The 56406-nt window shown below is 35.6% G+C and carries 51 protein-coding genes, 2 pseudogenes, 1 riboswitch and 1 other annotated feature (1 of these 55 running past the window's edge); of the genes and pseudogenes, 38 read left to right on the top strand and 15 right to left on the bottom strand.

Features of this window, described 5'->3' with window-relative positions:
• Nucleotides 1-220 precede the first annotated feature (220 nt).
• Nucleotides 221-940, top strand: a pseudogene (locus M3627_RS05185) (transposase); the annotation flags it as partial.
• 216 nt (nucleotides 941-1156) lie between these two features.
• Here M3627_RS05185 and M3627_RS05180 read toward each other — a convergent pair.
• A complete protein-coding gene (locus M3627_RS05180) occupies nucleotides 1157-3010 on the bottom strand; it encodes a methyl-accepting chemotaxis protein (protein ID WP_285841638.1) in 1854 nt (617 codons plus the stop codon).
• 110 nt (nucleotides 3011-3120) lie between these two features.
• On the opposite strand from M3627_RS05180, the gene M3627_RS05175 reads away from it, so the two are divergent.
• The 6 genes from M3627_RS05175 to M3627_RS05150 all read left to right on the top strand — a co-directional run bounded on the left by M3627_RS05175 (nucleotide 3121) and on the right by M3627_RS05150 (nucleotide 8088).
• Entirely contained in the window at nucleotides 3121-3342 is a 222-nt protein-coding gene (locus M3627_RS05175) for a YozE family protein (protein ID WP_169360113.1), read from the top strand.
• 72 nt (nucleotides 3343-3414) lie between these two features.
• On the top strand, nucleotides 3415-4116 hold the full coding sequence (gene deoD / locus M3627_RS05170; protein ID WP_169360112.1) for a purine-nucleoside phosphorylase: 702 nt from the start codon (nucleotides 3415-3417) through the stop codon (nucleotides 4114-4116).
• 81 nt (nucleotides 4117-4197) lie between these two features.
• Nucleotides 4198-5715: a S41 family peptidase gene (locus tag M3627_RS05165; RefSeq protein ID WP_169360111.1), complete on the top strand. Its 1518-nt coding sequence runs from the start codon at nucleotides 4198-4200 to the stop codon at nucleotides 5713-5715.
• Nucleotides 5716-5845: 130 nt separating this feature from the next.
• Nucleotides 5846-6751: a CobW family GTP-binding protein gene (locus M3627_RS05160; RefSeq protein ID WP_251553212.1), complete on the top strand. Its 906-nt coding sequence runs from the start codon at nucleotides 5846-5848 to the stop codon at nucleotides 6749-6751.
• Entirely contained in the window at nucleotides 6744-6998 is a 255-nt protein-coding gene (locus tag M3627_RS05155) for a hypothetical protein (protein WP_169360110.1), read from the top strand. The genes M3627_RS05160 and M3627_RS05155 overlap by 8 nt, the downstream gene beginning before the upstream one ends.
• Nucleotides 6999-7158: 160 nt before the next feature.
• On the top strand, nucleotides 7159-8088 hold the full coding sequence (locus M3627_RS05150) for a CAP domain-containing protein (RefSeq protein WP_251553194.1): 930 nt from the start codon (nucleotides 7159-7161) through the stop codon (nucleotides 8086-8088).
• Nucleotides 8089-8376: 288 nt separating this feature from the next.
• Here the strand turns inward: M3627_RS05150 and M3627_RS05145 are convergent, their stop codons facing one another.
• Nucleotides 8377-9729, bottom strand: a complete 1353-nt coding sequence (locus M3627_RS05145) for an MATE family efflux transporter (RefSeq protein ID WP_169360109.1) — start codon at nucleotides 9727-9729, stop codon at nucleotides 8377-8379.
• Nucleotides 9730-9769: 40 nt separating this feature from the next.
• Between M3627_RS05145 and M3627_RS05140 the strand changes: the two genes are divergently transcribed.
• Nucleotides 9770-10846 carry an undecaprenyldiphospho-muramoylpentapeptide beta-N-acetylglucosaminyltransferase gene (locus tag M3627_RS05140; RefSeq protein ID WP_251553193.1) on the top strand — a complete coding sequence of 359 codons (1077 nt, stop codon included), beginning with the start codon at nucleotides 9770-9772 and terminating at the stop codon, nucleotides 10844-10846.
• Nucleotides 10847-10884: 38 nt separating this feature from the next.
• Here M3627_RS05140 and M3627_RS05135 read toward each other — a convergent pair whose 3' ends face one another.
• On the bottom strand, nucleotides 10885-11430 hold the full coding sequence (locus M3627_RS05135) for a GNAT family N-acetyltransferase (protein WP_251553192.1): 546 nt from the start codon (nucleotides 11428-11430) through the stop codon (nucleotides 10885-10887).
• A 1074-nt stretch (nucleotides 11431-12504) separates the two neighbouring features.
• Here M3627_RS05135 and M3627_RS05130 point away from each other — a divergent pair.
• The 7 genes from M3627_RS05130 to M3627_RS05100 all read left to right on the top strand — a co-directional run bounded on the left by M3627_RS05130 (nucleotide 12505) and on the right by M3627_RS05100 (nucleotide 22397).
• The gene (locus M3627_RS05130; RefSeq protein ID WP_169360106.1) at nucleotides 12505-13182 is read left to right on the top strand and encodes a winged helix-turn-helix domain-containing protein; all 678 of its coding nucleotides are present in this window, start codon (nucleotides 12505-12507) and stop codon (nucleotides 13180-13182) included.
• Complete coding sequence (locus tag M3627_RS05125; protein ID WP_251553191.1) at nucleotides 13179-14549, top strand: HAMP domain-containing sensor histidine kinase; 1371 nt, start codon at nucleotides 13179-13181, stop codon at nucleotides 14547-14549. The genes M3627_RS05130 and M3627_RS05125 overlap by 4 nt, the downstream gene beginning before the upstream one ends.
• A gap of 276 nt (nucleotides 14550-14825) precedes the next feature.
• On the top strand, nucleotides 14826-17627 hold the full coding sequence (locus tag M3627_RS05120) for a 2-oxoglutarate dehydrogenase E1 component (protein ID WP_169360104.1): 2802 nt from the start codon (nucleotides 14826-14828) through the stop codon (nucleotides 17625-17627).
• Nucleotides 17628-17653: 26 nt separating this feature from the next.
• Nucleotides 17654-18895, top strand: a complete 1242-nt coding sequence (odhB, locus tag M3627_RS05115; protein ID WP_169360103.1) for a 2-oxoglutarate dehydrogenase complex dihydrolipoyllysine-residue succinyltransferase — start codon at nucleotides 17654-17656, stop codon at nucleotides 18893-18895.
• Between the two features lie 502 nt (nucleotides 18896-19397).
• Nucleotides 19398-19595 (top strand): DUF6501 family protein, encoded by a 198-nt coding sequence (locus M3627_RS05110; RefSeq protein WP_169360102.1) that lies wholly within the window; start codon nucleotides 19398-19400, stop codon nucleotides 19593-19595.
• Nucleotides 19596-19646: 51 nt separating this feature from the next.
• On the top strand, nucleotides 19647-20507 hold the full coding sequence (locus M3627_RS05105; RefSeq protein WP_483315277.1) for an AAA family ATPase: 861 nt from the start codon (nucleotides 19647-19649) through the stop codon (nucleotides 20505-20507).
• 9 nt (nucleotides 20508-20516) lie between these two features.
• Entirely contained in the window at nucleotides 20517-22397 is a 1881-nt protein-coding gene (locus tag M3627_RS05100; RefSeq protein WP_251553190.1) for a vWA domain-containing protein, read from the top strand.
• Nucleotides 22398-22446: 49 nt separating this feature from the next.
• Here M3627_RS05100 and M3627_RS05095 read toward each other — a convergent pair.
• Both M3627_RS05095 and M3627_RS05090 read right to left on the bottom strand, forming a co-directional pair.
• Nucleotides 22447-23033 (bottom strand): annotated as a pseudogene (locus M3627_RS05095) (AraC family transcriptional regulator).
• Nucleotides 23034-23473: 440 nt separating this feature from the next.
• Entirely contained in the window at nucleotides 23474-23911 is a 438-nt protein-coding gene (locus M3627_RS05090) for a DUF3139 domain-containing protein (protein ID WP_251553189.1), read from the bottom strand.
• A 448-nt stretch (nucleotides 23912-24359) separates the two neighbouring features.
• Between M3627_RS05090 and M3627_RS05085 the strand changes: the two genes are divergently transcribed.
• Nucleotides 24360-25112 (top strand): hypothetical protein, encoded by a 753-nt coding sequence (locus M3627_RS05085; protein ID WP_251553188.1) that lies wholly within the window; start codon nucleotides 24360-24362, stop codon nucleotides 25110-25112.
• A 421-nt stretch (nucleotides 25113-25533) separates the two neighbouring features.
• Here the strand turns inward: M3627_RS05085 and M3627_RS05080 are convergent, their stop codons facing one another.
• Nucleotides 25534-26730, bottom strand: a complete 1197-nt coding sequence (locus M3627_RS05080) for a toxic anion resistance protein (RefSeq protein ID WP_251553187.1) — start codon at nucleotides 26728-26730, stop codon at nucleotides 25534-25536.
• Complete coding sequence (locus tag M3627_RS05075; RefSeq protein ID WP_251553186.1) at nucleotides 26708-27379, bottom strand: 5-bromo-4-chloroindolyl phosphate hydrolysis family protein; 672 nt, start codon at nucleotides 27377-27379, stop codon at nucleotides 26708-26710. The genes M3627_RS05080 and M3627_RS05075 overlap by 23 nt, the downstream gene beginning before the upstream one ends.
• 263 nt (nucleotides 27380-27642) lie before the next feature.
• Here M3627_RS05075 and M3627_RS05070 point away from each other — a divergent pair, with 263 nt between their 5' ends.
• From M3627_RS05070 to M3627_RS05055, 4 genes are all read left to right on the top strand, one after another.
• Nucleotides 27643-27900, top strand: coding sequence for a DUF1033 family protein (locus M3627_RS05070; protein WP_251553185.1), 258 nt, complete (start codon nucleotides 27643-27645; stop codon nucleotides 27898-27900).
• 193 nt (nucleotides 27901-28093) lie between these two features.
• The gene (locus M3627_RS05065; protein ID WP_169360097.1) at nucleotides 28094-28294 is read left to right on the top strand and encodes a cold-shock protein; all 201 of its coding nucleotides are present in this window, start codon (nucleotides 28094-28096) and stop codon (nucleotides 28292-28294) included.
• A gap of 151 nt (nucleotides 28295-28445) precedes the next feature.
• Nucleotides 28446-29285, top strand: a complete 840-nt coding sequence (locus M3627_RS05060; RefSeq protein WP_285841636.1) for an STAS domain-containing protein — start codon at nucleotides 28446-28448, stop codon at nucleotides 29283-29285.
• 182 nt (nucleotides 29286-29467) lie between these two features.
• A complete protein-coding gene (locus tag M3627_RS05055) occupies nucleotides 29468-29956 on the top strand; it encodes a YkvA family protein (RefSeq protein ID WP_169361409.1) in 489 nt (162 codons plus the stop codon).
• A 94-nt stretch (nucleotides 29957-30050) separates the two neighbouring features.
• Here the strand turns inward: M3627_RS05055 and M3627_RS05050 are convergent, their stop codons facing one another.
• Nucleotides 30051-31652 (bottom strand): ABC-F family ATP-binding cassette domain-containing protein, encoded by a 1602-nt coding sequence (locus tag M3627_RS05050; RefSeq protein ID WP_169361410.1) that lies wholly within the window; start codon nucleotides 31650-31652, stop codon nucleotides 30051-30053.
• A gap of 660 nt (nucleotides 31653-32312) precedes the next feature.
• Nucleotides 32313-32834, bottom strand: coding sequence for a peptide-methionine (S)-S-oxide reductase MsrA (gene msrA / locus M3627_RS05045; protein ID WP_251553184.1), 522 nt, complete (start codon nucleotides 32832-32834; stop codon nucleotides 32313-32315).
• Nucleotides 32835-33009: 175 nt separating this feature from the next.
• Here msrA and M3627_RS05040 point away from each other — a divergent pair, with 175 nt between their 5' ends.
• From M3627_RS05040 to M3627_RS04995, 11 genes are all read left to right on the top strand, one after another.
• Complete coding sequence (locus M3627_RS05040; RefSeq protein WP_251553183.1) at nucleotides 33010-33960, top strand: LCP family protein; 951 nt, start codon at nucleotides 33010-33012, stop codon at nucleotides 33958-33960.
• Nucleotides 33961-34027: 67 nt separating this feature from the next.
• Entirely contained in the window at nucleotides 34028-35224 is a 1197-nt protein-coding gene (locus M3627_RS05035) for an AI-2E family transporter (RefSeq protein ID WP_169361413.1), read from the top strand.
• 5 nt (nucleotides 35225-35229) lie between these two features.
• Entirely contained in the window at nucleotides 35230-35625 is a 396-nt protein-coding gene (locus M3627_RS05030) for a sporulation protein (RefSeq protein ID WP_251553182.1), read from the top strand.
• A 125-nt stretch (nucleotides 35626-35750) separates the two neighbouring features.
• The gene (locus M3627_RS05025) at nucleotides 35751-35978 is read left to right on the top strand and encodes a hypothetical protein (protein ID WP_169361415.1); all 228 of its coding nucleotides are present in this window, start codon (nucleotides 35751-35753) and stop codon (nucleotides 35976-35978) included.
• 54 nt (nucleotides 35979-36032) lie between these two features.
• Nucleotides 36033-36185, top strand: a complete 153-nt coding sequence (locus M3627_RS20765) for an RAxF-45 family protein (RefSeq protein WP_353056453.1) — start codon at nucleotides 36033-36035, stop codon at nucleotides 36183-36185.
• 108 nt (nucleotides 36186-36293) lie between these two features.
• On the top strand, nucleotides 36294-38162 hold the full coding sequence (gene abc-f / locus M3627_RS05020; RefSeq protein WP_285841634.1) for a ribosomal protection-like ABC-F family protein: 1869 nt from the start codon (nucleotides 36294-36296) through the stop codon (nucleotides 38160-38162).
• A gap of 84 nt (nucleotides 38163-38246) precedes the next feature.
• Nucleotides 38247-38350, top strand: a riboswitch (SAM riboswitch).
• Between the two features lie 145 nt (nucleotides 38351-38495).
• Nucleotides 38496-39404 carry a homoserine O-acetyltransferase MetA gene (metA, locus tag M3627_RS05015; RefSeq protein ID WP_169361417.1) on the top strand — a complete coding sequence of 303 codons (909 nt, stop codon included), beginning with the start codon at nucleotides 38496-38498 and terminating at the stop codon, nucleotides 39402-39404.
• Nucleotides 39405-39856: 452 nt separating this feature from the next.
• The gene (gene speD, locus M3627_RS05010; RefSeq protein ID WP_169361418.1) at nucleotides 39857-40672 is read left to right on the top strand and encodes an adenosylmethionine decarboxylase; all 816 of its coding nucleotides are present in this window, start codon (nucleotides 39857-39859) and stop codon (nucleotides 40670-40672) included.
• Nucleotides 40673-40915: 243 nt separating this feature from the next.
• Nucleotides 40916-41632, top strand: a complete 717-nt coding sequence (locus tag M3627_RS05005) for a DUF5694 domain-containing protein (RefSeq protein WP_251553181.1) — start codon at nucleotides 40916-40918, stop codon at nucleotides 41630-41632.
• Nucleotides 41633-41789: 157 nt separating this feature from the next.
• Nucleotides 41790-41987 carry a hypothetical protein gene (locus M3627_RS05000; protein ID WP_251553179.1) on the top strand — a complete coding sequence of 66 codons (198 nt, stop codon included), beginning with the start codon at nucleotides 41790-41792 and terminating at the stop codon, nucleotides 41985-41987.
• A 111-nt stretch (nucleotides 41988-42098) separates the two neighbouring features.
• Entirely contained in the window at nucleotides 42099-42326 is a 228-nt protein-coding gene (locus M3627_RS04995) for a hypothetical protein (RefSeq protein WP_251553178.1), read from the top strand.
• Here the strand turns inward: M3627_RS04995 and M3627_RS04990 are convergent.
• Nucleotides 42323-43480 (bottom strand): acyl-CoA dehydrogenase family protein, encoded by a 1158-nt coding sequence (locus tag M3627_RS04990; RefSeq protein ID WP_251553177.1) that lies wholly within the window; start codon nucleotides 43478-43480, stop codon nucleotides 42323-42325. The genes M3627_RS04995 and M3627_RS04990 overlap by 4 nt on opposite strands.
• 64 nt (nucleotides 43481-43544) lie before the next feature.
• Nucleotides 43545-44477 (bottom strand): aldo/keto reductase, encoded by a 933-nt coding sequence (locus M3627_RS04985; RefSeq protein ID WP_251553176.1) that lies wholly within the window; start codon nucleotides 44475-44477, stop codon nucleotides 43545-43547.
• A gap of 703 nt (nucleotides 44478-45180) precedes the next feature.
• Here M3627_RS04985 and M3627_RS04980 point away from each other — a divergent pair.
• Together M3627_RS04980 and fosB are read left to right on the top strand one after the other, a co-directional pair.
• Nucleotides 45181-45753: a histidine phosphatase family protein gene (locus tag M3627_RS04980; protein ID WP_251553175.1), complete on the top strand. Its 573-nt coding sequence runs from the start codon at nucleotides 45181-45183 to the stop codon at nucleotides 45751-45753.
• On the top strand, nucleotides 45743-46171 hold the full coding sequence (gene fosB / locus M3627_RS04975) for a metallothiol transferase FosB (protein WP_169361333.1): 429 nt from the start codon (nucleotides 45743-45745) through the stop codon (nucleotides 46169-46171). Before M3627_RS04980 ends, fosB begins: the two co-directional genes overlap by 11 nt.
• A 79-nt stretch (nucleotides 46172-46250) precedes the next feature.
• On the opposite strand, the gene M3627_RS04970 is transcribed toward fosB, so the two are convergent.
• The 3 genes from M3627_RS04970 to M3627_RS04960 are packed head-to-tail and all read right to left on the bottom strand — an operon-like array spanning nucleotide 46251 to nucleotide 47119.
• Nucleotides 46251-46436, bottom strand: a complete 186-nt coding sequence (locus M3627_RS04970; RefSeq protein ID WP_169361334.1) for a hypothetical protein — start codon at nucleotides 46434-46436, stop codon at nucleotides 46251-46253.
• Nucleotide 46437: 1 nt separating this feature from the next.
• Nucleotides 46438-46611 carry a YvrJ family protein gene (locus M3627_RS04965; protein ID WP_169361335.1) on the bottom strand — a complete coding sequence of 58 codons (174 nt, stop codon included), beginning with the start codon at nucleotides 46609-46611 and terminating at the stop codon, nucleotides 46438-46440.
• The gene (locus M3627_RS04960) at nucleotides 46604-47119 is read right to left on the bottom strand and encodes a sigma factor-like helix-turn-helix DNA-binding protein (protein ID WP_169361336.1); all 516 of its coding nucleotides are present in this window, start codon (nucleotides 47117-47119) and stop codon (nucleotides 46604-46606) included. The genes M3627_RS04965 and M3627_RS04960 overlap by 8 nt, the downstream gene beginning before the upstream one ends.
• A gap of 424 nt (nucleotides 47120-47543) precedes the next feature.
• Here M3627_RS04960 and M3627_RS04955 point away from each other — a divergent pair, with 424 nt between their 5' ends.
• The 5 genes from M3627_RS04955 to ileS all read left to right on the top strand — a co-directional run bounded on the left by M3627_RS04955 (nucleotide 47544) and on the right by ileS (nucleotide 55931).
• Nucleotides 47544-48854, top strand: a complete 1311-nt coding sequence (locus M3627_RS04955) for a helix-turn-helix domain-containing protein (RefSeq protein WP_169361337.1) — start codon at nucleotides 47544-47546, stop codon at nucleotides 48852-48854.
• Nucleotides 48855-49250: 396 nt separating this feature from the next.
• The gene (locus M3627_RS04950; RefSeq protein WP_251553174.1) at nucleotides 49251-50567 is read left to right on the top strand and encodes a hemolysin family protein; all 1317 of its coding nucleotides are present in this window, start codon (nucleotides 49251-49253) and stop codon (nucleotides 50565-50567) included.
• Between the two features lie 49 nt (nucleotides 50568-50616).
• Complete coding sequence (locus M3627_RS04945; RefSeq protein WP_251553173.1) at nucleotides 50617-51681, top strand: hemolysin family protein; 1065 nt, start codon at nucleotides 50617-50619, stop codon at nucleotides 51679-51681.
• Between the two features lie 203 nt (nucleotides 51682-51884).
• A complete protein-coding gene (locus M3627_RS04940) occupies nucleotides 51885-52439 on the top strand; it encodes a GNAT family N-acetyltransferase (protein ID WP_251553208.1) in 555 nt (184 codons plus the stop codon).
• A gap of 130 nt (nucleotides 52440-52569) precedes the next feature.
• Nucleotides 52570-52810, top strand: a binding site (T-box leader).
• Nucleotides 52811-52862: 52 nt separating this feature from the next.
• Nucleotides 52863-55931 (top strand): isoleucine--tRNA ligase, encoded by a 3069-nt coding sequence (gene ileS, locus M3627_RS04935; RefSeq protein ID WP_251553172.1) that lies wholly within the window; start codon nucleotides 52863-52865, stop codon nucleotides 55929-55931.
• 51 nt (nucleotides 55932-55982) lie between these two features.
• Here ileS and M3627_RS04930 read toward each other — a convergent pair whose 3' ends face one another.
• Nucleotides 55983-56406: the 3' portion of a hypothetical protein gene (locus tag M3627_RS04930; RefSeq protein ID WP_251553170.1), read on the bottom strand. 41 nt of this gene lie beyond the right edge of the window; 424 of the gene's 465 nt are visible here — the last part of the coding sequence; its start codon lies off the right edge, out of view; it ends in the stop codon at nucleotides 55983-55985.

Here is a 56406-nt window from a genome sequence, read left to right as displayed (position 1 = left end):
CCAATATTTTTAATAAGTGGTTTAATAAGGGTGCAAAAGATCAGTAAGACGAGTTAAAAAAATTTTTTTCACTTTAAAATACGTAATGAAACCATTGGTACGACTACATTTTAAGAGGGAGTCGCCGTTCTTCGCTCCAATCAACGGGGCCTTCTAAAAAATGAATGAGGTGATGGATATGATGACGAAAAATTAAACCAATGAACGCGAACAATTAGAAATCTTGACTATTGAACAGTTGGTACCACAAGACCACCTTGTTCGTAAGTTAGATGAGGCAATTGATTTTTCCTTTATCTATCCATTGGTTGAAAACCTTTATTCGACAATAGGGAGACCTAGTATCGACCCAGTGGTACTTATCAAGATTACTTTTATCCAATATACCTTTGGTATACGGTCCATGCGCCAAACCATTAAAGAGATTGAAACCAACATGGCATACCGATGGTTTCTAGGCTTTGGTTTCCATACCGAGGTTCCCCATTTTTCAACTTTCGGGAAAAACTATGTCCGTTGTTTTGCAGACACAGATCTATTCGAGCAGATTTTCTACAGAGTATTAAAGGAGGTCGCAGATCGTGGGCTCCTGAGCCCGGATCATGTCTTTATTGATTCGACCCATGTGAAAGCTAGTGCGAATAAGAGAAAGTTTGAGAAGAAGGTTGTTCGTAAAGAGACACGGGCTTATGAAAAGAGGCTCCAGGAGGAGCTCAACCTCGACCGGGAAAAGCATGGGAAGAAACCATTCCCACCTGAAAAGTTTGAAAAGGAAGAGTACAAGGAGATTAAGGAATCGACAACAGATCCTGAAAGTGGTTACTACGTAAAAGATGAACGGACAAAGCAGTTCGCCTATTCTTTTCATGCTGCAACAGACGAGAAGGGTTTTGTGCTTGCAAACATTGTCACACCTGGAAATGTTCACGACAGCCATATCCATGCTTTTTATGTAATTGTAAAGGGTAGAGAGTGTAATAAGAAAGGGGGGGGATTGCGGAGATACGCATAATTATTGGGCTAATGGACCCATACCTTGTAGGGGGGGGTCCTTAAACAAAGTGTAGAGCCTCACAAAGTGATTTATAGTTTTTTACATAAAAAAAGCTAGCACTGTATTTTTCAGTGCTAGCAAAATGATTATATTACTTACAAATTATAACTTGAATTCGTTTACTACTTTTCTAAGCTCGTCCGCTTGGTGTGATAATTCAACAGCGGAAGCATTGATTTCTTGCATGGCAGCACTACCTTGTTCAGCGGCGGCAGCAGAGTTTTCAGTGTTTGACGCAGTGTTCTCTGCTATATGAGTCACTTCTATAAAGGAAGCAGCTACTTCCTGGCTAAATTCCAGTGTTTTTTCTATCTGATTTACCATTTTATTAATAATACTAATCGTTTCGTCTGTTTGTTTCATAATTTGTTCAAGGGAAGTGCTTGTTTCATTGGCTACTTCAACGCCTTTTATAACATTTTCGACCCCTTCGTGATTTTGTTTAACAATAGAGGTTACCTCCGTTTGAATGGAGGTTACAATTCCTGTTACCTCTTTTGCTGCTTTTTGAGATTGCTCTGCAAGCTTCCTTACTTCATCTGCTACTACTGCAAAACCTCTTCCATGTTCTCCGGCACGTGCAGCCTCAATTGCCGCATTTAGAGCCAGTAGGTTAGTTTGCTCTGCAATTGCAGTGATGGTTTTAATAATAGAAGTTATCTCATACGATTTAGTTCCTAAAGATTGAACAGTCTGAGAGGTATTAGCCATCGTTTCTTCAATATTTAACATAACATTTGAAGAATGTTGAACAGACAATGCTCCTTGTTTGGCAGCAGCAGTCATGTGATCAGTCGCTACTTTTACAGCTTGTGCATCCTCATTCAAATATCTCGTTGCTTCTTCTAATGAATTCATTTTTTGAATAGCTAAGGTCATGCTTTTCATAGTCTGCTCACTACCAGATGCTATTTCGTTAGTAGAATCCGCTATTGACTGAATTGTAATAGCAGTGTCGTCAGAAGAAGCCATCAATTCCTGACCGCTAGCTGATACATTTTCGGTTAAATGGCTTACACGTCTAACTAAATCAGCAATAGAAGCGATTAAAACATTTGTATTGGAAGCAATTTCAGCAAATTCGTCTTTACTTCTCACCTTTACTCTTCTTGTTAAATCACCGCCAGCTTGAGCGATTTCTAAAATCGAACGGTTAATAGAGTAAGTGCTTCTTTTAATAGAATTAAATAGTACAATTCCAAATACTAATGTTAATAATACAGAGAAAATCGTTAAGCCTATAAATATGTTCAAAGCGTTTTGATTTTCGCTCTTTAAGAGTGCAATTTGCTTAGCGTTCTTTTTAGCTAACACTTCGTTCATCGCTTCGATTTGGACATCTACATGGCTCATGGCTGCGCGTCCACTTCCTGCATTTACAAGCTTTTGAGCAGCCTCAAATCCTTTTTGGTCTCTTAGGCTTAATGCACGTTCAGAATATTGAAGGTATGTATTAAAATGCTCATTAATCGCCGTTACTTTTTTGAGCTCATCAGGACGATTTTTAAAAATAGTCTGCAATTCTTTAAAGCGAGTAACGATTGCATCTTTATAACTTCTATAACTTGACATATAATTTGATTTACCTGTAATGATATAGCTTTGCTCTGCATTTGAAAGTTTAGCAATATCAGCAGATATTTGATTGACCATTAACTGCTCTTTTATGTCCACGTTTATAAAGTTTTCTAGTTCCTTCTGAGATGATTGCATGTTGGCCGAAGTAAGGACAAGCATGGAAAATAGAATTATAATAAGGACGGAAAAAATGATGAGTACTCTGCCACGTATGGAATTTAACAAATTGGTATTTTGAAAGCTTTTGTTTGCATTCCTTTTAAAAAGGGAAAATGAACGACTACTAAGGGATTTGCGCTGTTTCTTTGGTTTAGGTACTTTGGGCGTACTAGGTATTTTGTTTCTTTTCGATTTAAATCCATATTTCAATTGAGCCATTCCTTTCTAATGTTTTATCATCATAATTTTTAGTTTAATTGTTTTAGACTGAATTATCTACAAAATTTTAAATTAATATACTACTTCAGGACTAAAGGAGGAAAAATAATATGAATCAATCGTTTTATTTATTTGCATTAAAATTCCGGGGAGGTCAAAAGACCGATGCCAAAGCTCTATTTGCGGAACAAATGTTTTTACAGCATGATTTTCCAAAAGCAGAAACATCTTTTCAGCCACTTTCCGAGTATATTGAGGAGCTCGCGCATCCAGAGATGCCAGCAATAGTTTTTGATGAAATATGGGAGTTATACGAAGACAATACCCTCTAGGCTTCTACATTGCATTTTATAGTAAAAAAAGGTATCATAAACACGATAAGTTTTAGAAATGAGGTTATATTAATGAGTATTCATATTAATGCAAAAAAAGGTGAAATAGCTGACACGATTTTACTACCAGGAGATCCACTTCGTGCAAAATATATTGCTGAAACTTTCTTAGAGGATGTTGTGCAATATAATGAAGTGCGTAATATGTTTGGTTACACAGGTACATATAAAGGGAAAAGAGTTTCTGTACAAGGAACAGGAATGGGAGTACCATCCATTTCTATATATACAACTGAATTAATGGCTGAATATGATGTACAAAAATTAATCCGTGTTGGAACTTGTGGAGCTATCCAAAAAGATGTAAAAGTACGTGACGTAATTCTTGCTCAATCAGCATCTTCTGATTCTTCTATGAATAAAGTACTTTTAGATGATATTAGCTTTGCTCCTACTGCTGATTTCAATTTATTATACAATGCATATAATGCAGGTAAAGAAGCAGGACTAAACCTACGTGTAGGTAATGTATTTACAGCTGATTTATTCTATAATGAAAATGCTCAAAATGAAAAATGGGCAAGCTACGGTGTACTTGCAGTTGAAATGGAAGCTGCTGCATTATATACACTAGCTGCTAAATACGGAAGACAAGCTCTAGCCGTATTGACTGTTAGTGATCACATTATTACTGGAGAAGTTACTTCTTCAGAAGAAAGACAAACAACATTCAATGACATGATCGTAGTGGCATTAGAAGCAGCATTAAAATAAGGATGTAATTTTAAAAAAACAGACTGTCATTTTTGGCAGTCTATTTTTTGAAAAACGAATTGTGTGAAAAGGGTGAAGATTTTGGACGAACAAGAGCAACGAACAAACGAAGAACAGGAACAATCATCGCCTGAATCTTCTAAATATGTAAAGATTAAACCTTTGATGCTTTGGTTAATGATTTTTGGTCTCATGATAATCACGGCTGGCGTTACATCACTTCTATTTATGTTTGGAAAAGAGGATGAAGCTAGTGAAATAAAAGGGCAAGAATCACAGGTGCAATATGTAGGTGAACGAAAAGAATTCACTAAGTTATATATGGCTTATGACAAATTAAAAAAAGATTACTATAAGGATATTGATGAGGATACAGTGATTAATGGTGCCATCAATGGCATGGTCGATGCACTGGAAGATCCTTATTCTGAATACATGGATACAGAAGAGGCATCTATGTTTGAAGACAGTGTTCATTCGAGCTTCCAAGGAATTGGAGCGGAGATACAGGAGCAAGATGGTATCATTACGGTTATTTCTCCTATTAAAAATTCTCCAGCCGAAAAGTCTGGGTTGTTACCTAATGATAAGGTTTTAAAAGTAGATGGGAAAGACATTAAAGGCTACAGTGTTTCGGAAGCTGTTTTATTAATTCGCGGTAAAAAAGGCACTGAAGTTACATTAACGATTCAACGTGGTGAAGGTGCATTAATTGAAACGACAATAGTTCGAGATGATATCCCTATAGAAACAGTTTATCCTGAGATGTTAAGTGACAAAGTAGGTCATATTATGATTTCTAGCTTTTCTGACGATACGTATGATGAGTTAGTTACTGCGATCGATGATCTGAAAAAAGAAGGCATGGAGTCATTAGTTCTGGATGTAAGACAAAATCCAGGTGGCCTGCTAGATTCGGCAGTTGATATTTCAAACCTTTTTGTTGAAGAAGGCAAGAATATTGTACAAATTGAAACAAAAGATGAGAAAAACAAACTTGTAAAAGAGGCGATTGTTGCATCACCTGGTCTCCGAGTTGATCTTCCTGTTACAGTGTTGATCGACGAAGGGAGTGCATCTGCATCTGAGATACTTGCAGGAGCATTAAGCGAATCAGCAAATATGCCTATTGTTGGTGTAAATTCGTTTGGTAAAGGAACTGTACAGTCTCTTAACAATTTACCTGATGGCTCTAATATTAAAATAACAACAGCAAAATGGTTAACGCCAAAAGGTAACTGGATACATGATAAAGGTATTGCACCAGATTACGAAGTACAATATCCTTCTTATGCGATGTTATCTCCTTTAAATACTTCTGAAGTTTTAAAGACAGGTATGACATCAGATGCTGTTAAAAATGCTAAGGAAATGTTAAAAGCAGTTGGATACGATCCAGGTACTATTAATACTAGCTTTGACGAGACTATGGTTTCTGCGGTGAAAAAATTCCAAGCTGACAACAAACTGGATGCTACAGGTGAGCTTACCGGTGATTCTGCTAATACATTGATGAATAAGCTTCGTGAAAAATTACTAAACGAAGATCCTCAATTATTAAAGGCAGAAGAGATAGCAAAGGATTTAATTAAAAAATAAGTAATAGCATAATCTATTTCTTAAAAGAGCTGACCTGCAATGGTCAGCTCTTTATTCAAGAGAAGAAGTTTTGACGTTGCCGAGTCGACGATGAATTTCTATAGGAAATACATAGGAAGAGGTGTGGATGTTGAAAGATGTATATTTATTGAGTGGATTTTTAGGTAGCGGGAAAACATCCTTGTTAACCAATTTAATCTCACAATTCAAAAATGAAGGTATTAAACCAGCAGTAATTATGAATGAGTTAGGTAAATTGGCTTTTGATAGTAGGGCAGTAGAGGAAGGCATCCCTCTTAAAGAAATGCTAGAAGGATGCATATGCTGTACAGGATCTGAGAAGATGGAAGCACAGCTTCAAATGTTGTTGGCTGGGGAAGATTTTGATGTGTTATTAATAGAGACGACTGGAGCTGCACACCCTGTTGAAGCATTAGATTCTGTGTTCTCACCGATATTTGCAAATCAGTTAAATATAAAAGGTATTATTACTGTTGCCGACTGCAAAAGATGGTTAGAACGAGACAAGCTGTCACCCCGAACACGGATGCTCTTCCTTGAGCAAATCAAACATGCACATTTAATAGTTGCCAATAAAGTAGATTTACTAACTGATGACGAGATTGCGACTGTCTCTATGGAACTCCAAGGTATTAATGGTGATGCACCAATTATTCAAGCCTCCAACAGTAAAATTTCTATAAAAGCACTTGCTAACTTGGAAGCTACCTTTCATGAAAAAGAAGTTAAAGAAGCGGCAATAGGCAAACAGCTTTCCTTGTCTTCAAGGCTTCATACTTTTAACGGACCAATAGATCAAGAAGCCTTCGAGGATTGGGTTAGAGGTCTTCCTGACTCCGTCTATCGGATGAAGGGTTATGTTCCACTAAAGGGACACAAATATCCTTATTTATTTCAATATGCTTATGGAATGATCCAATGGCTCCCTGAATACATGAAAATGGAGCCCCAACTTGTAATTATCGGAGAGCAAATAAATAAGCTTGAGATTATAGGGGATTCGGTTAATGATTGATGCTTTTAAATTGCTATATAAAAATCGCGCAACGAATGATATTACCGAGGAAGAAGTACGTAATGTCATTAAATCGGAGCTGTTGGATGAATATACACACCCCAGGGTGAGACAGAGCTGTGAAAAAAAATATCAAATGATTGCCTCACGTGTGAAAAATAGTAAACTATCCATAACACAGCAGGAAAAAATTCTGGGAGTGATTGACGAGGAATATATGAAATTGTCAAGAGCTTTAGAAAACTAATATTTTTATGTATTGGTTTATCCTACCATACCAAAGGAACGGAATCCTTTCTCCCGTCCATCTTTTAATACTCGAATGGACGAGATGGAAGATATTATATAATTTTTTCTTTTGATTTTGTGTATAAAATGAGAGAGCACAAAAGAAGGAGGAAATGAAAATGAACAAAAAGATTTTAGCAGGTATGCTAGCAGGAGGATTATTACTTACTGCTACAACAGCATCAGCAGAAACAGCTGGCAATTCAAAAACTACTTCTGAGGCAAAAACATCCATCGAATGGAAGTCTCTAAAGATTAACTCTCAAAAATTGTCTTTAAGTGAGACAGAAATAAACAAAATGCTTCAAAAGTTTAATATAAATAAAGAGTTAATCGTTGCTAACCTAGCAAATACTATTAAAACAGAGGCTGCAAAGAAAAATGACGTGGCACAAAATACCCAAAAGGTACAAAAAGAAACAAAAGAGGTTACTAAACCCAACAATCAAATAAAAGAAAAACCAGTCGTTGAAAAAACACAAACTGCAGCAAAAGTAGAAGTAACTAAACCAAATGCTGCTAAAAAAGAAGCTACAACTGCGAAGGCTCCAGTAAAAAAAGAATCAATAGTGCCAGCGGCTCAACCAAAAAAAGAGGTAGCTACAACTTCTCCAACTACTCAGCAAGCTACTAAAAAAACGGAAACAAACAGTAATTCCAATCAAGCTCAAGTATCTTCTGTTATCCAACAGGTGGTAGATCTAACTAATGCCGAGCGTGCAAAGGGAGGCTTATCACCTCTACAAATCGACTCTGCATTGACTAAGTCAGCACAGCTTAAATCTCAGGACATGAAAGATAATAATTATTTTTCACATACAAGTCCTACATATGGCTCACCTTTTGATCAAATGAAATCTTTAGGGATTAGCTACAAGTCAGCTGCAGAAAATATTGCAATGGGACAACGATCAGCTCAAGAAGTGGTACAAGGCTGGATGAATTCAGCTGGTCACAGAGCGAATATCATGAACGGTAGCTATACACATATTGGAGTAGGATTATCTGATAGTGGCTATTACTGGACACAACAATTTATTAGCAAATAATTAAAAGAGGCTAAGACAGCTCTTCTCAAAACAAAAGCCTCGAACATTTTACCCTGGTAAAATATTTCGAGGCTTTCATTTTATCTATAGTTGATAACCGTTACGGTAATTGCTTTCCATGGGCACTAACGATTAATTACCAGATTGACATATTTTTTAATATTGAAGAAAAAAAGTGAAATCGGAAAAATGGATTTCACTTTTTTCTTGTAGTTGGTTTTGGATTACATCAATATCTAAAATATAACTGTTTAGCTATCCATAGGTTTAAAATTTGTCAAATATCATTTAATAAAGCTTAGCAAACTTGCGCTGTAAGTATACTAAACGTGTTCCCAGGGTAAGTGCACCGACCGTTAAGCCGGCAATTAAGCCTATCCAGTAGCCAAATGGGCCGTATGCTGTGTAAGTACCTAGTATGTAGCCAATAGGTAAACCTATTATCCAATAAGATATAATCGCCATGATAAACGTAATTGTAACATCCTTATAGCCCCTTAATGCTCCTTGAACTGGTGCTTGAATGGCATCAGATAATTGGAAGAGGGCAGCAAAAAAGAAAAATTGAACGGTTAAGTTAATGACCTCTACATCGTTTGTGTAAATGGCTGCTATAGGTTCTCGCCAAACAAGTAAAATAGTAGCTGACACAAAGCTAAAGGACACAGCTGTCCCGACTCCTAGCCAACTGTAGGATTTTGCATCCTGATAGCGCTTAGCCCCTACTTCTTGACCTACTAAAATAGTAGCTCCCATTGCAATACTTAAGGGAATCATATATAACAACGAAGTAAAATTCATAGCTATTTGGTGAGCTGAAATTACTGCTGTGGAAAATACACTCATCATAATCGTGACTGCAGAAAAAATAGTAGTCTCTGCAAAAATAGATAGTCCTATTGGTAAACCGATCACTGTTAATGTTTTTAACTTGGCCAACGACGGTTTCGTCCATTCTTGGAATATTTGTAGATCAGCAAAAGGTTTATTGTATTTTATGATGAAAATAGTAATAATTAAAATGAGCCAATAAGTTATTGCTGAGGCTAATCCAGCCCCAACACCACCTAAAGCTGGCAATCCAAATTTACCGTAAATCAGCACATAATTTAGTGCAATATTAATTGGTGCAGACAGTAATGTGATGAACATGGAGATGCGGGTCTTGCCTAATGCATCTATAAACGATCGTAGGACACTGTATAGGAATAAAGGAAGTAGTCCGATGCACATCATCCATAAATATTTTTCCGCTATTATGCGTACACTAGTTTCAAGAGGAATTGCTTGAAGGATAGGGTCCAGAAACAAAATAATCCCTATAAAAACTAAAATAGCTAATAGAATAGCAATATATAAACCTTGTTGAACAAAGGTTCTCACATCTTCTTGCTTTTTTGCACCGATTAATTGTGCTACAATTGGCGTAATGCCTAGTAGAATACCAGTCAACCCGGTATATACTGGCACCCATAATGAAGAACCTATAGAAACGCCTGCTAGATGATTGATATTGTATTTACTTGTCATCAAGATATCAAAGAAAGTCATTAAATAGAGTGCGACCTGAGTGATTAAAATTGGTAGTACCATTTGAATCATTATCTTGGTTTTTTCTTGTAAGTTTTTTGTTTCTACCATATGGGCATACATCCTTTAGATAAATAGTTAGGAGATTATCATGAACAATAACAAAATAGTACTGACAGGCGGGGGAACAGCTGGTCATGTATCTTTAAATGAAGCCATTATCCCAGAATTATTAAGAAACGGATATGAAGTCCATTATATTGGTTCTGCTGATGGAATTGAAAAATCAATTATTGAAAAAAGCTTTCCCACTTTACCTTATCACACTATTTCTAATGGTAAGTTAAGAAGGTACTTCTCTATTAAAAATTTCTCAGATCCTTTTAAAGTCCTATACGGAACAATGCAAGCTATGAGAACCTTAAGAAAAATAAAGCCTTCGCTTGTATTTTCCAAAGGAGGATTTGTTTCTGTGCCAGTTGTAGTGGCGGCAAAGCTTTCTAATATTCCAGTCGTAATACATGAGTCCGACATCACACCTGGTTTAGCAAACAAAATTGCAACACCATTTGCAGAGCATATATTTACGGTTTTTGAAGAGACATTAAAGTATATTCCAAGGGATAAGTCTTCCGCTATAGGAGCAATCATTCGCCCTGATCTGTTTCAAGGAGATGAAAAAATTGCAAGAGAGCTGACAGGCTTTAGTCCTTTTAAAGAAACAATTATAGTTATGGGTGGGAGCCAGGGCTCTAAAAGTATTAATGCTGCGATTAAAGATAATATAGACACTTTAACCAAGCGATTTCAGATTATTCATCTTTGTGGTAAAGGAAACCTAGATCCTTCATTGATAGATAAACCAAATTATAAAGCCTTTGAATACGTAACGGATGAATTACCTCATTTGTTGAAAATCACAAACTATGTAATAAGCAGAGCTGGCTCTAACTCCATATTTGAATTTTTAGAGTTAAAAAAACCTATGTTATTAATACCTTTATCCAAGAACGCCAGCAGGGGAGACCAAGTATTAAATGCAAACTTCTTTGAAAAATTAGGCTATGCTATTGTCCTTGAAGAAGAGGGTCTCACCGCTGAGACATTTATGAATTCTCTTTCAGCTTTAGCATTAAACAAAGAAAAAATAATTGATGCACAGTGTCTGGCGAGTTCTTCCAAAACACCTGAGCAATTTACGGAACTACTACTAACATATAAAAACTAATGAAACTCCCGTCATAAAGTTGACGGGAGTTTCTTCTGTTACATAGCTTGTTCTTCTTCCGAATTCTGCTGAAGTGTTTTCATTAGGAAGAGGTCCTTAGGTATATAATATAAATCGAAATGGTTATTACCCTTATTAATCTCTTCGTATATTACTTGGTGGGAATCATTTGCTTTTAAAGCATAGCCAAGCTTTTCAGTTGCACGGATGCTCTTAATATTATTTTTTCTAATACGTAAAAATACTGTTTGTATATTCTGCTCAAAGAACAATTCTTCTAAAAATTGTTCCTTCGCTTTCTTATTATAACCTTGACCTTGGAATTGTGTGCCGATCCATGTTCCTAAAAATCCAGCACCGTGTTCAATATCAAATAGATTTATGGTTCCTATTGGTTGTCCATAGTCACTGATGATTGTTCGAGAAATAGTCGTTCCAGCTAATTCTTCCTCAATCATTTGTTTGGTTAAAAACCAGTATTCGTCTGCTGAGCTAGCTTTATGACGAACGAATGGCATAATAGTTGGATCTGACATAAGCTCAAATAGAGCGGTACACTCATGTAAGTCTCTTTTTTTCAACACAAAAAAACGCCTCCTCCAGAACTGAAAATGAGCAGAGTCATTCTAGTTCCCCTGAAATTTTTCATTTGAATTGCATAAAAAATTTCGGGGTAGGAATCGAACCTACTAGAACCAGCTCAAGAACCGGTGGCGCACCATTTGCCTTCCCTCGGCAAAGAAATACTTTGCCTTATAAAATTATTTGCATAGAATAATATACTTTAAGTTTTTCATTTTGCATAGAGTTAAATTATACATTTTTAAAAAAAAATATTGTTAATACTTGTATGTTTCACAATTAATACATATGATTAATTTACATAAACAAAAGATACATAGAAAATGATTTACTAGTACAGCTATTATAAATGAATATATCAAATCTTCCTATATTTTTCTATTTATTTGTTTGGATTTTCTACAGGAAGTTTTAATTCATGTAATTGTACTTTATCGTTTTAAACGAATGCTTTTCAACTGATGATTTTCTATACAAATAGTATAAAAGTTAATAGAGGGTAGACCTATCGTTCACTCTCAAAAAGCTTCTCTGCTAAGTACGCGGATACACTTTATTTTATTATAAGGCTATGTTAAAGCGTGGGGTTGATTTATAATGCAAAGAAATCTTAGATCAGAGAGTAGAATTGATTGTTCGCACCAGCCGGACGCTTTCCTCGGGGTGAGCGATAAGCCATCACCCATCGCTTACGCGCGTGGTTGTGATGTCTTATCTGTCTCACTCATCCCGTAGGAGTCGCCGTCTGGCACTCCAATCAATAAATGGGAACAGCTATAGCATCGATAAAGCGCTAATAAATTTACAAGCATAAACAAAGCTCAAAAACTATACCCAATCTAAATCTAATAATCTATTTATGACCTTAATAGTCATTTGAATGTCCCTTTTAGAATGTTTACAGTCACTATAAAAAGATTGTTAGTCAAAATAGACCAATAATTTTAACAAAGCTTATTATAATAATTATGACCTAAATTCTCTTTTCAGAATTTGAAATCGATGAGAAAAAACAATTCATATAATTTTACTACCGTTCATATAGAGTGAACGGTATTTTTAAAGGAAGTGTGAAAGTGAAACATCATATTTTATTAATAGAAGATGAAATTAATATAGCGAAGTTTGTGGAACTTGAGCTGAAACATGAAAATTTTGAGGTAACCGTATCTTTTGATGGAAGAGAGGGATATGAATTAGCTTTAGAAAACCATTACGATTTGTTATTAGTAGATGTTATGCTACCTAATTTAAACGGTTTAGAAATATGTCGCAGGTTTAGAAAAGTTAAAGATATTCCTATTATTTTAATAACTGCGAGAGATGCAGTTATAGATCGTGTTTCAGGATTAGAGGCTGGAGCAGATGACTATGTGGTCAAGCCATTCGCTATAGAAGAGCTTTTGGCTAGAATTCGTGCTGTATTAAGAAGGGTGGGGCATACCACATTAAATCAGGAATCTGTTTTATCGATACGTGGCTTACAGGTCGATCAAAAAGCATATAGGGTTACGTATTTTGGGCAGGAGATTATTTTAACGAAAACAGAGTATGACCTTCTTGTATGTTTTATGCAAAACCTTAACATCGTATTAACTCGGGATCAGATTTTAGAAATTGTATGGGGTTATGAATCAGAAGTAGAGACAAATGTAGTGGATGTTTATATTAGGCACCTTAGAAAGAAATTGCCGAAGGAAATTGCAGCTTTAATAGAAACAGTTAGAGGAGTGGGATACGTGATTCGTTCATGAAGAACTGGACTTTACAAAAAAAATGGACATATGCTTCTGCTCTGTCTATTTTTTTAAGTTTTTTAATGATGAGTGCCATTTTATATTTTTCACTATACAACTGGATGCTTATGTCTGAAAAGAGAGTGGCCCATAACACATTAAACGAAGTTGTAAGCTTCTTTGAGTCACAGGGTCCTGTGATTAGCGTTCAAGACATTCAAAGAAATCGCACACTTATTAACCAGCTTGTTAACCAAGAGCAGTCTATAAGGGTTTTAAATGCAGATGGAATCGAGCTTCTCCGCATTAATGATGCGAGCCCATTTTCAGCATTCGAACCCACTTCAATAAAAGAATTCGAAAAAGACAAAGTAGAAGGACAGACTATTTTTCATAAATCTGCTGAAATTGACTTCGGATTATTTAAGGGATATATAGAAATTTCCCACAGCCTTTCTAATTTTGAAGAACTAATGCGCTATATATTGTTGGCTATAACGTTATTTTCTCTCATAGCGCTATTACTATCTGCATTTATAGGGTATTCGTTGTCTGCATTCATGTTACGTCCAATTAAGGAATTACGTGATGAAATGCAGGAGGCAAAACGGACAAGGTTTTCTAAGGAAGTTAATTTTGAACGTTTGTCAAAAGATGAAATCGGTGAGCTGATGAAAATCTATAAGGAATTAATGGACGAGGTAAATGAAACAATCACCAGACAAGACGAGTTTATTCATAATGTATCCCATGAACTTCGAACACCTATTCAAGTTGTGGAAGGACATCTGGCTCTGCTGAATAGATGGGGCAAGGAACAACGAGATGTTCTGGACGAATCCCTGGACATTTCCTTAGCAGAAGTTCAAAAAATGAAAGTTTTAATAGAAGAAATGTTAAAGCTTGCAAAAAATGAACAAACATTTGAGAATACAAATACCCGTCTATTAAATGTAGTCAAGGAATTGGAACAACAACTGGAGGTACTATCTCCAACTTCATCAATTGTTTACCGTGGAAATGAAAATATATCAGTTAATATCCCCTCAACGACATTGGAGCAAATTCTTAGAAACCTTATGGAAAATGCAATAAAATATAATGAAAACGATCCGAAAATAATTATAGAAGCTTGGGAAGACACTTTCAAAGTAGTAATTACTGTTTCAGATAATGGGATTGGTATTAAAAAAGAATCCCTTTCTAAAATCTTCGATCGTTTCTATACAGCAGACGAGGCACGTTCAAAGAATAAAGGAGGCTCAGGATTGGGCCTTAGCATTGTGCAACGACTAGTTGTTGCATATAAAGGTAGTATTAACGTAGAAAGTAATCAAAACGGAACAAAATTTTCCATATATTTCCCTAAATTTACAAGTGAATAATCATTCATTTCAAATGTATAAAAAAATTTAGAAAAGATTAATTTAATTTACCAAAAAGGATTGTATTTTTTAGTGAGAGTAGTAAGATGGATATGGAAAAATTGTTCTTATACTTGGATTCTTGAATTCTTTAAGTCTCATGAAAAGAGTGGTAAACTATTAATGTGAAGATTTAAAGAATAAAAATGTACATCTTTCATTTTCAGGCTTTTGCACTTATTTTTATGCAAATTCATTAATGCCTATTGTGGCACAATATGTTGGAGGTTTTTTTAAATGTCGAACAATCAAACACCTTGGTCCATTTTCTCAGGACCCAATCTTGGTTATGTGATGGAGCAGTATGATTTATACCTTCAATCACCAGAAGAAGTGGATCAAGAACTAGTTAGCTTATTTGAAGAGTATGGGGCACCAGTTCTGGATACAACTACAAATGGTACAGGAGCTGCTTTACCAACTGTGGAATCCAACAACTTCGATAAAGTGATTCGTGCAATCGAGTTGGCTGATGCTATACGAGCTCACGGGCACTTATCTGCAGATATCTATCCTTTAAATGACAGAGAGAAAAATGATTCTCGAATCAATTTTAAGACTTACGGTCTAACTCCTGCTGATTTAAAAGAAGTTCCTGTAGCTTTTTTATTAGCTGATGCACCAAACACAGTTACCAACGGTTTAGAGGCAATTGAGTACTTAAAATCTGTTTATACGAATAAAATAGCTTTTGAGATTTCTCATATTGTGAATGTAGAAGAGAGAAAATGGTTACAGGGCAAGATTGAAAAAGGTGTTGTATTAGAAAACTTATCTGCTGATACAAAAAAGGAATTATTGAAACGTTTAACTCAAATTGAAGGTTTTGAGAAATTTATTCACCGTACGTTTGTGGGAGCAAAACGCTTCTCTATTGAAGGTTTAGATTCTTTAGTGGTTTTAATAGACGAGCTTGTTAGACAATCTAATATCACTAAAACAAAACAAGTAAACATTGGTATGGCCCACCGTGGACGTTTAAATGTACTAACACACGTTTTAAACAAGCCTTATGAGATGATGTTCGCAGAGTTTGCACACGTACCTTCTGAAGCTTTTCAACCAAAAGACGGCTCTTTAGAGCTTTCTGAGGGATGGTATGGTGATGTAAAATACCATAAAGGTGCTGCTTACCATTCTCCATCTGGATTAACGATTAAATTAGCATATAACCCTTCTCACTTAGAAGTAGTAAGTCCTGTAGTAACAGGGCAAACTCGTGCTGCTCAAGAAACAACGGATCAAGCAGGTTTGCCAGTTCAAGATAAAAATGCTGCTTATGCAATTTTAGTTCATGGAGATGCGGCTTTCCCTGGTCAAGGTATTGTCACAGAAGTGTTAAACTATAGTAGAGTAAGAGGCTTCCAAACTGGAGGTTCAATCCATATCATCGCAAATAATATGATCGGATTTACAACGGAGCATTACGATTCACGTTCTACTTTCTATTCTTCTGACCCAGCTAAAGGATACGAAGTTCCTGTTATTCATGTAAATGCAGATGATCCAGAGGCTGTTATCGGCGTAGCAAAACTTGCTCACGAATACCGTAACAAATTTGGTAAGGACATTGTTATTGACTTACTTGGTTATCGTAGATATGGCCACAATGAAATGGATGAGCCACTAGTGACTAATCCACAAATGTATCATATTATTCATAAACACCCGACTGTACGTAATATTTACGGACAAAAGTTAGTAAATGAAAACGTTATCCAAGAAGCCGAAGTGAAAAAACTGGATGAAACTATCTTCAGTGGAATGCAAGAAGCATACGATCGCGTGAAAGAGCTTCCACAGACAACTGCACATGAGATAATTATTCCTGATGCTGTATTACAGGGAATGCCTGAGCTACCTACTGGAGTTGAGGAAGGCAGACTGAAGAAAATCAATGAAGAATTATTAAGCTGGCCATCTGATTTCAAAGCGTTCAAAAAATTAGAGAAAATTTTAAAACGTAGAGAAGAGCCATTTAAAGGGAAAGGTAAAATCGACTGGGGTCATGCAGAAACACTTGCCCTAGCAACGATTATTCAGGAAGGGAACTCTGTTCGCTTAACTGGCCAAGATGCACAACGTGGTACATTCTCACATAGACACTTAGTGTTACATGATGAAAATACAGGTGCAGAACTTACACCAATTCACTATATTAGTGATGCAAAAGCTTCCTTTACCGTTCACAACAGTCCATTAACAGAAACAGCAGTGTTGGGCTATGAGTTCGGTTATAACTTGGAAGATGCTAATTCATTAACTATTTGGGAAGCCCAATACGGGGACTTCGCAAATATGGCGCAAGTTATGTTTGACAATTTTATCAGTTCGGCTCGATCTAAATGGGGATTGAAATCTGGACTTGTGATGCTATTACCGCATGGTTCAGAAGGTCAAGGCTCAGAGCACTCAAGTGCACGTCTAGAGCGTTATTTACAGCTTGCTGCAGAAAATAACTGGACAGTTGCGAATCTATCAAGTGCAGCAAACTATTTCCATATTCTTAGAAGACAAGCTAAAATGCTAAAAGAAGACGCAATTCGACCATTAATAATCGTTTCTCCTAAATCATTACTTCGTCATCCTTTAGTGGGTGCAGAGGTAGCAGATTTGACTGAAGGTAAGTTTGAGACTATTATTGAACAGCCTGGCTTAGGTCAACAACCTGACAAGGTTGAAAAAGTAGTCTTTGCAAGTGGTAAACTAGCAATTGACTTAGCAGACAAAGTGAAGAATGGAGAAGGATATGACTTCATGCATATCGTTCGCGTAGAGCAGCTATATCCATTCCCAGAAGAGAAAATTCAAACGATTGTAGATCGTTATCCAAACCTTAAACAAATTGTTTGGGCTCAAGAAGAAACAGAAAATATGGGCTCATGGAATTTTGCACTTCCATATTTACTGGATATTGCAAAAGGAAAAGATATTAAGTACGTAGGGCGAGTACATCGATCAAGTCCTGCTGAAGGTGATATCGATACTTATAAAGTAGAGCAAGCAAGAATTATTGAAGAAGCATTGAAAAGCTTGTAAGAAAAGCAATAGAGGAGGAAAATCAAGTGGCAGAAATTATAGTTCCCGAATTAGCAGAATCAATTACAGAAGGTACCATTGCACAATGGTTAAAACAACCAGGTGATACAGTGGAAAAAGGCGAGTTTATCGTTGAGTTAGAAACAGATAAAGTAAATGTAGAGGTAATTTCAGAAGAAGCTGGAGTTGTTAGCGAATTACTATTTGCTGAAGGCGATACTGTACAAGTAGGCGAAGTAATTGCTATCGTAGGTGCAGGTTCAGGCGCACCAGCAGCTAAAGCTGAAACTAAGGAAGAACCGAAAGAAGAAAAAGCACCTGCAGTAAGTGGCAATAAAGCTGAAGAGGTAGCTAAAGCTAATGAAGACGCTTCTAAAGAACAAGACCGCACAATTGCTAGCCCAGCTGCTCGTAAGTTAGCTCGTGAAAAAGGTATTAATTTAAGCGAGATTTCTCCAGTAGATCCAATGGGACGCGTTCGAGTTCAAGATGTATCTGCTCACGGTTCTAAACCTGCAGCACCTAAAGCTGAAGCTTCAAAATCTGCAGCTCCAGTAAAAGAAGATGATGGACGCACAACTCGCGAGAAAATGTCACGTCGTCGTCAAACTATCGCTTCTCGTCTGTTAGAAGTTAGACAAAGCACAGCAATGTTAACAACATTTAATGAAATTGATATGACGAATGTAATGGCATTACGTTCTCGTAAAAAAGATAAATTCTTTGATGATAACGATGTACGTTTAGGATTCATGTCATTCTTTACTAAAGCTGTCGTTGCAGCATTGAAAAAATATCCTTACGTAAATTCTCAAATTGATGGAGATTATATTGTAAAAAATAATTTCTATGATATTGGTATCGCTGTATCTACAGAAGGCGGACTTGTAGTGCCAATCGTACGTGATGCAGACCGTAAAAACTTTGCAGAAATCGAAGGAGATATTGCTGGTCTTGCTAAAAAAGCTCGCGATAACAAGTTAGCTCTTTCAGACATGGCTGGTGGTTCTTTCACTATCACAAACGGTGGAGTATTCGGTTCACTATTATCAACACCAATTTTAAATGGTACACAAGTTGGTATTCTTGGAATGCACACAATCCAAAAACGTCCAATCGCTGTTGGAAATGAAGTTGAAATCCGTCCAATGATGTATGTGGCTCTTTCTTATGATCACCGTGTTATCGATGGAAAAGATTCAGTTGGATTCTTAAAAACAGTAAAAGAACTTCTTGAAAGCCCAGAAGACTTAATGTTAAATTCTTAATATTTTATTTAAGGCTGGATACCCAGCCTTAAATATTCAAGGCACCGAAAATTCTACGTTATGTAGATTTTCCGGTGTTTTTTTTGTACTAGGATCTTTTTATAAAAGGGAGCGAATGTCACCTGAAGAAGAGTGCACCTAAACGCTGACCATTGACACCTAAAACAGAAGGAATCGCACATAAAAGAGGGGGAAGTGTCACCTAAAAGAGTGCGAATGTCACCTAAAGAGTAGGAGTGCACCTAAACGTTGACCATTGACACCTAACCAAGTGTGAAGCGCACCTAAATGGTGTAGGAGTAACACCTAAAAGAGTGCGAATGTCACCTAAAGAGTAAAAGCGCACCTAAACGTTGACCATTGATTCCTAAATCATTAGTAAGCGAACCTAAAGGCAGTGAACTGTCACCTAAACCAGAGCAAGTGACACCTAAATACAGCAGTAACATGATTGAATTTTCATGAATTCAATCGTATACTATAGATAAAGGAAGTGGTTGAAATGATACATACTAATTGGGCTTTAAAGCCAACTACTAAGACAGTAACATGTATTCATACAGACGCTAAAAAATTCTTAGTTAGCAATGTATTGACTGTTGGAAAGACATACGAAGTAAAAAATGAAACAGAAGAATTTTTATTCGTCATTGATAATACCGGTAAGGTCGGCGGATACTACAAGGAATATTTTCAATAAAAAACTGATGAGCCTTCATCAGTTTTTTTTGTTAAGGAGGACAATAGCGTGATTGAGTTAATACAAAAAGAAAAAGAGTTAAGAACTAGTAGAGTGCACAGCGATAAAGATACAGATTTGATTGGCACGGGAGGATATGTTTCGCCTATCGACCATTTATATGAAGACGTGCTAATAGCGGTTTCCTTAAAAAAACCTGTTTTATTAAAGGGGCCAACGGGAGCAGGGAAGACTAAGCTAGCTGAAACAGTGTCCCATTTCTTTTCACAGCCAGTACAAAGTATCAATTGTTCTGTAGACCTAGACGCAGAGGCATTGCTTGGTTTTAAAACAATTGTCATTAAGGAAGGGACAAATGTGATTGAATTTGTAGATGGTCCTGTAATTGAGTCGATGAAAAAAGGACATATTCTTTATATAGATGAAATAAACATGGCTAAGCCTGAAACCTTGCCAATTTTACATAGTGTATTAGATTACCGTCGTATGTTGACTAATCCATATACGGGAGAGGTTATTAAGGCACATCCTGATTTTTCTGTAATCGCAGCAATTAATGAAGGATATATTGGAACTACTCCTATGAATGAAGCATTAAAAAATCGTTTTGTATCTTTTTCAATTCCATATATCACTGGAGAATTACTTGAAAAATTGTTTAATAATTTATTCCCAAATGCTCCTAAAGATCTTCATACGCTAATGCTTAACCTAGCAGAGGATTTAATGGCACAAGTGCAGCAAGGTCTTTTAGCGGAGGATGCTGCTTCTATTCGGAGCCTCCAATATGCAATGGACTTAGCACAATATATGGATCCTTTGAGAGCAATTGAATATGCGATCGCTGAAAAGCTAGATGATGAGCAAGAGAAGAGACTCGTATTAGAGCTTGCTTCCTCTTGGATTAAGTGAGGCGGTATAATGTCTTCAGTAAATCGCTTTATACAATTTAACAACGAAACGATTGATGCTAGACAACTGATGCATTACGAGACAATTGCTCGTGCAATGACCAAAGACTTGGGAATTACTATTAATGAACGAAAACTAATAGAATTTCAGCCGGAGGAGCAAACAATATCCATTAGTGTGTTTTGGAGACATCGAAGTGAAGAGGTGATGCATAAAGGGAGACTTTCAGACATCTATCTCTTAACCGAAGGGTTCTGGAAATACTTCAGCATCGGCGCTTGGCTAGACTACTTAAAAGATAGAGATAACAATCTGTCTAAATTAATGGATCAACTAGTGTTTTGTCTTGAGGAATTTCGCCTTATGGAATATATACAAAAAAGACGTATTGGTACAAGGAAAATCTTTATTGCAAGAGTGGAAACATATCTTGCCTTTCATAAGCAACAGTTAAATGTTAATCTTCAAAAAGGGTTTTTAGCAGATGCTTATATTAGTTACCTTTATATTAGTTTATATGAAGGTACAATTAATGCAAAAGGTCCTGAGGCGTTTATTCAAACTAACAGCATGATTCAAAGAGTATACGATCATATATCTACAAATGACTCTATTGATTTAGCGTATCAGCTTGTAAATTTTTTAACAGAATATATTTCGACTGATTCTATTTTACAATTTTATGCGATTCTCTCTCCTAATACTTTAATGAGTAAAGACTTCCATTATCATCAAGGCATGAAGGATTCTTTAAAAGGTGAGGATGAAAGTAAAGACACGATCGAGGAAGTATTTAGATCCTGGCACAGAGAAAATGAACAGGAAAGAGGAGTACATCTACAGTATGAGCTGGAACATGGAACAGATGGGAAAGCGGAACAAAACGTCAACGCTGAAGAAGGCCGAGAGGGTCATGACATTACGGAAACGGGTAGGGGACAATCGGCTGGGAATACGAAGGAAAATCTTTCGTCAGATCAAGTAGAGGATAAAATGGGAAGTACCAAGAAGGCAGGTAAGAGCTTTGGATATGAACATTTAAATGTGATATACGAAGAAAAGAGAATTGAAAGCATGCTCCATCCGCATACGAAATCAGAACTTCAGACAATCCGGCAGGAGCAAGCTCCCTTTGTTAGGGCCTTTGTCCATGAAATGAAAAAACGCATGGAACAAAAAAAGGTAGATAAGCGGACCAATTTATCAAAAGGTCGACTTTCTACTCGAATGACGTCTATATGGACAGAGGAAAGACCTAAGCCGTTCTACAAAAAAGATGCTCCGAGTACAAGACTCAATGCCGTATTTGGTTTACTGGTAGATGGGTCTGCATCCATGCAGGATAAAATGCCGGAGACACAAAAGGCTGTTTTATTATTCCACGATGTACTAAGAGAATTAAACATTGCTCATGAAATCGTACTTCATTATGAAGATGCCTATGAGGCAACTGAAACTAGCCAACCTAATACATTTGAATGGATTCATCGATTAGAAGATGGACAAAAGGATAGTGGTCAAAATATTTTGGCCATGGAAGCACATGAGGATAACCGTGATGGTTTTGCAATCCGTTGGATAGGCAAACGTTTAGAAACTAGACCAGAAACACATAAATTTCTATTAGTCTTCTCAGACGGAGAACCCTCAGCTTTTGGCTATGCCCAAAATGGTATTATGGATACTGCTGAAGCAGTATTGGAAGTCGAACGAAAGCAGATTTCTATACTTCATTTATTTCTTAATGATGAGGAGCCAACAGACGAACAAATTAACCTGTTCCAGCTCATCTTCGGTAAGAAAACAGCGACCGCTTCCTCTATGGAGAGGTTCTCAGATGAAACGTTACGTTTACTGCGTAAAATGCTTCAGCATGTCGTGAAAAGCTAAGAAGAATAGTCAATCTTTGTATTGTTTATAAAGAAGGCGGTTATGATCACTAAATCATAACCGCCTCTTTAAAATATTTCTTTGTTATATGGTGTAAGTGTTTTTCTTTAATGGAACTCAATTCACATTTTCCTATCAGATTTCCCCTAATCCAGTTAAGCTTTTCGTTTTTTATGGGAACAAATAAGTCTAATTTTAATTTCCCTTCTGGATCTTCAACGGGATTATTCATGTTAAACTCCAGATTATATCTAGCATGATCAACATCATAATTACTAATTGGAAGCCAATGTTCAAACATATATTTATAAGCTGAATTCAATTTTTCAGGACTATCATAATATTCATACAAAGCATATTGTCCACCATCTAGCTTTTTGAATTGCATATTTTTATGTTTCGTTTTATCAAAGCCTTCAGGAATTGTAACACAAGCATCGTGTCGACATTTATTACTTTCAACAATGTTGGGATCATCTAAGGATATTCCTATAAATGACTGATGGGGTGGAAAAAACCATTTTCATATGCCCAGTGCATTAAATTACCCCAGTGTTCTTGCGGTTCAAAATAACTTCCAGTTCGTCTAACAAAGGCTACCTCGTATACCGGTAGTTCTTTAATGACTATCTCCATTTTAATCATCTCCTAAATATCAATAATTTATTTATTCGTTTTTAGTAGTTTAAATCCCTTTAGGCTGTTATAGATAAATGTTGATATTTGCTCAAATGGAACTAAAAGTACTATGGTGAAATCAACAAATAAAAAAGGACTATAAAAATTTTTAGAAAGGTATATTTTTATTATTGGAATTTTTAGGCGTTTTGAAGTCAGAGCGTACTCTTCATGTAGATATATTTTAAAAAGGCTTAGTTAAAGACTTAACGGGTTCGGTTGATGGGGAGAAAATGCTAAAAGCACCTCAATTATCACCCTAATCGGTACACATTTCGTATCCTAAATAACAGTATAAACGGTATTAAAAAACGCACAGTAATAATCTGTGCGTTTTTACTTGTCGTATTTTATTATTGTGATTTCACTAAACCTTACTTAACAATCACGTCGATTGCTTAATTTTGATTTTCTAGAGAGTTAACACATTTTTCTTCACTATGTTTTGTCTCGCCTTCAAAAATATCTATAACACCATTGGGTAACAATTTATCCTTTTCACAAAATTGCTTAACCTGCTTGTCTTTTTTAGTTAATCCATAATAATACATCACGTCTGGTTCGTCTCTAAAAACAACCATGTAATGACCATGATAAAAATCTTTATTTATGACGTGTTTAGGTTCCACAAAATGCAATTCCTCTATGTCGCTTTCTTTGTACCCCTGTTCCTCCAAATAAACTGGCACATTTTTATTTGCCATATATTTTGTATAAGGATTTCCGTTGTTTAACAAGTAAATAACGACAAAAGGAGTTGCTATGACAAGGATTAAAATTACACTTATCGCAATCCATATACTTTTTTTTATATTAATCCCTCCAGTCTGTTTCACAAAAGGCTCCGCTTGTTGAATGATTACTTTAACTGTAATCTACTTTACCATATAAACTTTCTTTCTTTTGGTTAATTTAACTATTTTGAAAACTATTTTCATAACAACTATTATTCAACAAATTAACATATGTCTTAACACTGCAATTAGGATTGTAATACGCAATGCCACGTAAATTTAGGTGGTGTTATGAATTGATATGCTAGTAACTATACCAAATTATCCATATTATGTGTCATAAAATTGATATAACAACGAAAACAGTGACACCAATTCATATGCGAATGGCGTCCCGAATTGGTACTTGATTTGATGTTTTCTCCCCTAGTTCCGAACCTGTTATTAAAGACTAGAGGTTCTTTTTTTTGAAGCAATGTAGTGTGTGAGATGTTACACTTAAACGAACGAAGCAGGTCAGGTCAACTAGATAACTAAAGGGGTGTTTTTTGTGGAAAATCAATATACATGTATTTATGATATAAATAAATACAGAGACGCTATAATTAAATTTAATGGAGATGGTCAAGAACTCGAATTCAAATTTATGATTCCATTCGTTTCAGTTCCTCATTTCTTTCATATTCTTTTAGAACTTTGGACTGGGAAAGTGAACAAAGATAACATAAACGGTTACGGTATTCCAGCGGAATATTATTTAACGGTGGAGGAGAAAAACCTATGTGTTGAACGTCTTACTTCTAGCGAAGATAGTCGTAAGCCTATTTTTCACAATTATAAATTTGACTTTGAGAAATTTGCCAAAGCATTAGATAAAGGATTCTCTGAATATTTCCAAGAACAAAAGAACAAAGGACTATATCCTCTCCCTCTTGAGGTTGATGAATACTGTCATCACTTATCCAATGAAGTAATTGAAAAATTTGAAGAATTCTCGACCATCATCAACGAGAGTGAATTGAATATGATTAGACCGGTAGAGGAGATAAAGAGTACTTTGTTAGATGATGTACCAGCATATCACCTTTTAAAATCCGAAAAGGAAGGTATAGAATTTCTCCTAAAAAACGACTACAAAAAAGTAAATGGTTTAGGTTATTACGTTGTATCATTCCACGGAGAAGACCTAGAAGAAACAGTGTTACAAACTGTATTTGACGATAGGGAAGATGCCGAAAATTGTATGAAGTTACTGGTGCAGAGATTAGAAAATGGTCACGGTAGAGGTATATTGGGTATTTAAAAGAATGGTAATTTCCACTTAAACTAACAGGTAATTTAGCAAAGAAGAAATCAAATTAAAATGAGCTTGGAGGAGATCTCCTAGCCCATTTTTTGTTTACAATAATTTCATATATTATAATATTTCATATAATCCTATAAAAGAATATTCATCTGAAACCGATGTGGTAGACTTTTATATAACTAGAAATTCTCATGAGGGTGAAGAAATCAATACAAAATGCCAAGATACGAATAATTGCAAGAAGGTTTTCGAATATTTTAGTGATCTAAACTTAAAGCCCATAAAGGATAAAACTGCATCTCAATATACTAAATTTCTTTACTACTCGTTCTAACGGAACTTCCAATTTACAGTTCTATATAAAAAATAGAGTCAAACTCAGAAATTTGAGTTTGACTCTAGCCATTTTTAAAGCAAATTATGGTTGAACGGATCTGTTTTTAGATTGGTCAGCAATAAGAAGGAGACGTTGTTTTAGTTCTTCTTCCATTCGACCAATTTCAATTTCAGCAGCTTTTCGTTTAACTCTTCCATCTGCTTGAATACGCATTGTTTCCTCGATTGTTTGCAGAAGGTTTTCCTGTGTGTTCTTCAATGTATCGATTTCTACGATACCTCGCTCATTTTCTTTAGCTGTTTCAATACTATTCACTTTAAGCATTTCCGAGTTTTTCAATAGTAGGTCGTTAGTTGTTTTTGTAACTTGTCTTTGAGCTGCTACTGCTTTTTGTTGACGATTTAACGTTAAGGCAATCGCAATTTGATTTTTCCATAATGGAATGGATGTCATGATAGAAGATTGTATTTTTTCAGCTAACGTTTGGTTTGTTTGTTGAATCATACGTATTTGTGGCGCACTTTGAATGGTAATCTGACGTGAAAGCTGTAGGTCATAAACTCGTTTTTCAAGTCGATCTACAAATTGGGCCATATCATTAACTTCCTGGTAAGCCATTTGGTCGTTTGACATTTCAGCTTTTCTTTTTAGTTCTGGTATCGTAACGTTGAGTATTTCATCTTTTTTTAGTTCAGCAGCTGCAATATAAACGTTTAATGCTTGAAAATATGTTTTGTTTTGATCATATAGCTTATCTAACATTTGAACATCCTCTACTAGACCACGTTTTGAATGCTCCAATTGAATGCCGATACGGTCGATTTGTGTACTAAGCTTTTGATATTTTGTCATCATTTCTTGAACAGATCTGTTTACACGATTAAAAAGCTTTTTGATACCACTTTTCTTTTCGTTTGAAAGCTCTTCAGGATTTAGCTCTGATAGTTTTTTCATTAAGTCGCCTAATATATCTCCAACTGGTCCGATATCTTTCTTTTGCACATGGTCCAGCATTTGATGTGAAAAGCGGGTAAGCTCTGTTTGAGCATTGGCTCCATATGTTAAGATCGCTTCATAATTACCAGCAGGTATTTGATCTGCTAGCTGCTTAGCTTTTTGTTTCTCTTCTTCCGATAAGCGATCAATTAATTTAGTTGGTAGCGCCTCATTTGCTTGTTTAGTTAATGTTTGAGGCTTTGTTTCATTTAGAGAAAATGGATTATTAAGTAGTTCGTCCATTAAAAGATCGTCTGTTTTATTCGAGATATTTTCGCTCATTTGTTGTCTCTCCTTTTAGATATAAAGGTTTTTCGTTTTTAGATACGGATAGTTTAGCAAAATCAAGTTCCATTCTTAAGTGCTCCATGTCACTAGCAAGAACATTTTTTAAGTCATCTTCCATGACAGAGTTAATGGATTCTAGTGTTTCACGAGTATCCTGCAAAGCAATTTTCATTTCTTTGTTCTTTGATGGCTGAGAAACTAAGAATGTATACTTAGATGTTAGCTCTACTGCCGAATCTAAATGAGCGTAGAAGAAGTTTTCAGCTTGGTAAAATTTCTTTGGGTTTGCTTTAACTAAGGCAATAATTCGTTTTGCTAATCTATTTAATTCGAAAAGCTGTTTAAAAGAGCTCACTGATCGTACTTTTAAATAATGGTTATTAAGTGTACGAACTTTTGCTGTTGCTTCCTTAATCTGCTTTCGAATATGAAAATACTCTGATGAAGTTAAATCATATTTCTTCATAATAGATCTCTGTTGAATTTTTTTGATAGCAAAATTAGAAGTTAGGTAGGTAACTACTGCTAACGCTGAGCTTACAAAAAAACCTAATTCAACTGGGAAGAAGAAAATTAGCCATGATGTAATCATGACAGGAACATTAATAATATGACGAATGACGGTTTGTATTACTTGTGTCATAGTCAAGACCTCCTTATATATACACTACATTATACGAACGAGAGAAAAGAAGGTTTCATATATGTCGAAATTAATGGGAGCATATTACCGTTTAATTTCTCTTTTATTTACTTTGATGTTATTTATAACTTAACGTAAATAGCAAATTTTTTCAATTTATTCAGTTTCAAAAGTCAAAAGAGTAGACATTTTCTTTGTGAGCAGTAAAATATGTATTAATAAAAAGTATTAGAGGCGATTACAATATGTATGAGGTTATTTATATGAAAGCAGACTATGAGCCGTGGTGGGCTTTTGAGGGCTGGGAAGAGTTTATCATGGAAAAAGCGGAATTTGAACATGAGGACCAAGCACGCTCATTTTTAGAAAAAAAACTAACCGAATTAAGAGGGAAGTTCCCAAAAGAAGAGATGAGAAACAATAAGTACTGGGCATTTTGGTCAGTAAAGGAACAATGTTATTGTGAGTCGTGTGAAGATGACTTACAAATTTTCCATGGAATCATATTTAATATCAAGTAAACGATTTAGAATAATGTAATTATTTGTTGACTAAATTTATCCAACTGCTATAATTTATAGTAACAATTAAAGTATAAACCGGTTGAGCAATTCACATATCCCATGTAGTGATCGATGATGTGATGTCGGTACTTCATGGAATATGTGAATTTTTAGTTTACATATTGTTAATTTTATTTTTGGAGGTAATAACATGAAACAAGGTACTGTAAAATGGTTTAATGCAGAAAAAGGATTTGGATTCATCGAAATTGAAGGAGAAAATGATGTATTCGTACACTTCTCTGCTATTCAAGGTGATGGCTTCAAATCACTTGAAGAAGGCCAAAGTGTAGAATTTGAAGTTGTAGAAGGAAATCGCGGGCCACAAGCTGCAAATGTAACAAAACTATAAGTAGGAAGCCCATCATTATGATGGGCTATTTTTTTTCCTAAAAATATATTAAACTCTAAAGAAAACACTATCTACATAGTGTTTAATATTCAAAGAATTTGGGTATAAGAATCGAGTGTTTAATTTTATTTAAATTATAGGGGGATGTCACTTGGAAAAGCTATTATTAGACGGAGGAATTAAAGAATATTTCGAAGGTAACAAGGGGAAAGTCGAAGATAATCTTTTATCAGAGGCAGTAAATGTTAAAGATAAGATAAATGATATTTTAAGAGTTGGTGATATTGACCTTATCAACAATGCACATCATCTTATTAAAAACATTATCGAGGGTAATGATGAGGAGTTAGATCTATTTGCTAAGCAAGAAGGTATTGCGTGGGCAACTCATTCTTTAACGCTTTCTTTTAAATTAGAATGGGTGCAAGCTATCCGTCGAACCATGTGGAGGTTTATAAAGGAATTGAATGATTCCGATCAAATGATGGACCTAGAGGACTTCTTTAAAATTGAAAAGCAGCTAAATAATAGAATTGACAACTTCTTAAACGAATTTTTTATTAATTATTCAACTTATAAAGATGCTTTGATATCCTCTCAGAAAAAAGTAGTTGAAACCTTATCGGTACCAATAATACCGATCACACCTTCCATTTGTATTTTACCTTTAATTGGATCAGTAGATACATATAGAACTTCAATTCTAGAAGAAAAAGTATTAACTGAAATTAGTAAACTCAGAATCCAAACTTTAATAATAGATTTATCAGGTATAGCAGAAATGGAGACAGAAGTAATAGAACATCTGTTAAAGACAATTTATGGTACATCAATGATGGGATGCCAAACTGTAATTACTGGTTTAAGACCTGAGGTTGTTCGACAAATGATTCGATTAGGCATGCTATTTGATAAAGATACAAGAACTTATGGCACATTACAGCAGGCTTTAAATGAATACTTGAAACTAGATAAAATGTATTTACAATAATGGCCAAATTTAAGTAATATATAAATAGATTTCACCAGTTTACTACTATGATTTTTTTATAGTAAAGGGCTAACTATAAAACTAACTCTTTGATGTGCTCATTAATATACTCGAATGAGTGCTATTTAAGTTTCTTTTTCCAAAATTTTTGGTATAGTGAGAACAAGAAAGGGGAGCTTTGTATGAATTTAGAGTTAAAAAAGGAATTACCTTCCTATGAGGAGCAACAAGATTTTTACACAAAACTACGTGCTAAAATAACGAAATATGTGGATTCCAAATCAAACAAGTTGGGTAAGTTTACTCCATACCTTCTTTTTGCTCCAGATTTTTTCCATTTACTTATTAAATCTATGCTAGATGATCGCATTGACGCAAAAAGTAAAACACTTATTGGTAGTGGTATCCTATACTTTATTACTCCAATTGATATATTACCCGAGGGCTTAATAGGACCAGGTGGATACATGGATGATATTATTGTTGCAGCATTTATTGTCAATATGCTTTTAAATAAGTTTTCCCCTGAAATCGTAGAAGAGCATTGGGCTGGAGAACATAAGCTGTTAGATACAATGAAAAAGGTATCGGAAACAAGTGATAGTTTGCTTGGGAAATTACCAGCACGTTCATTGCTAGGACGTTTTATAAAAACATCTAAAAAGGTGTAGGACTATACGTCTAACACCTTTTTTTATACAAAAAAAGTACCATGGGATATAAAAAAAGGGTATCGTAAATATTTACGAATACCCTTTTTACGTATTATAATTTTTGAGATTCTTTCCATTCTAAGAATTCATCATATGTCAGCTGTTTATCTAGAATAGAGCCGTCCTTGCGGATTTCGATTACACGATTTGCAATCGTTTGGATGAACTGGTGGTCATGAGAAGTGAATATCATAGCGCCTTTGAACGCAATTAATCCATTATTCAATGCTTGGATGGATTCCAAGTCTAAATGGTTAGTAGGCTCATCTAGCAATAAAACATTACTTTCGGAAAGCATCATTTTAGACAGCATGCAACGAACTTTTTCTCCACCAGAAAGGACAGAAGGTTTCTTCTTCACTTCTTCCCCTGAGAAAAGCATACGTCCTAGGAAACCACGAAGGAATGTTTCACTTTCATCATCAGGTGAATATTGGCGTAACCAATCAACTAGTGAAGTTTCTGTACCGTTAAAGTATTTTGCATTGTCTAATGGGAAGTACGCACGAGATGTAGTTACACCCCAACGAATAGAGCCTTCTTGTGGCTCTTCCTCTTCTGCAAGCATACGAAGTAAAGCAGATTTAGCAAGCTCATCACCTAACAAGATAATTTTATCGTCTTTGTTCATAGTGAAGTTCATACCTGAGAATAGTTTTTCGTTCTCTAGCGAATAACCTAAATCTTGAACCTGTAATACGTCATTACCAATTTCACGCTTCATAGAGAAGTTCACATATGGATATTTACGAGAAGAAGGTCTAATATCATCTAGTTCAATCTTATCTAACATTTTTTTACGAGATGTTGCTTGCTTTGATTTAGATGCATTCGCACTAAAGCGAGCAATGAAGGCTTGTAGTTCTTTAATTTTTTCTTCTTTTTTACTATTTTGATCCTGAGCCATTTTAGTAGCAAGCTGGCTTGATTCATACCAGAAGTCATAGTTTCCTACATAAACTTGGATTTTGCTGAAATCTAGGTCTGCAATGTGTGTACATACTTTGTTTAAAAAGTGACGGTCATGCGAAACTACGATTACAGTATTTTCAAAGTTGATAAGGAAATCTTCTAGCCATTGAATTGCTTTGATATCTAAATGGTTGGTAGGCTCATCTAGTAAAAGTACATCTGGTTTGCCAAATAAAGCTTGAGCTAAAAGTACTTTTACTTTTTCTGACCCAGTTAATTCAGACAGTTTCTTTTGGTGCATGCTATCAGGAATACCTAGTCCTTGTAAAAGGATGGCTGCCTCTGATTCAGCTTCCCAACCGTTAAGGTCTGCAAATTCCCCTTCTAACTCAGCGGCACGCATACCATCTTCGTCAGAAAAATCTTCCTTCATGTAAATTGCATTTTTTTCGTTCATTACTTCATATAAACGTTTATGACCCATGATCACTGTTTCAAGCACATTGTATTCTTCATACTCAAAGTGATTTTGCTTCAAAATCGCTAAGCGCTCATCTGGATTCATAATCACATTACCTTCTTGTGGCTCAATTTCCCCCGACAAGATTTTGATAAATGTAGATTTACCAGCTCCGTTTGCACCGATTAACCCATAACAGTTACCAGGTGTAAACTTTATATTTACATCTTCGAATAATTTACGATCACCAAATCGAAGACTTACATTACTTACTGCAATCATGCTATACCTCCTAAAATTCACAATGCTCTTATTATAGCACGGTGTTCAAACAAAAGCTATCAAACGTTGATATGTTGGGCTTATATTAACCCTATTCGTGGGATATTTTAAAGGAAATCCCTAAATGTTGTAACCATCCAGAGTGTATTTAATGGAGAGAGAATATGGTAGATATTGACGGTTTTAAGTTAGAAGTATGGCGTGGTGGATACAGTAATACTTTTAGTTACATCTATTATCTTTATTAATGATCACTTTATTCGGATGTTCTTCACTTGAAATTGAGCTGGTAGCATTCAATAGTCTTTCAGAATCTGAACAAGTTTTAATACCAACTTCACCCATGGGTTCTTTGGTTGAAGAGATTAAGTAACAGAAGAAAATAAAAAATATCTATTTGATGATTATGACAGAGATAAAGTAGTATATTCAGTTTCATTTAATCATACGGATTCTGATAAAAACGGGGATTTGACTGTGGTTGTAGATTTGGATAAAGAAACCGTAGTTGGAAAAGGTTTTAAATAATCATAAAAATAAAATAGTTGATGACCAATCATTGGAAAGCTAAATGAACATGCCTACGAGTGTATGAACGACAGCAGTCCATACACTCATAGTTGCAGCATCTTACCTTAAAAATCTGACGTTAAGTTTAAATTATTTCTCCCAATGTTCTTCGATAAACTCCACGCGTCCTGATTGAGCAAGATCTTCTTTATAATGATCAGGACTTTTTTTGTAGAAGTCTTGGTGATAGTCCTCTGCTTCGTAAAACGTTTCAGCATCTCGAATTACCGTAACAATCGGTTTGGAAAATTTACCGCTAGCCGCTAGCTGCTCTTTAGACTTTTCTGCGAGCATGCGTTGTTCTTCATTATATACGAATATTGCTGTCGTATAGCTTTCGCCTCGATCCTGGAATTGACCACCAGCATCCGTTGGATCTATTTGTTGCCAATATATTTCTAGTAGTTTCTCATAATCGAAGATAGAGGAGTCATACTGGATTTCTACCACCTCTAAATGACCTGAGTTACCTTTTTTCACTTGTTCATATGTGGGATTTTCGATATGACCACCCATATATCCTGATGTTACCTTATGTATGCCTTCCCAAGTATCAAACGGTTTTACCATGCACCAAAAACAGCCTCCTGCGAACGTAGCTCTTTCTATCATTTTTATATCCCTCCTATTATAGTAAAATGATTTTACCATTACTTTTCAAGTTGTACAAAATTCTGAAACCAACGCACTGTAAATACGTTATTATAAGAGTATGATATAAATATGGGAAACTAAATACGTGCACCATCAAAACAGCATCGATGAAGAGCTCAAGGGGAGATTTAATATGACTGAAGAAAGAAATACAGAAAGACGATATAAACCGAAAAAAAAACTACGGAAAGGAAGAGTATTCCTTACTGTTCTGTTACTAGCTGGGTTAACAATTGGTATTTACTCATTTTTACAATATCGGGAAGGCTATAATTTAGCTAATGAAACAAAAGTAAAACAGGATATTGACTTTGAAGGGGATGCTTGGTCAAAAGGTGAACGAGAAAATATTCTAGTCCTTGGAGCAGATTCAGGAGCGGGAGGGAAAGAGAGATCCCGAACAGATACAATGATGATCATTTCTTGGGATAAAGAAAAAAATGACGTTAAAGTGATTTCGTTTATGCGAGATATTTATGCGGATATACCTAACTACAAGTCTTATAAGCTTAATACAGCCTATTATTTAGACGGAGTGCCATTATTGCAGGCAACTCTTCAGAATATGTTTGATATACCTATCCATCATTATGCATTAATAGATTTTAGAAGCTTTGAATCATTGGTAGATATTCTCGCTCCTGAAGGAATTACAATGGATGTAGAAAAGGATATGTCTGAAAAAATTGGAGTTTCACTTACAAAAGGTAAACAACAGCTCAATGGACAGGAAATACTTGGTTATGCACGATTCCGAGCCGACGGAGAAGGTGATTTTGGAAGGGTTGCCCGTCAACAAAAAGTAATGGAAGCATTAAAGGACGAGGTAATCTCCATACAAAATGTTTCTAATGTACCCAAATTTATAGGTGCAGCTGAAGGATATATTCAAACAGACTATTCACGTAAGGATAAAGTTATTCGAGTCATGGATGCTATAGTTAGTGGAAAACTAGAAATGGATAAAATGACTGTCCCTGTACCAGGAAGCTATTACGATAAGAACTATAGTCACGCAGGAGATGTTTTAGTGATTGACGAGGATCAGAATAGAAAGGCCATAGAAGATTTTTTAGGGGAATAGGACTTTTAAATTTGCGATAAAATTTATTCATTCGTAAAATTAAGTTAGGAAAGGATGTTATGTAAAATTGGAACCTGAAAAACCTTCTTTTTTCTCAACTAGATACATAAAATTTTTAGGTGGTCGTAATACTATATTTACGCTTATACTGCTTTTAATGATTGGCTTAATTATCATGATTTATGATGAAATTTCCTTCATATTTGTCCCATTAACCGTTTTTCTAGGGAATGTCATCCTACCAATCATATTAGCAGTCATCATCTATTATTTACTTAGACCAATATTGCGTATGCTAGAAAAAATTAAAGTTAAACGAGTGATTGGTATACTACTCATCTTCTTAGCTTTGGTTGGTATTATTACCTTATTAGTTTTCTTAGTGTTTCCATTTTTAAAAGCTCAATTTTTTAAATTGGCAGAAGAGCTTCCAGGTTATTTTATAGAAGTCTTAACCCGCTTAGACTCATTCTTGAGAACGAACTCTCTTATAAGCACCTACTATTTGCAAATAGAAACCGATGTTGCTAATCTTCTGTATGATTTACCGAAGGAGCTAGGTGCATTTTTCCAGGAAACCTTTACAGGAATTGCAACAGGAATTTCCTCTGTTATCGGTATATTAACTAGCTTTATACTGGCAATCGTTACTGTTCCTTTTATCTTATTCTATCTTTTAAAGGATGGGGAAAAGCTTCCTGCTTATGTACTAAAAATTTTTCCACCCCGCATGAGAGATGACATAAAGTCGGTTTTTACTAGCATCGATAAGCAGATCAGCTCGTATATTCAGGGTCAAATTCTTGTCTCTATGTGTATAGGTATTATGATCTTTATTGGTTTCACCATCATTGGGATGGATTATGCATTATTGTTGGGTGTTATAGCAATGGTTACGAGCGTTGTTCCATACTTAGGTCCAGTTATAGCGATAACTCCGGCTGCAATTATTGCCTTAGTTACCTCTCCTTTCATGCTTATCAAACTTGCAGTAGTCTGGACAATTGTTCAGTTAATTGAAGGGAAGTTTATATCGCCACAAATTATGGGCAAATCATTGCATGTGCATCCGATTACAATAATTTTTGTATTGATTACTTCTGGTGCAATGTTCGGAGTTCCTGGAGTAATTTTGGGTATACCTGGCTATGCTATTTTAAAAGTTATCGTTTCCCATTTTTACACAATGTTTAAAAAGAGGTACAATAAATTTGAACCAATTGTTGAAAAACACTATGAGTACACAAATAACAAGGTGGAATGAGAATAATGGCCAAAAAATTCAACTCCAGTATTGAAGTGAAATCCATAAAGATTGATACTGTGGTGGATCATCCTTATATTGAACATGGGATCAATCTTTCAGGTACGATTTATATTGATGGAGTTCATGACTATGAGCAAATCGAGAATATTAAGTTAGAAGTCTTTAAATTGATTAATGGAGAAGCTCCCAAAGTTGTTTCCAAGCATTCTATAGAACTGGTAGGCACAGTAGCTTCAAAGGATATGCAAATGATTCCTTTTGAAATCATGCCAGATGAAAGATGGCTTCCAGATGGTGCAGAGGAAATGACAACGCTTATATTGAGAACGACTGTATTGTTTGAAAATGGCTCTGAATATAACGATGAAGATGAGATACATTTCGACATTGAAGAATAATTAGCAAAAAGACCAGCATTTTTAATGCTGGTTTTTTTGTGGATAAAATGATTGGATTGGTCCATTCTATGTGAAAAGGAATTGCAGCTTGTCATTTTTAGTTGCAGTATCAAAAGGAGTATGACATGAAAAAAATTATAGCTATATTGATTTTTACTTTGTTGCCCTTGAGTGCCTGCGGTGAAGACCGCACATCCAATGAACTTCCACCGCCTGAAATCATTGATAATAATAGGCAAAATTATGGGCCTGAATCAGGAAATGCAGAAGTAAATAAAGAAAACGATGCAGGAATGCCAAATACGAATGAGTTAAATGATCCTGGCTTAGAGGGATTAGAAGGTTACGAATAAATAAAAATTCACATTGTACGAAATAATGGAATATGTTAAAATAATCTTACATTAATGGACGGAGGTGAAGGAAGAATGAAAAACACTGTGAATGCACATGGATTTATATTGGAATTTTTATCCACATCATGTGCGATTACTCATGGATTTGCTACTAACGGGACCAGTCTGTCCTTTTTTAGACAATTACTTGAAATTCACAGCTGATAAGCCATTCTTTCTGAACCACATTAGAAGACTGCTCGCTTATTCGAGCAGTCTTTTTGTATGCAGAAAAATGCTTCCAGCAATAATTTGGAGAGGAAGCGAAACATAATGATATGCAAAATACAGGAAATAAGTAAAATGCTTGGTGGTAATCTTATATTTGAGGATCTGTCTTTAGATATTAAATTGGGGGACAAATTAGGAATAGTTGGACGAAATGGGAGTGGGAAAACAACGCTATTTAATCTAATAGCGGGTATTGAAAAACCTGATCATGGAATTATCACTTTTAAAAAGGGAGCAAAAATAGGTTATTTAGCCCAAATTCCTGCTTTTTCAGAAAGCGTTAAAGGAAAAGACCTGTTATACGATGCTTTCGAGGATACTATGCTACTACAGAAAAAGATGAGTATACTTGAAAAAGAACTAGCAGTGGTAAATGCAGAGGCAATGGAAAAACTTCTAAAGCAGTATGGAGACATACAAGAAAAATTCACGTTACAGGGCGGATATACGATTGATCCCGAAATTGATAAAGTAGTTGAAGGGCTACAACTAGGTGGTTTTGTAGAACAGCCATTTTCAAGTTTAAGTGGTGGAGAGCAAACGAAAATAATGCTTGGACAGCTACTATTAACCAAGCCAGACCTTTTACTGTTGGATGAGCCGACTAATCATTTGGATTTGTTTGCAATAGAGTGGTTAGAGGAGTATTTAGTTAGTTATACAGGTACAGTTGTTATTATTTCACATGACCGATATTTTTTAGATAAGGTAGTTACAAAAGTTGCAGATCTTGAGGATGGTATGCTTACGAAATATCATGGTAATTATTCTTCTTTTTTAATCGAAAAGGAAGAAAAACTTACTCGTGAATTTCAACAGTATGAGGAGCAACAAAAAAAGATAAAGAAAATGAGAGAAGCAATAAAGAGGTTAAGGATTTGGGCTAACCAAGCAGTTCCTCCAAATGCGAGTTTACACCGTCAGGCGAGGAATATGGAACGGGCATTAGAGCGGATGGAAAAGGTTCGTAAACCTCTAATAGATCCTAAGAAAATGAGTCTATCTTTTGACGCGGCACCCCGAAGCGGAAAAGAAGTTGTCATAATGGAAGAGGCTTTCAAAAGCTTTGGTGAAAAAATGTTATTAAACAGTGCAGAGCTTCATGTATATTGGAAGGACCGTCTTGCAATCGTTGGTAGGAATGGAACGGGTAAAACTACCATTTTGAATATTCTTAGAGGAGTAGAGTTAATAGATTCGGGTGAAGCTCGATTTGGTAGTAATGTGCGCCATGGATATCTTTCTCAACATTTCGAAATAACAGATCCAAAAGCTCGCTTAATAGATATTTTTAGAGCAGAAGTAAATGTGGCAGAAGGAGAGGCTCGACACATCTTAGCGAAGTTTATGTTTTATGGGGCGGATGTTTTTAAAAGAATTGCTGATTTAAGCGGAGGAGAAAGAATGCGACTCCGTCTTGCTCAGCTAATGCATCAAGACATAAATTGTCTCATATTAGATGAGCCAACGAATCATCTTGATATTGATTCACGAGAGGTATTAGAGGAAGCGCTAGATGATTTTACAGGGACTATTATTGCTGTATCTCACGATAGATATTTTCTAAATAAACTATTTCCAAGGACTGCTTGGCTTGAGCATGGCGAGCTTACCACATTTGAAGGCCCTTACGAATGGGCAAGGGAAAAATGGAATGAGTTTTGCTCGAAAGAAAATACTAGGAAAGAAATAATCGAGCAGCCATTAAAAGAAGCAACACCTGCCAAACAACAAAAGGAAATTCCTCTGGAAAAGCGAATAAGTGAGCTCGAAAATGTTATAGGTGAGCTAACTAAACAAATTAGCATAGAGAATGACTGGGAAAATTATGAGGCATTAAGCTTGGAAAAACTTCGGGTAGAGGAGCAATTGGAGCAATTATTGGAGAAATGGCTAGATTTAGCAGAATGACCCGAATACTTTTCAAAATGGGTTGATATAAGTAATAGAGCGTGCTAATATAACTTATTAACGAATAATTTAAATAATTTAATATTCTTATCAAGAGAAGTGGAGGGATTAGGCCCTGTGATACTTCGGCAACCTCTGTTGTACAGAAAGGTGCTAATTCCTAACAAGACGATCTTGGAAGATAAGAGCTAGTTAGCAAATTCCTGCCTCTCTTTTCTTACATGGAAAGAGAGGTATTTATTTTAATAATTGCCTTGCTCCTGTTCGATTTCCTACTTAGTTTGAGGCGAAATCACAGGTGCTCTTGCGCATTTCATTGGGAGGGGAAAGTCATTGCCTATCAATATTCCGAAACAATTACCTGCAGCTAAGCTGTTAAAAGAAGAGAAAATTTTTCTCATGGATCAAGAGCGTGCTTACAAGCAGGACATCCGTCCACTTAACATTATTATTTTTAATCTAATGCCTGAGAAGGAAAAAACGGAGCTTCAGCTATTAAGGCTTCTGGGGAATACCCCAATACAAGTGAATATAACCTTTATGAATACAGCGACGCATGAATCCAAGAATGCCAGCAAAACCCATTTGGATACTTTCTACACGACATTTGATCAAATAAGAGAAAAAAAGTTTGATGGGATGATTATCACTGGTGCTCCAGTAGAACAGTTGCCATTTGAGGAGGTCGATTACTGGAATGAAATGAAGGAAATAATGGAATGGTCTAAATCCAATGTTACCTCCACCTTACATATTTGTTGGGGCGCGCAGGCTGCACTGTATTATCATTTTGGTATAGATAAATTCACACTTTCTCGTAAATGCTCGGGAGTGTATCGGCATATATTAACTGACCAAGTGGAGAATTTAATAAGAGGATTTAATGAAGAGTTTAATGCTCCCGTATCTCGTTACACTTCTGTATCTGAAGAAGAAATAGAAAAGCATGAGCGACTAACTATTTTATCCACTTCGGAGGAAGCAGGTGTGTTTCTTGTAAAATCGAACGACAATAAAATGGTGATGGTCACTGGTCATTTAGAGTATGATGCGCACACATTAGCAGAAGAATATCATAGAGACATAACTAAAGGAATAGATATTGAGATGCCAAAATACTATTTTCCAAATAATAATCCCTCTAATAAGCCATTAAATACATGGAGGGCACATACACATTTATTATTTTCTAATTGGTTGAATTACTATGTTTATCAGGCTACTCCTTATAACTGGGAGTAAAAAGAAAAATTATATATGAGTCAATTTCATAAAAGGCATTTTAAAGATTAAAAGTGAACATTATATATATTGATTGCAGCGGAGGGCGGCGAGGTAAGCAGGGATGAGTGAGACAGATAAAGACGTTACAACCACGCGCGAAATCGATGGGTGATGGCTTATCGCTCACTCCACGGAAAGCGTCCGCAATATGAGCGAAAATCAATAATACTTTATTATTAAAAATCATATAAATTCCATTGTTCTCTTTTAATTATTCGTGTTTTCTATACAAACAGGAATTTTGAAATTGACACATTCAAACTCCTGTTTTAATATTCAGGAGTTTTTTATTGATTTTAGTTTTATTTATTCAAATATTAGGGAAGACAAAATTGAAGAGACATTGTATTTTGCTGATACACATATCTATAAAAGTATGATTTTCAATTATTGGAAGTGGGGTTATGTCTATGAGTTTGACACCAAAACAAAGAATCGAGTTACATGGTTTTAATAATCTGACGAAAACACTAAGCTTTAATATGTATGATATTTGTTATACAAGGACGAAGGAAGAAAGGGAAAAATATATTGAATACATTGATGAGCAATATAACGCTGAGCGTCTAACCAATATATTAACAAAAGTGTCCGAAATTATAGAAGCGAATATTTTAAACATAGCGCAACAGGACTACGAGCCCCAGGGTGCAAGTGTGACTATTTTAGTGTCAGAAGGACCCGTGGATCAAACACCGATAGAATCATTTAAGCAATCCCCTGGGCCTATACCAGAGGTCGTTCTTGGTCATCTAGACAAAAGTCATATTACCGTTCATACGTATCCTGAATATCATCCAGATGAAGGGATTAGTACGTTTCGAGCAGACATAGACATTTCGACTTGCGGAGAAATATCGCCCTTAAAAGCTCTAAACTATCTAATACATTCCTTCGAAACCGATGTAATGGTCATGGATTACCGAGTGAGGGGATTCACGAGAGACGTGAAGGGTCATAAATTATTCATTGACCACGATATTAATTCCATTCAAAATTATATTCCGAATGCCTTGCAGGAATATTACCATATGATTGATGTGAATGTTTATCAGGAAAATATTTTTCATACCAAATGTAAGCTGAAACAATTTGATTTGAATAACTACCTCTTTGGTTACAAGGAAGACGAGCTATCCAATGAAGAGAAAATCTCTATCACCAAAAAGCTTAAAACAGAAATGGATGAAATTTTTTACGCCAAAAACATGACACGAACCGAATAATATTAAGCTCTAAGTGTCATTTTAAATCGTTCAAAATGAAGATAAAATCCTCTAGAATAGCAGAGCAATTCGCATAGAATTTGCTCTGTTTTTTTATTTATCGTTTTCTTAGAAAGGCCTCAACTAATAATATATCTATTTACCTTTATCCCTTTATATGGGAAAATAATAGAAAATTATGTTAACTCTGCGAGGTGTTAATGAAATTAATTTAATCGTATTGGGAGAGGATGATAATTAAAAATGACCAAAATCATGATATTAGGGACATTTCATATGGGAAATACTTCTGATTTATACAGTGTAGACACGGATAACTTACGATCGACTAAAAGGCAAGAGGAGATAAGAAAAGTTGTAGATGCTATAAAAGAATTCCATCCTAACAAAATTGCATTAGAAGTTGAAAAAGAAAAAAATCACTTATTAAACGAAGAGTATCATCAATATTTAAATAATGTACTAGAGCTAGCAATAGATGAAATACATCAGTTTGGTTTTCGAGCGGCAGCGGAGTTAAAACACAAAGAGGTATATGCGATAGATTGGATGGAGAACGTTGGAAATCGCTCAATCGGAGAAGTTATGAATTGGGCAGAAAAAGAACAAACAGAGGTTTTTCAATTAATAGATACTTATCGTTCTAAGCTCATACTCCCACTAGATGAAAAAAGGATAGATGAGCTAATTAGAAGTCTAAACGAAGAGAAATACATAATAAAGCAACATGAAATGTATATGCATATTGCTCGTATAGGTCGGGGGATCGACTATGTGGGGATTGATTGGATGAGATGGTGGTACCAACGAAATCTTATTTTGTTTGCAAACCTCGCTGAAATCTCCTCTTCGAATGATCGTGTACTTTTGATAATAGGAGCAGCTCATGTCCATTTGGTAGCTCAATTTTTAAAAGAAAGTGGACTATTTGAAATTGTTTCGGTTAGTGAGTTTCTTTAAATTTGTATTAATGTTTTATCGTTTACCCCCCATGGAAAAATTCCATTAAGATTGTAAGTCAATTCTACTTCAGCATTAAAAAGCTATTGTTCTTGGATTTCTACAAAAACTCTACTTATAAAAATGAATTAAATATGATAGGTAAGGAGAAAATCTGTTGGTTAACTTAATAGAAAGTGTAAACGAGGCAACGATCCTATTGCTGTGGCTATGTGGATATGCATATATTCGTCTGCTTAAAAAGACGAAGAGGGACAGAAAGCTTAGCAGGTTTGAAGTAATGATGTATATCATTACATATCTTGTAACTTTTTTATACGCAGCATCTTACCTCCTTTTAACCCTTGGGACGTAACAAGAAAAGCGCAATCGCCTATGTCTGCCCCGACAGGCAAATGGAGAAAAGCGAGGAGGCAGCTCTTCAGCCACCGGAGCTTTTGACCATTTGACCCCGAGGGGCAAGGCGATGGAGCTAGCCAATCAAGAAAAGCGCAATCGCCTATGTCTGCCCCGACAGGCAAATGGAGAAAAGCGAGGAGGCAGTTCCTCAGCCACCGGAGCTTTTAACCATTTGACCCCGAGGGGTAAGGCGATGGAGCTAGACATCAATTTATCCACAGGTTTCGAAGTTTATAAATTCTTAAACAAAATTAAAACGAAGCGAATGGACTGCTTTCCATTCGCTTCGTTTTAATTTTTGTCTTTCTTAGCTGCATCAATAGTTGCACTTGCTAATTTTGACTTTATCATATCTTCCATTGGAGGGTTGTATAATCCTGCTCTTACATTAAGGTAGTAGCGATGCATCGGATTAGATTGAGATAGGGCTCTTGAGCCAACTATTTTCATAGCCAAATCGACTATTTTAATAGCACCATTCGTGACGGCTATTTTAGTAATATCCAGTGACTCTTGAAGGGTCGTCTTATCTTCTGCTTGCTCATATCTTTCCACCGTCCCATAGAGCATATGTCTTGCGATGGATAACTCTAGTTCCATTTCTCCTATTATCTGCTTAATATTTGGAGTCTCAGCGATTGGCTTTCCTAAAGAGGTGGGGATATAAGAAGCTGCAAAGTTAACTGCATAATTCCTAGCTGCAGCAGCAATCCCTAAGTAGCAGGCTGGAATATGAAGCATCCATCCCTTTGCTTCTGTCTTGGTAGCAGGTAAGGTTTTCAGGATATGATTTTCGGAAACTCTAACATTTTCTAAAACTAGAGTATGACTTGCAGTTCCTCTCATGGAAAGCATATCCCATGTTTCAAGAATAGAAACACCCGGACTATCCTTAGGTACTACTATCATTTCGACAATGCCGATTTCATTTGTGCATGTAACTAAAATATAATTGAGTACAGGAGAAGCAGAGGTAAAAGTTTTCTCCCCATTAATCACTAAATCCTTGCCATCCCTGATAACTGTTGTTCGCGGTAGCGCACCTCGTGTAGGGCTACCTGCGTTATTTTCAGTGGCTGCACTATTAATGATTGCACCATTTGCTATTTCCTTTAAGAGCCAGTCAGCAGCATCCTGCTCCCAATGGTTGTTTTCTGCATATTCCAAAACAATCCCGTTATGCCATCCAATGGATAGTCCTGTAGCACCACTACCCTCAGAAATAGCTTCCTGTGCTAGTATGTATTCATACAATCCTAAGCCTTGCCCTCCGTACTCCTTTGGTAAAGTTAAAGTAGGATAATCTATATTCTTTAAATCTTGGAAATCGGCAAAAGGGAAGGAGCCGAGTTGATCGAGCTCCGGCTCTCTATGTCTAAAAACTGGTTTTAAATCGTTTATCTTAGAAATTAGCTCGAATTGTTCTTTTGTTTTAATAAATTGGTCCATAGCCTGACATCCTCTCTCTATATATTGCTATGCAAGTCTATGCGCTTAAAATGATAAAAATAGATCAGTGAAAGATTTTAGAGATTTCGTTTATTTCATCTTTAGAAAGTTTAATTTCTAGAGTCTTAATATTCTCTAGTACTTGCTCTGGCTTTTTAGCACCAGGAATTACAACATCAATTGACTCTTGTTTTAAATACCAGGCTAACACGAGATTAGAAACCGCCACATGCTTATTGTTGGCAATTGCCTTCAATTCATCCACTTTATTTAAATTCTGAATGAACGCTTCTCCTTGGAACAATGGGTTCTTTGCTCGTCCATCTTCAAATGTACTATTAGGAGAAAATTTTCCTGTCAATAAGCCAGAAGCTAAAGGGAAATAAGGTATAAAGGAGATATTATTTTCTAGAGAGTAAGGGATTAAGTCTTCTTCTGCATCTCGTTTAAAAAGATTATAGCCAGATTGGATGACTTCGATATAACCATCTTTGTTTCCTTCTCTTAACTGATCCATTGAAAAGTTGGATACCCCGATAGACCGGATTTTTCCTTCCTCTTTTAATCTATGAAGTTCTCCAACCGCCTCATATTTCGGTGTTTGTTCATCTGGAAAGTGTATATAAAATAAATCAATATAATCTGTTTGTAGGCGTCTTAAGCTGTTTTCAACCGTTTCTCTTAGAAATTTTGGTGAATTGTCTACTTCCATTTTGTCATTCATGTACTTTTGTCCACCTTTTGTAGCAAGAACAACATTAGTTCTTTGTCCTGTCTCTTTAAGTACCTCACCAATTAGAATTTCTGATTTTTCAGGCCCGTACATATACGCGGTGTCGATAAAGTTAATGTCATTTTGTAGGGCTGCGCGAACAATTTCTTTACCTGTTTCGTCCTTTAAATTAGGGAAAATATTGTGTCCTCCAACAGCATTAGTGCCCAGACCTATTGGATTTACAAATAACCCAGTACTACCAATCTCCACTTTATTAGACATAAAAAACCAACTCCTTTTCTATGGATAATTACTCATTCATCATATCAATAAATAAAATAGCGACCTAATGAAAGAACTTCCAATGTTACTATACTTTTAAATATATTTCCTATGCAGAGGAAAAGTAAACTATTATGTCGAAATATGAATTAATGGGAAAACAGAAAAGAAATATAGATAATTAATAGGTTAGATTCATACATAGAAGTTTTTTAGATAAATAGAAAGTCTCCAATTGTAGGTAACAAGTCTATAAAATTAAAATTCACAAGGAGGAGGAAATGAATGAAATCTAATATAAGCTATTCAAATAAGCGTTCAAGAGTCTGGATATGGTTAGTGATTATCCCTATTGTGATTACTTTTCTTTCAATGAAATTTCTTCCACCAGCACTTCTCTTTTTACCGAATTTATTACTAGCATTGTTTTTCCTCCTCTATTTTATGAGGCTTGTCGGAAAGATTAGGAGTGAGAAAGCTAAATAACGTTTCTTTAAGTTATTTCAGCCAATGAATAGCAGCTTATATGTAACATGATTTATTTAATGTTTATATTGATTGCAGCAACTAAAGGTGCTGGGTGAGACAGATGAATTATCCAACACGTTCGTAGTCTGGGTTGATGGTTTTCGCCAATACCGCGTAAAAGGACCGACCGAGAGCGAAAATCATTATTTATAACTTGAGGAGGAAGGGGTCTCTAATGACTAACATCTATTTTGTAAGACACGCACATTCAACCTATTCAACAGACGAGGTAGGGGGACCATTATCTCTTAGAGGTTTAAATGATGCCAATCTTGTTGCGAATTTGTTAATGCACCATGATATTGACCATGTTATATCTAGTCCTTATAAAAGGGCTATACAAACTGTAGAAAAAGTGGCACAGCAATTTAATTTGACGATCGAGCTAGTAGAAGGCTTTAGAGAAAGAACATTATCAGAACATCCGGTTCCGAATTTTGATGAAGCAATAGCAAAGGTATGGGAAGAACCAGCTTTTTCATGGGAGGGAGGGGAATCAAATCTAGTTGCACAGGATAGAGGTGTAACGTCCTTATTGCAGGTATTAGATGAATGGCAGGATAAAAACGTGGTGATTGGAACTCATGGTAATATAATGGTTTTAATCATGAATTATTTTGATGTCAAATATAATTTAGCTTTCTGGGATCAGCTCCAGATGCCTGATATTTATCAGTTGTCATTTGAAGGTAGAAAATTGAGGGATGTTAAAAGAATATCAGAAGAAGAGGTACTACATGGATATTAAGGGCATTAACCATTTATTATTTTCTGTTTCTAATCTTCAAAGGTCCATACAGTTTTATAAAGAGGTGTTGAATGCAAAACTATTAGTAGTTGGAAATAGCACCGCTTATTTTGACGTAAATGGAATATGGTTAGCTTTAAATGAAGAGCCACATATACCTAGAAATGATATAAAATATTCCTATACGCATATTGCATTTACCGTAGACGAAAAGGACTTCCAGGATATTTGTAAAAGACTAGAAATATTAAACGTGACAATCCTTCCTTCGCGAAAGAGAGAGGAAAGAGATAAGCAGTCCATTTATTTTACAGATCCAGATGGGCATAAATTCGAGTATCATACCGGTACATTAGAGGATCGTTTGAAGTATTATAAAGAGGACAAGCAACATATGCGGTTTTATGAAGAAGCTTAAAATCCTTTAACACCCATACTTGCAAGGAAGGGTGTTAAAGGTCAATGAGTAAAAGTTGTGGAAAGTTAAAAATATAATCTCATCTCCTATTCATCTCAAAGAATCCCGGCACCTCTTGCGTAACCTTGTTATTGATAATTTTTAGTATCTTTTCTATTAAGTCCTGCTCCAGGTCTTCTCTGTATTCAAAGCTTGTTTGATATAAAACACTTTCCATTTTAGGCTCTAGCTGTTTAAGAAGCTTCAAAATTTCAGCTTCGTCCATTTTATTTCCCCCCTTTTTTCTTTTCTAGGTTATGAACGACAGTATTGGATAGATTGTGCAGTGAATTTTCTAGTGCCTCCAGCTTATTTTCAAAACGGTGAAGTAAATAAATGGAGACTACAATTGGAAAGCCGAAGTTGCCAAGCAACTGAACAATATTGCTAGCTTCAATCATACGTAAGCTCCTTTCGAATGTTTTCGATTATATTTCGTCTTGATTTTGAAACCGCTTGTTGTGAAATGCCAAAATAATGTGCAATTTCCCGGTCGGTCATTTGTTTTACAAAGACGAGTGATAATATTTTCTTCTGTCGTTCTGAAAGCTTTCTTATACTAAAAAATAATTTATCAGACGAGATGTGGTCTGATATGTCATCTGAGAATCCAATAAAGTCTGTAAAAAATCTTTCATGATAAATAACTGATATTTTTTCATCACCATCTAGTGATAAAATATTCCTCCTTCTGTGAAGACGCTCCTTTTGATCAAATCGTTTACTTTCAAAATGTAATACCTTAATCACATAGGTTAAGATACGGATATTTTGGTAAAATCTTTTAAACTCTCTATCTAATTTGTTTTTAATCTCTTGGCTATTGGTGTATTGATATTCTTCAAGCATCTTTTGATTGTCAGGGTAGCTGAGAAACTCTTCTATAATCTTTTTATTACCAGTAACCATTTTTAACATTCCCCCCTTGAAAATAGAATGTAATACTTGGCTGGCGCTAAGGAAAAAGGGACTTTAGCAACGAGTGACTTGTTGTTCTCATATAAAGGGATTTTTTTATTATTTTTTACAACTCCCTTGAAATGTTTTTGAAATAAAAGTAAAATTTATAATTGTATATCCTAAATATTACTAAAATTTGGATAAGAAATATACTAATATTTGTTGTGAAATAAAAAGAAAAAAGTATTATTATTTAAGGCGCTATAATAAGAATTTCTTTTTTTAAGTGAATTATTGTACAAAATATTGATTTTCGCTATGTTTTTCTTCTTTATTTATAGGGATGTAGAAAAAAGTCGAAAAAATAAAAAAAGGAATTCAGCAATGGAAAGAGAATTATAACCTATACTACATTGCAAGGAGGTGACTTCCGATGGGTGGTAGTATTGGTCTCATAATTAAGCAGGAAAGGTTAAATCGGAATATTAAACAAACGGTTTTGGCCAAAGGGATTTGTTCAACTTCCTATTTAAGCAAGATAGAAAGTAATTCAACGATACCTAGCGAAGATGTAGCACAGCCATTGTTAAAACGATTGAACTTGATGCTAGAAGAAATACCACTGGAAGAAGAAAACAAAGTTATTGAAGACTTATATGCACTATATAAAAGTGCTATTTTAAGTAGAGATCAAGAAATGGTCAGGGAACGCCTGCAGCAATATACATCGCGGAAGATTAATTTTACCAATTTAAAAAATTTTTACAGTTACAATTTATACATGTTTCGATTGATGTTGATTATTAATGAGGAAGTCCTTCAAATCTATCCGATTTACCAAGTCCTAATAAAAATGGAAGCCGATTTTGATGACAAACAAAGGTTTCTTCTAAATTTAAATCTTGGAATATATAACTATTTAATCGCAGAATATTGTACTGCACTAGAAAAGCTCGAGGATGCTCTGAAGCTGGTAAACTATAGCTCTTTTGAAGAATGGGAACTCGCCGATTTTCATAATGTTATAAGCTTAAGCTACTTTAAATGTAACGAGTACTTTAATGCCATTAACCATTCTAGTAAATCACTTAAATATTACAAGGATAATCTACTCTTTGAACGGGCAATTGATAGCTATATAGTTACTGGCATGGCCTATAAAAATATGAAAAATTATCAAGAAGCAGAAAAAAACTATAACTTAGCAAAAAAGCTGGCTATGGATTATAAGCTAACTCAATACAAAGGCATGCTTTATCAAAATTTAGGATCTCTCCAGGCTATCCAAGAAAATCATGAAAAGGCAATTGAGTACTATACACTTAGTCTATCGTATAAGGAAGGTCCTCAGCAGGTGGAAGGTTATATGATAACCACACTTTCCATTGTCAAAGAATATTCCAAGCAAAACGACCATCAAAGGGTCCTTAGCTGGTGTGAAGCGGGTTTCAATAAAATGGACGAGGCTAGCATTCAGCAAAGAAGCAATATTAAATCTTACATACACCATCTTCACATATACCAGGCTCTTCATAATAATTCGGAGGAATTTGAAGCTATTGTTAAAAAAGGTATTAATTATTTTGAAAAAGTCCATGACGATCGACATGTTCAAAAGTACTCTATTCTTTTAGCGGACTACTACTATAGGAATAGCAGATTTAAAGCAGCGAACCTTTATTATCAAAAGGCGAATGAAATATTGTTTAGAAAAAAATCTATTACAAAGTGGGAGGATTTATAAAATGAAAAAATTACTCATTCTAAGCTTAGTAACTTTAACGGTCTTATTTAGTTTTGGAACTTCTACATTTGCTGAAGAAGAAGCACCTCGACCAACATCGTCTGGAAATACAAACTAGTAAAAGTCTAGTCATGGACTTTGGATAAATATTTAACTTATATCACCCACCTGTGCAATTACAGGTGGGTGTCTATGTTATTTGTACGGAAAAGCCTAAATACTGATTAAAATGAAGTAATTCGGCTAGAAAATTGAGAAAGATGAAAAAAATTTGTTTTTTTGAAACCATAACGTGATGGTTTTCGTTATAATATACTAGATAAGATTTTTTAAGAGTCATATAACAAGAGAGTATTAAAAATAACGGAGGTGAATCCCTCGAAATGAGGGAACATATTGGACTCGAGTATATTAAATATCATTTTATTAATCATTTTTTTAGGTTTGACAGCATTTTTCGTAGCAGCTGAATTTGCAGTAGTCAAAATCCGCAAATCCAGAATTGATCAGTTAATCGAAGAAGGTAATAAGAAAGCTGAGATTGCAAAGAAAGTTGTAAGTGACCTTGATTATTACTTATCAGCGTGTCAGTTAGGTATTACAATCACAGCTATTGGGTTAGGGGCTTTTACAAAGCCTTACGTTAAGCATTTAATGTATCCTATTTTTGAATGGCTCAATACCCCTGAAACTGTAATGAATATTTTATCTTATGGTATTTCACTTGCGATTGTAAGTTACTTACATGTCGTTATTGGGGAAATGGCACCAAAAACATTAGCGATTCAATTTTCGGAGAAAGTCACATTAATGTTGGCACCAAGTCTATATTATTTCGGTAAAGTAATGTATCCGTTTATTAGAGCATTAAATGGTACTTCACGATTTCTATTACGTGCTGTAGGGGTAAAAGCAGCTAGCGAAGATCAAGCCTATTCAGAAGAAGAGCTTAAAATAATCATGTCTCAAAGTTTCCAAGGTGGGGAAATTGATAAGCAGGAATTGGAATATATGGAGAATGTATTCGCCTTTGATGAGCGAGTTGTCAAAGACATTATGGTTCCTCGCCCAGAGTTCGTTGCTATTGATAGGGATATGAATACTACAGAAATAGTATCGATTTTAGATGAGCATAATTACACTCGTTATCCAGTCGTTGAGGAAAACGATAAAGATAAAATTATTGGCTTTGTAAATGCAAATAAGTTACTTAGTCGCATAGTAACGAATCGTCCTGCTGATTTGAGTGATTTTGTTCGCACGATTCCATTTGTGTTTGAGCAAACACCGATTCAAAATGCATTATTAAAAATGCAGGAGGAGCGTGTACATATTGCGGTAGCTGTCGATGAATATGGTGGTACCGCTGGTATTTTAACGTTGGAAGATATACTAGAAGAGCTCGTTGGAGAAATTCGTGATGAATTTGATGCGGATGAAGTGGATGAAATTCGTAAGACGGGCGAAAACGAGTATACAATTAACAACCGAACATTATTAGAAGAATTAGAGGATCGCTTTGGTATTGATTTCGAGGATAGTGAAGATATCGATACAATTGGTGGTTGGGCACTAAATGAAGGTTTTAAAAACACATCCGAAGTTAAAGAAGGAATGGAAATACAGCACGGTGATCATCTATGGGTTATTGGTGAAGTAGAAAACTACCATATTAAAGAAGTGATCTTCAAACAAAATTATTTTAAACAATAATTACGATTAATTATTAATGGAGGTGAATCCCTTTCCATAAGGGAGTTAATTGGACGGTATAATTATTTTAAACTTAGCCTTAATCACATTATTTATTTTATTGACAGCGTTTTTCGTAGGGGCAGAATTCGCGATTTTAAAAGTGCGTATGTCACGAATTGATCAGCTTATCTCGGAGGGAAATAAAAAAGCAGTCGTCGCCAAGAAAGTTACACAAGATTTAGATTACTATTTATCAGCGTGTCAGCTAGGTATAACAGTGACAGCTCTAATATTGGGAGCACTTGGAGAACCAACCGTTGAAAAAATGTTAGCACCAGTATTTGAATATTTAAATTTAGGTGAAGCTCTTTCAACCGCACTTTCCTATGCCATAGCGTTATCGGTTGTTACATTTTTACACGTAGTTCTTGGTGAATTAATGCCAAAAACATTAGCAATTCAATATGCTGATAAAATGACACTTCTTTTAGCACCACCTCTTTATTGGTTCGGGAAAGTTTCTAAGCCGTTTATCTCAGCTTTAAATGGTTCCGCTCGTTCGTTATTAAAAATATTTGGTGTAAAGCCTGCGGGACATGACGAAGTGTATTCTGAAGAAGAATTGAAAATGATTGTTACACAAAGCTTTGCAGGTGGAGAAATCAACCAAACCGAACTTGCTTACCTGGAAAATATATTTGCATTTGATACTCGTCAGTTAAAGGATATTATGATTCCCCGGTCAGAGGTGATTATGCTAGAAAAACAGCAAACGCTTGAGCAAATGGTGGCGGTCATTGAAGAGTTCGAATATACACGCTATCCAGTCATTGACGTTTTAAAAAAGAAGAATGACGTAATTGGATTTATTAACACAAAGGAAATGTTAACGGATATCGCTGCTGGACGTTCTAATGACGTGACATTCTTCATCCATGACATCCCAAGATTTAAAAATTCAACAGTTATTAAAGAGGTATTCTTAAAAATGCAACAAACGCGTAAGCACATGGCCATTGTAACAGATGGTAAAGGAGTTATCGTGGGTCTAGTTACAATGGAGGATATATTATCAGAAATTGTTGGTGAGATCCAAGATGAAGATGATGGAGATTTCGTATATGCAACATAACTTTAACCACATTTAAACAATACATTGGAAGAGTAACCCGAATAGTGGACATGTAACAAATGGGCCTATTCGGGTTTTAATTATTTATACTTGAATTTGGGCTTAACGGAGAAAAGATTATTTGAATTTTAGAGAATAAATTAAATACAACCATCACGTTTTAGTTTTGAATATTTTGGTACCAAAATAGTGTGCGGAGGGGGATAGCGATGAAAGAATTATATTTGGAGACTGATCGCTTGATCCTCAGAACATTTAATGAGGAAGATTATGAGAGCTGGTCAAATGGATTTAATAATCGATTACCTTCTCAATATAAATATGACGAAGGATACAAAATAATGGAGAAGGCGTCTAATGAATGGTTCTCTGATTGGATCAAAGGTTTTAATAAGGCTCAAGAGAACGATGAAATGTATATAATGGGTATTTTTAGAAAAGAGGATGGAGTTAATATCGGAAAGGTAGAACTAATCACAATTCTTAGGATGGATTATCAATGGGCTATGATGGGATATTCTATTCATAACCAATATTGGAAAAAGGGGTATGGAGTCGAAAGTGTGAGAGAAGCTAAAAAATATTTTTTTGACTCGTTAAAGTTCCAACGAATTGAACTTCATATTAATGTTGATAATAGACCGTCCGAAACTCTTGCTAAAAGAGCCGGCTTTAAATACGAGTGCACACGAGAGAAGTTTTCTATGGAAGAGGAAGAATGGGTAGACTTTCTAATTTATTATGCGCTTAGAGAATAAGCTTGTTCCTTGGATCAGTAACATTTGAAACGAACTAAAAGATCGAATATTTATATTTTTCGCTAAGTAACAAATAATCCTATTGACATTCGTTTTACATACATGATAAATTTATCCACAATAAAACCATACAAATTCGTTGATGAGAAAAAGTAAAAGATAAATCTATTCCAAAGAGAGCCGATGCTATGCTGAAAGTCGGTGTTTAGGTTATTTTTGAAAATCCTCTCTGAGAAGTCGCACTGAACTAAGTAAGTGTGATCGGGTGTCTACCGTTAAAAGGAACGCGTATGCTTGTACGTGGCTAAGTGCTATTGAGGTGAAGATTTCAATGGAATTAGGGTGGTATCACGGTTAAACCCGTCCCTTTACTGGGGCGGGTTTTTTGTATGTTTTATTAATTTGAACGTGGAGTGATATCAGATGGTTAACAAGGTCTTAAAGAAGACGGTTTTACAACGCGAGCAGCAGATAAGAAAAATGTGGGAGGAGCATAATGTATTTCAAGCATCTATTGAGCAACGAGATGGAAATCCTACATTTGTGTTTTACGAAGGTCCTCCTACAGCGAACGGTTTGCCACATGTAGGGCATGCCCTCGGCAGAACGATAAAGGATCTGGTCGCTAGATATAAAACAATGAAGGGTTATCAGGTCATTCGAAAAGCGGGCTGGGATACCCATGGGCTACCAGTTGAACTTGGCGTAGAAAAACAGCTTGGTATTTCTGGTAAGAAGGATATAGAAGACTATGGGGTCGAAGCATTTATCAAGAAATGTAAGGAAAGTGTATTTGTTTATGAAAAGGAATGGCGTGACTTCACAGAAAAGCTGGGATACTGGGTCGATATGGATAGCCCCTATATGACGATGAGTAATAGCTACATTGAAAGTGTATGGAATATCCTTGGTACTATACATGATCAAGGTCTGCTGCAAAAAGGTCATCGGGTTTCCCCATATTGTCCTAGTTGTCAAACGACCTTAAGTTCACATGAGGTATCTCAAGGGTATAAAACGGTTAAAGACTTATCAGCAATAGTTAAGTTTAAACTTACACATAAAGAGAATGAGTATTTTCTTGGATGGACTACTACTCCTTGGACACTGCCGGCAAATGTAGCCCTAGCGGTTAATCCTTCGCTTGAATATGTTCGAGCGAAGAAAGGGGAGGAGGTATATATCCTCGCAAGAGATTTAGTTAAAAAAGTCTTGAAAGATGGATATGAGATTCTTTCCACCTTAAAGGGGGCAGAATTAGAGGGTCTTTCCTATACCCCACTTTTTGATCTTGTACATGTAAAAAAGGGATATAAAGTAGTTACCGCAAATTATGTTTCAAGTGATAGCGGAACTGGTATTGTCCATATCGCACCAGCGTATGGGGAAGAAGATTACAAAGTGATGAAGGAAAATAGCTTATCTTTTATTCATGTAGTAGATGAAAGAGGGAGGTTTACAATAGCCGTCGAGGGGTTGGAAGGACGTTTTGTTAAAGAGTGTGATTTAGAGATTATACGATTACTCTCCCATAAAGGGCTACTGTTTTACAAGGAAAAATACGAGCATAGCTATCCCTATTGCTGGCGCTGTGATTCCCCATTGCTCTATTACGCAATGGAAAGCTGGTTTATACAAACTACAGCCTTAAAAGAACAATTTTTAGCTAATAATGAATCCGTATCTTGGCATCCAGAGCACCTCAAACATGGTAGGTTCGGCAACTTTTTAGAGCAAATGGTCGATTGGAATATCAGTCGTAATCGTTATTGGGGCACCCCACTTAATGTGTGGGAATGCAGCAATTGTAAGCTTGAGCTCGCCCCTAAGAGTATAGAAGAATTAAGCAAGTATTCGCTACATCCTCTAGGAAGTATTGAGCTCCACAAGCCATACGTAGATGATGTTCGTCTCTGTTGCCCTTCGTGTGCTGGAACTATGAGGAGAACTCCTGAGGTGATTGATGTATGGTTTGACAGCGGTTCTATGCCATTTGCCCAATATCATTATCCATTTGAGAATGAGAAGCTATTCTCTAAACAGTTTCCAGCAGATTTGATCGTAGAGGGGATTGATCAAACAAGAGGATGGTTTTATAGTCTTTTGGCTGTTTCTACACTGTTTACAGGCAAATCACCATATAAGCGTGTTCTTTCCACTGGGCATATTTTAGATGAGAACGGCCAAAAGATGTCTAAAAGCAAAGGAAATGCGTTGGATCCCGTTGAGCTGATCCAACACTATGGGGCAGATTCGCTGAGATGGGCTTTACTCGTTGACAGTGCCCCCTGGAATGCAAAAAGATTTTCTGAACGAATTGTTCAAGAGGCAAAATCTAAGCTGGTTGATACACTAGACAATGTTTATCATTTTTATACGCTCTATACTACTTTAGATAAATATGTTGTAACGGGAGATAAAGCCCTTCAGCAAACAACATTAGATAAATGGATTCTGTCCTGCCTTCATAGTACAATTCGTAACGTTAACATTAAATTAGATGAGTTTAACTTTACGAGTGCAGCCAGAGATATTGCGCGTTTAGTGGAACAAGTAAGCAACTGGTATGTAAGAAGATCGAGGGAACGTTTTTGGTCAAGTGGTCTTAATAACGATAAGGTAGCAGCATATGAAACGCTTTACGAGGTATTGACTAAAGTAAGCCAATTACTTGCGCCATTTACACCTTTTATCGCTGAAGAGATATACGTGGCACTTACCGGAAAAAGTGTCCATCTTACGGATTACCCACAGTCTGATGAATCCCTAATCGATCAATTACTCGAGCAGGAAATGGGTGAAGTATTACAGGTTGTTGAACTAGGAAGAAGTATTCGCAACAGTCTTGCTATAAAAGTAAAGCAGCCACTAGCACAATTGTTTGTGATGAGCAGCAAGCCAATAAATTGGAGTGCATATGAAAATATTATAATGGAAGAGCTAAATATCAAGGAGATTCATCCGCTTAATAGCGGAGAAGAATATTTTACTTCAACGGTGAAACTAGATTTTAAAAAATCAGCTGCTAAGTATGGCAATCAATCTAACAGTATTAATATGAGGCTAAATAACTTAACATCTAGTCAGGTAAGCGAGCTTATTCAAAATAGAAGTATAAAGTTAGAAGAAAATCTTGTTTTACTAGAAGACGTTTTAATAGAGAAAAAAGTAAAGGATGGCTTTGCTTATGGCGCTAGTAATGATATGACCGTTGTGTTAAATGTGACATTAACGGAAGCCTTGATACGTGAGGGGTGGATGCGCGAGTTAATTAGAGCAATCCAATCCTATCGGAAGCAGTTGCTTTTACCTGTAGAAAAAAGAGTAAATATCAGCCTTCACACAACTGCCGAGATGCATGCAATCATAAACAGTTTTTATCCATTGCTAGAACAAAGTGTATTAATGAATCAGCTTATCGTTAAGCAACAAAGAGTATCAGGTATAAGTGTGACGATTGGTGGTCATGAGATTGAAATAGCACTCGAATAAAAACTAAAAAAAGGGACATTCTTTCGCGAATGGTCCCTTTTCAAGTCTCTATTAATGCCAAGTATTTCTTTCCACTAAACGAGCATATAAAACATAAAACTCTCTTTCTGGATATTTCTGTTTCATTTTATCAATATGTTTAACAGCATACTCTTCTGCCTCTTCATAAGTGAGGTGGGTCATAGTGCCGCCTGAATTGGTGTACATAGGAGAAGTTGCTTCGTTAATTTGTACAAAGGTGAATGTGATATAAATCTTTTCAGGAAGGTATTGGGCTCTTTTTAATTCGTCATCTGCAGTTCGATCGTTTTCTGAAAAGTAGAATGTATCATGCTTATTCAGCAATCCAACTCTCTTCAATACCCACAGATCCGTGTAACCCATAGAAACTTCTTCTCGAAGGTTTGTATAGATTTCCTCTAGGCTATCACCTATTTTAGGGAAGGCATCTCCTCGGTTAGTTAAGTAAACAAAG

The sequence above is a fragment of the Psychrobacillus sp. MER TA 171 genome (genome assembly GCF_023713305.1).
Classification (GTDB): domain Bacteria; phylum Bacillota; class Bacilli; order Bacillales_A; family Planococcaceae; genus Psychrobacillus.
The sequence above is the reverse complement of the archived record's forward strand: the minus strand, read 5'-3'. Positions and strand labels throughout refer to the sequence as shown.

Bases quoted from the DNA above. Each gene is read 5' to 3' on its own strand.
- M3627_RS05005 (WP_251553181.1), top strand. From the start codon at position 40,916: ATGACCAAAATCATGATATTAGGGACATTTCATATGGGAAATACTTCT.
- M3627_RS04960 (WP_169361336.1), bottom strand. From the start codon at position 47,119: ATGGTTACTGGTAATAAAAAGATTATAGAAGAGTTTCTCAGCTACCCT.
- fosB (WP_169361333.1), top strand. From the start codon at position 45,743: ATGGATATTAAGGGCATTAACCATTTATTATTTTCTGTTTCTAATCTT.
- M3627_RS05070 (WP_251553185.1), top strand. From the start codon at position 27,643: ATGAAAGCAGACTATGAGCCGTGGTGGGCTTTTGAGGGCTGGGAAGAG.
- M3627_RS05110 (WP_169360102.1), top strand. From the start codon at position 19,398: ATGATACATACTAATTGGGCTTTAAAGCCAACTACTAAGACAGTAACA.
- speD (WP_169361418.1), top strand. From the start codon at position 39,857: ATGAGTTTGACACCAAAACAAAGAATCGAGTTACATGGTTTTAATAAT.
- msrA (WP_251553184.1), bottom strand. From the start codon at position 32,834: ATGATAGAAAGAGCTACGTTCGCAGGAGGCTGTTTTTGGTGCATGGTA.
- M3627_RS05125 (WP_251553191.1), top strand. From the start codon at position 13,179: ATGAAGAACTGGACTTTACAAAAAAAATGGACATATGCTTCTGCTCTG.
- M3627_RS04985 (WP_251553176.1), bottom strand. From the start codon at position 44,477: ATGTCTAATAAAGTGGAGATTGGTAGTACTGGGTTATTTGTAAATCCA.
- M3627_RS05030 (WP_251553182.1), top strand. From the start codon at position 35,230: ATGGCCAAAAAATTCAACTCCAGTATTGAAGTGAAATCCATAAAGATT.
- M3627_RS05180 (WP_285841638.1), bottom strand. From the start codon at position 3,010: ATGGCTCAATTGAAATATGGATTTAAATCGAAAAGAAACAAAATACCT.
- M3627_RS05145 (WP_169360109.1), bottom strand. From the start codon at position 9,729: ATGGTAGAAACAAAAAACTTACAAGAAAAAACCAAGATAATGATTCAA.
- M3627_RS04955 (WP_169361337.1), top strand. From the start codon at position 47,544: ATGGGTGGTAGTATTGGTCTCATAATTAAGCAGGAAAGGTTAAATCGG.
- M3627_RS05065 (WP_169360097.1), top strand. From the start codon at position 28,094: ATGAAACAAGGTACTGTAAAATGGTTTAATGCAGAAAAAGGATTTGGA.
- deoD (WP_169360112.1), top strand. From the start codon at position 3,415: ATGAGTATTCATATTAATGCAAAAAAAGGTGAAATAGCTGACACGATT.
- M3627_RS04980 (WP_251553175.1), top strand. From the start codon at position 45,181: ATGACTAACATCTATTTTGTAAGACACGCACATTCAACCTATTCAACA.
- M3627_RS04970 (WP_169361334.1), bottom strand. From the start codon at position 46,436: ATGGACGAAGCTGAAATTTTGAAGCTTCTTAAACAGCTAGAGCCTAAA.
- M3627_RS05050 (WP_169361410.1), bottom strand. From the start codon at position 31,652: ATGATTGCAGTAAGTAATGTAAGTCTTCGATTTGGTGATCGTAAATTA.
- M3627_RS05075 (WP_251553186.1), bottom strand. From the start codon at position 27,379: ATGACACAAGTAATACAAACCGTCATTCGTCATATTATTAATGTTCCT.
- M3627_RS04995 (WP_251553178.1), top strand. From the start codon at position 42,099: ATGGAGCTAGCCAATCAAGAAAAGCGCAATCGCCTATGTCTGCCCCGA.
- M3627_RS05080 (WP_251553187.1), bottom strand. From the start codon at position 26,730: ATGAGCGAAAATATCTCGAATAAAACAGACGATCTTTTAATGGACGAA.
- M3627_RS04965 (WP_169361335.1), bottom strand. From the start codon at position 46,611: ATGATTGAAGCTAGCAATATTGTTCAGTTGCTTGGCAACTTCGGCTTT.
- M3627_RS05025 (WP_169361415.1), top strand. From the start codon at position 35,751: ATGAAAAAAATTATAGCTATATTGATTTTTACTTTGTTGCCCTTGAGT.
- M3627_RS05120 (WP_169360104.1), top strand. From the start codon at position 14,826: ATGTCGAACAATCAAACACCTTGGTCCATTTTCTCAGGACCCAATCTT.
- ileS (WP_251553172.1), top strand. From the start codon at position 52,863: ATGGTTAACAAGGTCTTAAAGAAGACGGTTTTACAACGCGAGCAGCAG.
- M3627_RS05150 (WP_251553194.1), top strand. From the start codon at position 7,159: ATGAACAAAAAGATTTTAGCAGGTATGCTAGCAGGAGGATTATTACTT.
- M3627_RS04990 (WP_251553177.1), bottom strand. From the start codon at position 43,480: ATGGACCAATTTATTAAAACAAAAGAACAATTCGAGCTAATTTCTAAG.
- M3627_RS05140 (WP_251553193.1), top strand. From the start codon at position 9,770: ATGAACAATAACAAAATAGTACTGACAGGCGGGGGAACAGCTGGTCAT.
- M3627_RS20765 (WP_353056453.1), top strand. From the start codon at position 36,033: ATGGACGGAGGTGAAGGAAGAATGAAAAACACTGTGAATGCACATGGA.
- M3627_RS05155 (WP_169360110.1), top strand. From the start codon at position 6,744: ATGATTGATGCTTTTAAATTGCTATATAAAAATCGCGCAACGAATGAT.
- M3627_RS05175 (WP_169360113.1), top strand. From the start codon at position 3,121: ATGAATCAATCGTTTTATTTATTTGCATTAAAATTCCGGGGAGGTCAA.
- M3627_RS05100 (WP_251553190.1), top strand. From the start codon at position 20,517: ATGTCTTCAGTAAATCGCTTTATACAATTTAACAACGAAACGATTGAT.
- M3627_RS05040 (WP_251553183.1), top strand. From the start codon at position 33,010: ATGACTGAAGAAAGAAATACAGAAAGACGATATAAACCGAAAAAAAAA.
- M3627_RS05055 (WP_169361409.1), top strand. From the start codon at position 29,468: ATGAATTTAGAGTTAAAAAAGGAATTACCTTCCTATGAGGAGCAACAA.
- abc-f (WP_285841634.1), top strand. From the start codon at position 36,294: ATGATATGCAAAATACAGGAAATAAGTAAAATGCTTGGTGGTAATCTT.